At 68.3% G+C, this 56,220-nt stretch carries 56 protein-coding genes, 1 pseudogene and 2 riboswitches (2 of these 59 running past the window's edge); of the genes and pseudogenes, 27 read left to right on the top strand and 30 right to left on the bottom strand.

The genetic code is table 11. From position 1 onward, the window contains the following. A protein-coding gene (locus GSI01S_RS04030) for a hypothetical protein (RefSeq protein WP_006895126.1) crosses the window boundary here: on the bottom strand, window positions 1-369 show its 5' portion. 168 nt of this gene lie to the left of the window's left edge; 369 of the gene's 537 nt are visible here — the first part of the coding sequence; it begins with the start codon at window positions 367-369; the stop codon falls past the left edge of the window. Between the two features lie 91 nt (window positions 370-460). Next, on the bottom strand, window positions 461-1,012 hold the full coding sequence (locus GSI01S_RS04025) for a phage major capsid protein (protein WP_081598069.1): 552 nt from the start codon (window positions 1,010-1,012) through the stop codon (window positions 461-463). Window position 1,013: 1 nt separating this feature from the next. Here GSI01S_RS04025 and GSI01S_RS04020 point away from each other — a divergent pair, with 1 nt between their 5' ends. The 3 genes from GSI01S_RS04020 to GSI01S_RS04010 all read left to right on the top strand — a co-directional run bounded on the left by GSI01S_RS04020 (window position 1,014) and on the right by GSI01S_RS04010 (window position 3,354). Continuing rightward, complete coding sequence (locus GSI01S_RS04020; RefSeq protein WP_006895124.1) at window positions 1,014-1,898, top strand: AMP-binding protein; 885 nt, start codon at window positions 1,014-1,016, stop codon at window positions 1,896-1,898. 92 nt (window positions 1,899-1,990) lie between these two features. Beyond that, entirely contained in the window at window positions 1,991-2,833 is an 843-nt protein-coding gene (locus GSI01S_RS04015) for a 3-hydroxyacyl-CoA dehydrogenase family protein (protein ID WP_039866914.1), read from the top strand. Between the two features lie 74 nt (window positions 2,834-2,907). Further along, entirely contained in the window at window positions 2,908-3,354 is a 447-nt protein-coding gene (locus GSI01S_RS04010) for a nitroreductase/quinone reductase family protein (protein WP_039866911.1), read from the top strand. Window positions 3,355-3,370: 16 nt separating this feature from the next. On the opposite strand, the gene GSI01S_RS04005 is transcribed toward GSI01S_RS04010, so the two are convergent. The 3 genes from GSI01S_RS04005 to GSI01S_RS03995 all read right to left on the bottom strand — a co-directional run bounded on the left by GSI01S_RS04005 (window position 3,371) and on the right by GSI01S_RS03995 (window position 5,695). After that, entirely contained in the window at window positions 3,371-3,670 is a 300-nt protein-coding gene (locus GSI01S_RS04005) for a hypothetical protein (protein WP_006895121.1), read from the bottom strand. Then, window positions 3,667-4,269 (bottom strand): recombinase family protein, encoded by a 603-nt coding sequence (locus tag GSI01S_RS04000; RefSeq protein ID WP_006895120.1) that lies wholly within the window; start codon window positions 4,267-4,269, stop codon window positions 3,667-3,669. Before GSI01S_RS04000 ends, GSI01S_RS04005 begins: the two co-directional genes overlap by 4 nt. Window positions 4,270-4,660: 391 nt before the next feature. Continuing rightward, window positions 4,661-5,695, bottom strand: a complete 1,035-nt coding sequence (locus GSI01S_RS03995; RefSeq protein WP_006895119.1) for an NAD-dependent epimerase/dehydratase family protein — start codon at window positions 5,693-5,695, stop codon at window positions 4,661-4,663. Between the two features lie 209 nt (window positions 5,696-5,904). Between GSI01S_RS03995 and GSI01S_RS03990 the strand changes: the two genes are divergently transcribed. After that, a complete protein-coding gene (locus GSI01S_RS03990) occupies window positions 5,905-7,815 on the top strand; it encodes a potassium transporter Kup (protein WP_039866859.1) in 1,911 nt (636 codons plus the stop codon). A 19-nt stretch (window positions 7,816-7,834) separates the two neighbouring features. Here the strand turns inward: GSI01S_RS03990 and GSI01S_RS03985 are convergent, their stop codons facing one another. Further along, window positions 7,835-8,428, bottom strand: coding sequence for a hypothetical protein (locus tag GSI01S_RS03985; protein WP_039866858.1), 594 nt, complete (start codon window positions 8,426-8,428; stop codon window positions 7,835-7,837). A 179-nt stretch (window positions 8,429-8,607) separates the two neighbouring features. Between GSI01S_RS03985 and GSI01S_RS03980 the strand changes: the two genes are divergently transcribed. Then, window positions 8,608-9,045 (top strand): hypothetical protein, encoded by a 438-nt coding sequence (locus tag GSI01S_RS03980; protein ID WP_006895116.1) that lies wholly within the window; start codon window positions 8,608-8,610, stop codon window positions 9,043-9,045. 5 nt (window positions 9,046-9,050) lie between these two features. On the opposite strand, the gene GSI01S_RS03975 is transcribed toward GSI01S_RS03980, so the two are convergent. Beyond that, on the bottom strand, window positions 9,051-9,908 hold the full coding sequence (locus tag GSI01S_RS03975; protein ID WP_006895115.1) for an EamA family transporter: 858 nt from the start codon (window positions 9,906-9,908) through the stop codon (window positions 9,051-9,053). A gap of 43 nt (window positions 9,909-9,951) precedes the next feature. Here GSI01S_RS03975 and fdhD point away from each other — a divergent pair, with 43 nt between their 5' ends. Continuing rightward, entirely contained in the window at window positions 9,952-10,788 is an 837-nt protein-coding gene (gene fdhD / locus GSI01S_RS03970; RefSeq protein ID WP_006895114.1) for a formate dehydrogenase accessory sulfurtransferase FdhD, read from the top strand. Between the two features lie 12 nt (window positions 10,789-10,800). Here the strand turns inward: fdhD and GSI01S_RS03965 are convergent, their stop codons facing one another. The 3 genes from GSI01S_RS03965 to GSI01S_RS03950 are packed head-to-tail and all read right to left on the bottom strand — an operon-like array spanning window position 10,801 to window position 13,464. Next, a complete protein-coding gene (locus GSI01S_RS03965; protein WP_006895113.1) occupies window positions 10,801-11,553 on the bottom strand; it encodes an amino acid ABC transporter ATP-binding protein in 753 nt (250 codons plus the stop codon). After that, the gene (locus GSI01S_RS19735; protein ID WP_081598065.1) at window positions 11,550-13,013 is read right to left on the bottom strand and encodes an ABC transporter permease subunit; all 1,464 of its coding nucleotides are present in this window, start codon (window positions 13,011-13,013) and stop codon (window positions 11,550-11,552) included. The genes GSI01S_RS03965 and GSI01S_RS19735 overlap by 4 nt, the downstream gene beginning before the upstream one ends. A 25-nt stretch (window positions 13,014-13,038) precedes the next feature. After that, window positions 13,039-13,464: an NUDIX hydrolase gene (locus GSI01S_RS03950; protein WP_051999596.1), complete on the bottom strand. Its 426-nt coding sequence runs from the start codon at window positions 13,462-13,464 to the stop codon at window positions 13,039-13,041. A gap of 137 nt (window positions 13,465-13,601) precedes the next feature. On the opposite strand from GSI01S_RS03950, the gene GSI01S_RS03945 reads away from it, so the two are divergent. Continuing rightward, window positions 13,602-15,176, top strand: coding sequence for an ATP-dependent DNA ligase (locus tag GSI01S_RS03945; RefSeq protein WP_039866855.1), 1,575 nt, complete (start codon window positions 13,602-13,604; stop codon window positions 15,174-15,176). A 3-nt stretch (window positions 15,177-15,179) separates the two neighbouring features. Here the strand turns inward: GSI01S_RS03945 and GSI01S_RS19730 are convergent, their stop codons facing one another. Both GSI01S_RS19730 and GSI01S_RS03935 read right to left on the bottom strand, forming a co-directional pair. Beyond that, window positions 15,180-15,491 carry a hypothetical protein gene (locus tag GSI01S_RS19730; RefSeq protein WP_039866854.1) on the bottom strand — a complete coding sequence of 104 codons (312 nt, stop codon included), beginning with the start codon at window positions 15,489-15,491 and terminating at the stop codon, window positions 15,180-15,182. Next, on the bottom strand, window positions 15,488-16,261 hold the full coding sequence (locus GSI01S_RS03935) for a uracil-DNA glycosylase (RefSeq protein ID WP_006895108.1): 774 nt from the start codon (window positions 16,259-16,261) through the stop codon (window positions 15,488-15,490). Before GSI01S_RS03935 ends, GSI01S_RS19730 begins: the two co-directional genes overlap by 4 nt. 44 nt (window positions 16,262-16,305) lie before the next feature. On the opposite strand from GSI01S_RS03935, the gene GSI01S_RS03930 reads away from it, so the two are divergent. Beyond that, window positions 16,306-17,436 carry an alkaline phosphatase family protein gene (locus GSI01S_RS03930; protein ID WP_006895107.1) on the top strand — a complete coding sequence of 377 codons (1,131 nt, stop codon included), beginning with the start codon at window positions 16,306-16,308 and terminating at the stop codon, window positions 17,434-17,436. A gap of 2 nt (window positions 17,437-17,438) precedes the next feature. Here the strand turns inward: GSI01S_RS03930 and GSI01S_RS03925 are convergent, their stop codons facing one another. Then, a complete protein-coding gene (locus GSI01S_RS03925; RefSeq protein ID WP_006895106.1) occupies window positions 17,439-17,972 on the bottom strand; it encodes a hypothetical protein in 534 nt (177 codons plus the stop codon). Window positions 17,973-18,099: 127 nt separating this feature from the next. On the opposite strand from GSI01S_RS03925, the gene GSI01S_RS20290 reads away from it, so the two are divergent. From GSI01S_RS20290 to GSI01S_RS03910, 3 genes are all read left to right on the top strand, one after another. After that, on the top strand, window positions 18,100-18,606 hold the full coding sequence (locus GSI01S_RS20290) for a M15 family metallopeptidase (RefSeq protein ID WP_006895105.1): 507 nt from the start codon (window positions 18,100-18,102) through the stop codon (window positions 18,604-18,606). Window positions 18,607-18,686: 80 nt separating this feature from the next. Next, a complete protein-coding gene (locus GSI01S_RS03915; protein ID WP_006895104.1) occupies window positions 18,687-19,421 on the top strand; it encodes a hypothetical protein in 735 nt (244 codons plus the stop codon). A gap of 26 nt (window positions 19,422-19,447) precedes the next feature. Then, a complete protein-coding gene (locus tag GSI01S_RS03910; RefSeq protein ID WP_006895103.1) occupies window positions 19,448-20,443 on the top strand; it encodes a glutathione S-transferase family protein in 996 nt (331 codons plus the stop codon). A gap of 40 nt (window positions 20,444-20,483) precedes the next feature. On the opposite strand, the gene GSI01S_RS03905 is transcribed toward GSI01S_RS03910, so the two are convergent. Next, window positions 20,484-21,986, bottom strand: coding sequence for an MFS transporter (locus tag GSI01S_RS03905; protein ID WP_006895102.1), 1,503 nt, complete (start codon window positions 21,984-21,986; stop codon window positions 20,484-20,486). A gap of 55 nt (window positions 21,987-22,041) precedes the next feature. Here GSI01S_RS03905 and GSI01S_RS03900 point away from each other — a divergent pair, with 55 nt between their 5' ends. After that, window positions 22,042-22,557, top strand: coding sequence for a MarR family winged helix-turn-helix transcriptional regulator (locus GSI01S_RS03900; RefSeq protein WP_006895101.1), 516 nt, complete (start codon window positions 22,042-22,044; stop codon window positions 22,555-22,557). A gap of 11 nt (window positions 22,558-22,568) precedes the next feature. Here the strand turns inward: GSI01S_RS03900 and GSI01S_RS20040 are convergent. Next, window positions 22,569-24,217 (bottom strand): annotated as a pseudogene (locus GSI01S_RS20040) (2-isopropylmalate synthase). A gap of 168 nt (window positions 24,218-24,385) precedes the next feature. Here GSI01S_RS20040 and GSI01S_RS03890 point away from each other — a divergent pair. Together GSI01S_RS03890 and GSI01S_RS03885 are read left to right on the top strand one after the other, a co-directional pair. Next, entirely contained in the window at window positions 24,386-25,057 is a 672-nt protein-coding gene (locus tag GSI01S_RS03890) for a FadR/GntR family transcriptional regulator (protein ID WP_006895097.1), read from the top strand. Then, window positions 25,054-25,851 carry an ABC transporter ATP-binding protein gene (locus GSI01S_RS03885; protein ID WP_006895095.1) on the top strand — a complete coding sequence of 266 codons (798 nt, stop codon included), beginning with the start codon at window positions 25,054-25,056 and terminating at the stop codon, window positions 25,849-25,851. The genes GSI01S_RS03890 and GSI01S_RS03885 overlap by 4 nt, the downstream gene beginning before the upstream one ends. A 9-nt stretch (window positions 25,852-25,860) precedes the next feature. Here GSI01S_RS03885 and GSI01S_RS03880 read toward each other — a convergent pair whose 3' ends face one another. Then, window positions 25,861-26,880 (bottom strand): zinc-dependent alcohol dehydrogenase family protein, encoded by a 1,020-nt coding sequence (locus GSI01S_RS03880; RefSeq protein WP_039866894.1) that lies wholly within the window; start codon window positions 26,878-26,880, stop codon window positions 25,861-25,863. Between the two features lie 92 nt (window positions 26,881-26,972). On the opposite strand from GSI01S_RS03880, the gene GSI01S_RS03875 reads away from it, so the two are divergent. Beyond that, complete coding sequence (locus GSI01S_RS03875; protein WP_006895091.1) at window positions 26,973-28,286, top strand: MFS transporter; 1,314 nt, start codon at window positions 26,973-26,975, stop codon at window positions 28,284-28,286. Window positions 28,287-28,293: 7 nt separating this feature from the next. On the opposite strand, the gene GSI01S_RS03870 is transcribed toward GSI01S_RS03875, so the two are convergent. Continuing rightward, on the bottom strand, window positions 28,294-28,629 hold the full coding sequence (locus GSI01S_RS03870; RefSeq protein ID WP_006895089.1) for a hypothetical protein: 336 nt from the start codon (window positions 28,627-28,629) through the stop codon (window positions 28,294-28,296). 55 nt (window positions 28,630-28,684) lie between these two features. Between GSI01S_RS03870 and GSI01S_RS03865 the strand changes: the two genes are divergently transcribed. Together GSI01S_RS03865 and GSI01S_RS03860 are read left to right on the top strand one after the other, a co-directional pair. Continuing rightward, complete coding sequence (locus tag GSI01S_RS03865) at window positions 28,685-31,102, top strand: Tex family protein (RefSeq protein ID WP_039866853.1); 2,418 nt, start codon at window positions 28,685-28,687, stop codon at window positions 31,100-31,102. Between the two features lie 29 nt (window positions 31,103-31,131). Next, the gene (locus GSI01S_RS03860; protein ID WP_006895087.1) at window positions 31,132-31,482 is read left to right on the top strand and encodes a VOC family protein; all 351 of its coding nucleotides are present in this window, start codon (window positions 31,132-31,134) and stop codon (window positions 31,480-31,482) included. Between the two features lie 43 nt (window positions 31,483-31,525). Here the strand turns inward: GSI01S_RS03860 and GSI01S_RS03855 are convergent, their stop codons facing one another. From GSI01S_RS03855 to GSI01S_RS03840, 4 genes are read right to left on the bottom strand one after another with little or no spacing between them, the layout of a single operon-like run. Then, window positions 31,526-31,822 (bottom strand): DUF503 domain-containing protein, encoded by a 297-nt coding sequence (locus GSI01S_RS03855; RefSeq protein WP_006895086.1) that lies wholly within the window; start codon window positions 31,820-31,822, stop codon window positions 31,526-31,528. A gap of 29 nt (window positions 31,823-31,851) precedes the next feature. After that, window positions 31,852-33,039: a polysaccharide pyruvyl transferase family protein gene (locus tag GSI01S_RS03850; protein ID WP_006895085.1), complete on the bottom strand. Its 1,188-nt coding sequence runs from the start codon at window positions 33,037-33,039 to the stop codon at window positions 31,852-31,854. 7 nt (window positions 33,040-33,046) lie between these two features. Beyond that, window positions 33,047-33,877 (bottom strand): polyphosphate kinase 2, encoded by an 831-nt coding sequence (ppk2, locus tag GSI01S_RS03845; protein WP_006895084.1) that lies wholly within the window; start codon window positions 33,875-33,877, stop codon window positions 33,047-33,049. A 45-nt stretch (window positions 33,878-33,922) separates the two neighbouring features. After that, the gene (locus tag GSI01S_RS03840; RefSeq protein ID WP_039866891.1) at window positions 33,923-34,729 is read right to left on the bottom strand and encodes an META domain-containing protein; all 807 of its coding nucleotides are present in this window, start codon (window positions 34,727-34,729) and stop codon (window positions 33,923-33,925) included. 106 nt (window positions 34,730-34,835) lie between these two features. Between GSI01S_RS03840 and secA2 the strand changes: the two genes are divergently transcribed. From secA2 to GSI01S_RS03795, 9 genes are all read left to right on the top strand, one after another. Next, on the top strand, window positions 34,836-37,130 hold the full coding sequence (gene secA2, locus GSI01S_RS03835) for an accessory Sec system translocase SecA2 (RefSeq protein ID WP_006895082.1): 2,295 nt from the start codon (window positions 34,836-34,838) through the stop codon (window positions 37,128-37,130). Next, window positions 37,127-37,753 (top strand): CDP-alcohol phosphatidyltransferase family protein, encoded by a 627-nt coding sequence (locus GSI01S_RS03830; protein WP_039866852.1) that lies wholly within the window; start codon window positions 37,127-37,129, stop codon window positions 37,751-37,753. The genes secA2 and GSI01S_RS03830 overlap by 4 nt, the downstream gene beginning before the upstream one ends. A gap of 141 nt (window positions 37,754-37,894) precedes the next feature. Beyond that, window positions 37,895-38,299 carry a glycine cleavage system protein GcvH gene (gene gcvH, locus GSI01S_RS03825; RefSeq protein ID WP_006895080.1) on the top strand — a complete coding sequence of 135 codons (405 nt, stop codon included), beginning with the start codon at window positions 37,895-37,897 and terminating at the stop codon, window positions 38,297-38,299. Between the two features lie 327 nt (window positions 38,300-38,626). Beyond that, window positions 38,627-39,088, top strand: a complete 462-nt coding sequence (gene garA / locus GSI01S_RS03820) for a glycogen accumulation regulator GarA (protein ID WP_006895079.1) — start codon at window positions 38,627-38,629, stop codon at window positions 39,086-39,088. Further along, window positions 39,085-39,807: a transcriptional regulator FtsR gene (gene ftsR / locus GSI01S_RS03815; protein ID WP_006895078.1), complete on the top strand. Its 723-nt coding sequence runs from the start codon at window positions 39,085-39,087 to the stop codon at window positions 39,805-39,807. Before garA ends, ftsR begins: the two co-directional genes overlap by 4 nt. A gap of 46 nt (window positions 39,808-39,853) precedes the next feature. Beyond that, window positions 39,854-40,369: a bifunctional nuclease family protein gene (locus GSI01S_RS03810; protein ID WP_006895077.1), complete on the top strand. Its 516-nt coding sequence runs from the start codon at window positions 39,854-39,856 to the stop codon at window positions 40,367-40,369. A gap of 274 nt (window positions 40,370-40,643) precedes the next feature. Next, window positions 40,644-41,276 (top strand): MerR family transcriptional regulator, encoded by a 633-nt coding sequence (locus GSI01S_RS03805; RefSeq protein WP_006895076.1) that lies wholly within the window; start codon window positions 40,644-40,646, stop codon window positions 41,274-41,276. Between the two features lie 79 nt (window positions 41,277-41,355). Then, a riboswitch (glycine riboswitch) is annotated at window positions 41,356-41,456 on the top strand. Further along, a riboswitch (glycine riboswitch) is annotated at window positions 41,457-41,573 on the top strand. It begins immediately after the preceding riboswitch. Window positions 41,574-41,615: 42 nt separating this feature from the next. After that, window positions 41,616-44,489, top strand: coding sequence for an aminomethyl-transferring glycine dehydrogenase (gcvP, locus tag GSI01S_RS03800; RefSeq protein WP_006895075.1), 2,874 nt, complete (start codon window positions 41,616-41,618; stop codon window positions 44,487-44,489). 28 nt (window positions 44,490-44,517) lie between these two features. Next, on the top strand, window positions 44,518-45,153 hold the full coding sequence (locus GSI01S_RS03795; protein WP_006895074.1) for a dihydrofolate reductase family protein: 636 nt from the start codon (window positions 44,518-44,520) through the stop codon (window positions 45,151-45,153). Window positions 45,154-45,175: 22 nt separating this feature from the next. Here GSI01S_RS03795 and GSI01S_RS03790 read toward each other — a convergent pair whose 3' ends face one another. The 8 genes from GSI01S_RS03790 to GSI01S_RS03755 form a co-directional block, all read right to left on the bottom strand. Then, a complete protein-coding gene (locus GSI01S_RS03790) occupies window positions 45,176-46,354 on the bottom strand; it encodes a substrate-binding domain-containing protein (RefSeq protein ID WP_006895073.1) in 1,179 nt (392 codons plus the stop codon). Between the two features lie 120 nt (window positions 46,355-46,474). Beyond that, a complete protein-coding gene (locus GSI01S_RS03785) occupies window positions 46,475-48,640 on the bottom strand; it encodes a malate synthase G (protein ID WP_006895072.1) in 2,166 nt (721 codons plus the stop codon). A gap of 112 nt (window positions 48,641-48,752) precedes the next feature. Beyond that, window positions 48,753-49,625, bottom strand: coding sequence for a hypothetical protein (locus tag GSI01S_RS03780; protein WP_006895071.1), 873 nt, complete (start codon window positions 49,623-49,625; stop codon window positions 48,753-48,755). After that, complete coding sequence (locus tag GSI01S_RS03775) at window positions 49,625-50,701, bottom strand: hemolysin family protein (RefSeq protein ID WP_006895070.1); 1,077 nt, start codon at window positions 50,699-50,701, stop codon at window positions 49,625-49,627. The genes GSI01S_RS03780 and GSI01S_RS03775 overlap by 1 nt, the downstream gene beginning before the upstream one ends. After that, window positions 50,694-52,082: a hemolysin family protein gene (locus GSI01S_RS03770; protein WP_006895069.1), complete on the bottom strand. Its 1,389-nt coding sequence runs from the start codon at window positions 52,080-52,082 to the stop codon at window positions 50,694-50,696. The genes GSI01S_RS03775 and GSI01S_RS03770 overlap by 8 nt, the downstream gene beginning before the upstream one ends. Before the next feature lie 9 nt (window positions 52,083-52,091). Further along, a complete protein-coding gene (guaB1, locus tag GSI01S_RS03765; protein WP_006895068.1) occupies window positions 52,092-53,528 on the bottom strand; it encodes a GMP reductase in 1,437 nt (478 codons plus the stop codon). 35 nt (window positions 53,529-53,563) lie between these two features. Further along, complete coding sequence (locus GSI01S_RS03760) at window positions 53,564-54,502, bottom strand: M56 family metallopeptidase (RefSeq protein WP_006895067.1); 939 nt, start codon at window positions 54,500-54,502, stop codon at window positions 53,564-53,566. Window positions 54,503-54,547: 45 nt separating this feature from the next. Beyond that, window positions 54,548-54,940 (bottom strand): BlaI/MecI/CopY family transcriptional regulator, encoded by a 393-nt coding sequence (locus tag GSI01S_RS03755; RefSeq protein WP_006895066.1) that lies wholly within the window; start codon window positions 54,938-54,940, stop codon window positions 54,548-54,550. Between the two features lie 288 nt (window positions 54,941-55,228). Between GSI01S_RS03755 and GSI01S_RS03750 the strand changes: the two genes are divergently transcribed. After that, entirely contained in the window at window positions 55,229-55,651 is a 423-nt protein-coding gene (locus tag GSI01S_RS03750) for a PaaI family thioesterase (RefSeq protein WP_045537875.1), read from the top strand. Window positions 55,652-55,708: 57 nt separating this feature from the next. Here GSI01S_RS03750 and GSI01S_RS03745 read toward each other — a convergent pair whose 3' ends face one another. Beyond that, window positions 55,709-56,220 carry the end of an NAD(P)/FAD-dependent oxidoreductase gene (locus tag GSI01S_RS03745; RefSeq protein ID WP_006895064.1) on the bottom strand. 919 nt of this gene lie beyond the right edge of the window, so 512 of the gene's 1,431 nt are visible here — the last part of the coding sequence; its start codon lies off the right edge, out of view — the gene reads right to left on this strand; it ends in the stop codon at window positions 55,709-55,711.

Here is a 56,220-nt window from a genome sequence, read left to right as displayed (position 1 = left end):
GTTCGGCCGGCGTCGGGTCGGTGCCGACGCCCCGCCCTGGCGCCGGCGGGCGGCCATGTTGGCCTCCGTGGCCTGGGCGCGGTTGGTCGGGAGTGCTCCGCCGGCTCGCTGCGCAGACGTCGCGCGCTCTCCGCTGGTGCCGTGTTGGCGGTGGAGACGGGCTAGTGAGACTTGGGGCCGGGCGGCTCGGTCGTCGGGGATCTGGCCCCCGTTGCGGAAGTTCGGAATCTGGCCGCCATCGCGGAACGGGGAGATGCCAGCGGAACTGAGATCGACGTCCCCAACGAACGGTAGGTTCTTCGCCAGCCAGGTGACTCGTGATCCGCTCCACTCCATGCCGAAGTGCGGGATATGGTCCATGATGCCCACGGCGTGAATCTCCTTGTGTTGAAACGGAACCGAGGCCCAGGCGCCGCGCGGCGGAGTGCGGAACCTGGGCCTCGGAGTCAGAGGGTCATTGTCAGGCGGCGGTGCCGACCTTGACGATGGCCTCGGGGCGGTAGACGCTCACGCCGAACCGGCCCTCGACACGGACGCGGGTCTGGTTGCGCTCGAACAGTTCGCCCGAGGTGTCCCACTCGATATCGACGGCCGCGCCCACGACGTCCACGCTCACTGCCGACGGGTCCAGGACCACGGCTGTCTTTGCCGGGAGCGCGGTGGTCAGGACCGCGCGGAGTCCCCACAGCTCACGTTCCATGAGGTCAATCGGGACGACTCGGAATGCGATGGCGTCGTCCGAGGTGGCCAGGAGTTCCACGGCCTCCCAATCGGCCGGGGAGATGAACAGGACGCTCGGCTCGTAGCCGAGGGTTTCCTGGGCCGTGATGGCCTTACGGATGGACGTCAGGGCGTTGGTGGCGAACGCCTGGATCTGCACGCCGCTGGTGTTGAGGAGTCCGGTCAGGTGGGCGCCGGTGCCGTCTCCGCCGATCACCTCGACCTCCAGGGCCTTGTCCAGGCCGTAGACGAGAACTGTACAAGACCGGCGGCGAGCTCGTGGCGCCGGCATCGTGTTCACCGTCGTTCTCGGCGGGACCGCCGTGCACGTCGACCGATGGGATCCGGACTGGGGCGTGCAGGTGATCCGGGAGGAAGGGGTGACCACCTTCTTCGGCGCACCCACGTTCCTGCAGGACATGATGCGCACCGATCTCGCCGGCGATGCGGACAACCCGCTCTCGTGCCTGGTGATCGCGGGATCGTCGGTACCGCGGAATCTGCCGGTCCAAGCCGCGGAGGCTCTCGGCGCCTACGTGGCTCCCGCCTGGGGGATGACCGAGTGCAGCATCCTCGTCTCGTGTACGCCGAAGGAGTCGGACGCCATTCTGCGCACCGACGGGTCGGTCTTCGAGGGCTCGGAGATGCGCGTGGTCGACGTCGACGGCAACGAGTGCCCGGCCGGAGTGGTCGGCGACCTCCTGATGCGGAGCCCCGGTGTGGTCTACGGTTACTTCGACCGACCCGATGCCACATCGCGAGACTATCGCCCGGGACTGTGGTTCTCGACCGGCGACCGAGCCGGCATCGACGAACACGGCTGGATCTCCCTGTCGGGACGGAGCAAGGACATCGTCATCCGGGGCGGCGAGAACATCCCGGTGACCGACATCGAGTCGTTGATCTTCGACCACCCCGACGTGTTGAACACGGCCGTCATCGGCATTCCCGACGAACGGCTCGGTGAACGTGTCTGCGCGGTGCTCGTGATGAAGGACGGCCGGCCCGCGCGCACGCTCGCAGGGCTGTCGGAATACCTTCTCGCGCAAGGGCTCTCGAAGCACTACCTCCCCGAACGTATTGTCACGCGCGGTGAATTGCCGATCACGCCCAGCGGCAAGATTCAGAAGTTCCGACTGCGGGAATCGCTGACTGACGGAGTCGGTGGCGCGGGCTGAATCGACGCGCCATGTCATGTATCGACGACTACATCGAGGTGCTGCGGAACTCCCGCAGGCCGGACCAGACCATGCAAGAGACGGAGACGAAGATGAGCTTGCCCACCAGGGTCGGGGTGTACGGAGGCGGACGGATGGGAGCCGGGATCGCGCACGCCTTCCTGTGTTCCGGCACCGCGGTCACGGTGATCGAAGCGGACGACTCCGCCGCCGACCGCGCTCGCGATCGGATCGCTTCGAGTCTGACCAAAGCGGCGGAGAGGGGCGTGCTCGCCGATTCCGTCGACGACGTACTTCGCCGAGCCGACGTCACCACCGGCGCTGAGAACCTCGCCGAATGCGGACTGGTCATCGAGGCGGTGCCGGAGATGGTCGAGGTCAAAGCGGAGGTCCTGGCGCGCATAGAGAAGACCGCTCCGCTCGCCGTCGTGGCGACCAACACCAGTTCGCTGTCGATCGACGGTCTGGCCGATTCACTCACCTCACCGGAGAAGTTCATCGGTCTGCACTTCTTCAACCCGGTGCCGGCCAGCGACCTCGTCGAGATCGTCGTCGGCACGAAGACGTCCGAGACACTGGTCGCCGATGCTCAGCAGTGGGTGCGCGACATCGGGAAGACCGGTATCACCGTCACGGACTCGCCGGGGTTCGCTTCGTCGCGGCTCGGAGTGGCGATCGCACTCGAGGCGATGCGGATGGTGGAGGAAGGTGTCGCCTCCGCGGCGGACATCGACACGGCGATGACCCTCGGCTACAAGCATCCCACCGGACCCTTGCGCACTACGGACATCGTCGGACTCGACGTCCGTCTCGCCATCGCCGAGCATCTCGCCAAGGAGATCGGACCGAGGTTCGAGCCGCCCGCGATCCTCCGTGACAAGGTGGCAGCCGGGCATCTCGGCCGCAAGACTGGGCAGGGATTCTACGAATGGTGAGCTGTTCGGTCGGTTGAGCGGTCATCCATGACTGCCGAGGGCGCTGAACGCGCCGTTCCGGCACAATGGGCCGCATGAAGCTCTCTGACACGATCGCGTCCGCCGGTGCCTGGGTTCTGGAGAACGGTCATCGTGCGCTCCTGGCGATCACCGGCGGGCGCTTCCCGAAGCGCATGCTGGGGATGCAGACTCTTGAGCTTCACACGATCGGAAGGAAGTCGGGGCAGCGCCGGTCGACGATGCTCACGGCACCGATCTACTCGGCCGATCAGATCGTGGTCGTCGCCTCGAAGGGCGGACACTCCGACCACCCCGACTGGTACAAGAACCTTGCAGCGAACCCCGACGTGGAGGTGACTGTCGACGGTACGACGACCTCATGGACCGCGCGACGGGCGAGCGCCGAGGAGAAGTCGCGGCTGTGGCCGTCGATCGTGAAGATCAACCCCGGCTACGAGGGCTACCAGCGCAAGACCGATCGGGACATCCCCGTGGTCATTCTCACGCCGCGCGGCAGGTAAGACCGACGCGAGGGTGTCAGGTGGTGCCGTGGCGAAGGAATCCGTAGAGGCCGGCGCGGTAACCGCGCTGATAGCTCAGGTCGTCGTCGGGGTCGGTGCCGTTCTCGAGAACTGACGCCGCGTGGTGCCGCGCCCACGTCGGCGGAAGGCTCGACAGGTAGGCGAGCGACTCGTCGAACCCCTGCTGGAAGAGGTCCGGATCGAGGCATACGTCGAGTTCCGGATCGACGAGCGGATACGACGTCGGCAGACGCGTCACGGTGGCGTGACCGCTGAGCGGCGCGGTCGTCTGAGGGTCGGCGGAGTGAGCGGTCATCGGCGGGTTCGTCTTTCAGCGAGGGTTCGGTACAGGGTGGCTCGGCTGACTCCGAGTTCGGCGGCTATCGCGGGTACGGGATGGCCGGCGGCACGCATGCGCTCGGCGGCGGCGGCTTGGGTCTCGTCCAGCGCGCGGGGCCGGCCGACGCCGGAAGCGGCGTGGGAGCGCCGATGCGGAGACCGACGGTGTTCCGATGTCGGCTCCTCGTCGTCGAGCTCGGCGAGGGACGCCAGGACGCCGACGATCATCGCTCCGGCGGGGTCCGCGGTATCGACTCCCTCGCGCAGCGACTGCAGTCCGATCCGCCGCCGAGTGAGTTCGCGCGCACTCGAGAGCACTTCGCGTGCGGTGCGGCCCAGTCGGTCGACGCCGACGACGACGGCGGTGTCTCCGGGCCTCGCGTAGTCGAGCAGCGCTGCCCAGCCGGGGCGCTCGGAGGAGGGGGTGCCGGCGCCGGACCTGTCGCTGTAGATCCGCGACGGTTCTACGCCGGCATCGGTGAGCGTATCGATCTGTGCCTCGAGTCGCTGAGACCCTCCGGGCGCGCGTGCATAGCCGAGTCGGTACCCGGCGCCGACGGCCTCATCGTCTCTCATGTCTCACAATGTATCGCAAAAGGGGCGGGTCTTGGTTTTGCGACACTCCCGAATTCGAGTGGTCCGCTCAGCCTGGTCGAGCGAGCGCAGTGGGGGCGGGGTCGTTCCTGCGGTGGTGGTGGTTCATTTCGACTCGCTGCGCTCGCTCAATAAGCCTGAATATGAGGCCTGACTGGGTCGCGCTCGCTCAGTGAGCGCGAAGATTGGGCCTCGCGGGGTCGCTCGCAGTAAGCCTGAAGATCAGCCCGGCGGGATCGCTCGCTCACCAGACCTCGTCGCAATAATAATTTTGCGACTGTCGCATAATGGTGAGATGCGAAAACGCTGCTCGCCTCGCCCGGGTGGGGGCGAGACGAGCAGCGCGGGAGTTCTTGGAGGGGCTGGGGCGGGGTCAGCCGACCGGGGTGGGGAGGACCGACTCGAACGCGCGGCCCGACCGGGGGCGCGCGGAACCCATCTGCTTCGAGTCGCACAGGAAGGAGACGAGGTCGGCGAGAGTGTCCGCGGACGGCCGCGGCTCGTAGCCGAGCTGTGTCCGTGCCTTGCTGATGTCGACGACGGGTTGGGCGACCAGCGCCGCGATGGACGCACGCGAGACGAGGTCGGAGCCGAACAGATGGCTGATCGGTTCGGCGATGGGGACCACCACGTTCAGCAGACGCAGCGGTACGGCGAACAGCGGGCGGAATCGCCCGCAGAGCTCTGCGACGGCGCGCATGGCCTCGAAGAGGCAGACCTGTTCACCGCCGAGCAGGTAGTTCTCGCCGGTGGCGCCGTGCGCGGCGGCGAGGGTGAGGCCCTTGGCCACGTCACGGACGTCGACAAGATCGAAGTTGCCCTCGACGAACAGGGGGACTCTGCCCTGCGCCGCGTCGCGCAACATGCCGTTGATGCGTGAGAGTCCGTGGTCGACGGGACCGTACACACCGGTCGGGTTGCAGATCACGGCGTCGAGCCCGTCCGCGATCACCTTGCGCAGTTCCTGCTCGCCCGCCCATTTCGATCGGTCGTACACCGGGAGCGCGGGATTCTCCGAGCGCGCGGAGTTCTCATCGACGATCCCGTTGTCGGTGTACTGGTCGAAGGAGTGAATCGAGCTGCAGTGGACGAAGCGTCGCACACCGGCGGCGAGCGCGGCTCGAGCGGTGGATGCAACGCCCTGTGTATTCACTCGCCAGGCGAGTTCGTCCTGCTGTTTGAGGGTGATCATCGCGACGAGGTGATACACGGTGTCGACGCCGTCGAACGCGGCGACGAGTGCGTCGTGGTCGAAGATGTCGGCGGCAGTCCAGGTCACCTGCGGGTGATCGAGGCCGTGCGCCGGCGACACCCGGTCGATGGCGACGACGTCGTGCCCGTCGGCGACGAGCTGGTTGACCAGGTTGGTTCCGACGAATCCAGCAGCTCCGGTGACGGCGACCTTCATGTGCATCCTCATTCCCGACGTGACAGACCACAGTGCCCGGTGATCTGGCGTGCCCCGTCCCAGCAGACTAGAACACGTTCTAATTCGCACGAGGCTATCTGGCCCGCTCACCGCCGCGCAAGGGTGTCGCGGATTTGTCGTCCGCGCCGGGGGTTCGCACGTGCCGTTACCGGCCCCGTCTGCGCGCGGTCCGGGGTACTGTCCGAGGAATGTCTGAACAGGCAGTGCGCGCGGTGCGACCGCTGCGAGCGGCGATGGTCGTCGGTGCACTCGGCGTGGTGTTCGGAGACCTGGGGACGAGTCCGATCTACACCGTTCAGACGGTCTTCGACCCGAGGGACCCGCACCCGATCGCGCCGACGTCCGACAACGTCTACGGCGTGGTCTCGCTGATCTTCTGGTCGGTGATGATCATCGTGACCCTCACGTATGTGCTGCTCGCCATGCGCGCGGACAACGACGGCGAAGGCGGGATTCTCGCTTTGATGACCCTCCTGAAACGGTGGGTGGAACAGATCGATCCGCGGACGTTCATCGTGCTCTCCGCACTCGGCATCCTCGGAGCCGCACTCTTCCTCGGGGACAGCATCATCACCCCCGCGATCTCGGTGCTGTCGGCCGTCGAGGGCCTCAAAGTGGTCGATCCGGAGCTGCATTCCTGGGTGGTCCCGCTGACCGCATTGATCGTCTTCGTGCTGTTCCTCGCCCAGCGGTTCGGCAGCGGCGGCGTGGGTCGCTACTTCGGGCCGGTGATGGCGGCGTGGTTCGTCGTCATCTCGGTGCTCGGAATACACGGAATCACAGCCGAACCCGGCATCCTGCGCGCACTGTCGCCGACCTACGCGGTCGGTTTCGTCGCCGGTCATTTCCACGTCGCGTTCTTCGCGCTGGCCGCGATCGTGCTCGCCGTGACCGGGGCCGAGGCGCTCTACGCCGACATGGGCCATTTCGGGCGCAGACCCATCTCCACCGCATGGATCCTGATCGTCGCGCCGGCCCTGACACTCTGCTACCTCGGTCAGGGCGCCCTGGTGCTTCACGACGTCCGCAATCTGAGCGCGCCGTTCTTCCTGCTGAGCCCGCAGTGGGGGCAGATCCCGCTCGTGATGCTGACGACGATGGCGACGGTGATCGCGGCGCAAGCGGTGATCTCCGGTGCGTTCTCCGTCGCCTCGCAGGCGGCTCGTCTCGGCTACATGCCTCGTCTACGCCTGGTGCACACCTCCGACCGCGAGTACGGGCAGGTGTACGTTCCGTGGCTCAATTGGTTCCTGATGGTCTCGGTGATCACCCTGGTGTTCGCATTCCGCAGTTCCGACGCCCTCGCCTACGCGTACGGCATGGCGGTCACCGGGACCATCGCGATCACCACGATCCTGTTCTTCGTCGTCGCACGGCACCGTTGGCGGATCCCGTGGTGGCTGCTGGCGCCCGCCGCGGCCGCACTGTTGACCGTCGACTTGCTGTTCTTCGCGGCGAACATCACCAAGTTCGTCCACGGGGCGTGGCTGCCGTTGGTCATCGCTCTCGCGGCTTTCGCGATCATGACGACGTGGCGGCGCGGTCGCCTGCTGGTAGCGGCTCGTCGATCGCTGCTCGAGGGCCCCGTCGACGAGTTCCTCCAATCGCTGCGGTCGGGGGAGCGCGAGGTCGACGTGGTGGACGGCACGGCGGTCTTCCTCAATCGCGACCCGGCCAGCGCACCGCTCGCGTTCCGGGCGAACGTCGATCACAACCGTGTCCGGCACCGGCAGGTCCTCTTCGTGTCGGTGGAGGTCGCTACCGCGCCCCGCGTCGATCCTGCGGCGCGGGTCCGCAGAATCGACCTCGGTGCCGACGACGAGGGGATCAGCGCCGTCGTCGTCCGCTTCGGGTATGCCGAGCCGCCGGACATCCCGGCGACTCTCGGTGCGATACGTGACCTTCCGGTGGGTGTGGACCCCGCGGCAGTGACGTACTTCCTGTCGACTGTGGAGTTGCGTCTGAGTGACGAACCGGGCCTGGCGGGCTGGCGCAAGCGAGTGTTTCTGGCGAGTTCGCACGTGTCGTCGGACGCGAGTGACTACTTCCGGCTTCCGCGCGAGCAACTCGTCGTGATGGGGGCACGGATCCCGGTGTGACGCAGGCGGCCTCGGCCGGTCAGCTCAGCGCGATGACCCCGCCCGTCGGCGTCGAGGTGGGGCCGCTGCCGCCGCCGATGTCGCGGGCGATCCACACACCCGGCGTGAGCTGACGGTACTCATGGAGGCTGACCGGCTCACCGAGGAAATCAGCCGAGAAGTCCGCGGCGTAGACCGGCCGACCGTCGACGCGCGAGACGGCGGGAACCACCTCGGCTCCGGCGTCGGTGCCCCAGACGTAGTTCTTGTACACCCAGGGGCGCCCGCCCCGTTCGGTGAAGGTCAATGCGTCCCCGAGGACGCTCTGGGTGCGAGTGAGGGTCTTCCCCGCCTCATGGGGCAGTGTCCGGCCCCGAAGCTGGAACACCGGGAGCAGGGAGAGCTTCTTCTTCCCGAGGGGACGAACGCCCAGCGGCGCATCGGCGAACAACCCGAGGATCTCCTCGGCGGTGCAGTGTTCCATCAGGGAGGTGACCGTTCGCGTGGCGTTCCCCGGATCGACGACGCACGTGCGCGCCGGCGCGGCCGACGCGGTGGCGGGCGAACCGAGGAGTGATCCGACGGCTGCGATGATCGCGACGATTCTGATTCTTGTCGTACGTTCAAATGACACGAGGACATTGAACAGTGCGCAAAGCGGTCGAGCAATCCGAATGTCCCGACATTTCCTCGCCGGCTGATTACTTTGGTCCCTAGATTTCTGCCGCTCTCATGCACTTACCTTGTCCTGGGGTGAAGTCTCCAGTGCGGTCGAGGGATCGGCATCACTGCAGGGAGTGAAGGTGGGTTCTTGTGGCGGTGCGGACGCGGACAGCGAAGTCGGCGCAGGTGGATCGGCGCATCGCGAGGCGCGACGACGTGCTCGTCCTGGCATTCGCCGCCGTCGCGCTGGCGGGGGTGCTCATTCACGACCGCGTCGACATGCCGGCCACGCCTCTGCTCAGCGTCACCAACATGTTTCCGACCGCGGTCTACCTCGGTCTCGGACTGCTGGGCTTCGTTCCACGAGCTCGTGCCGCGTCGAGCTGGCTGCTCTTGATCTGGGCGTGGATCCTGGTGGTCGCATCACTGATCGGCCTCATACCGCAGAGCAACGCAGTCTCAGCGCCGCAGAATCCCAACGTGCACTACGTCTTCCACATCATCTACGCAGCGTGTCAGCTGCCGCTGGTCGTCGCGCTGGTGCTGCGGCTCAATCGTGACGCTTCGGCCGTCACCACATCCCGCTGAGACACTCACCGCGCGGCTGTGAGGACAACGCCCGCGCTCGCCGTGACGACGAGTGCGATGGCGACGAGCTGACGTGAGTCCAGCGACTGGTCCAGAACCACGAAGCCGGCGAAAGCGGCCACCGCGGGGCCCAGACTCGACAGCACGCCGAACACACGCGTCGACATCCGTTTGAGTGCGGTGAACTCCAGGGCGTAGGGGATCACTGAGGTCAGCACGGCCACGCCGCCGAACGCCGCGAGCAGGCCCGGGTCGTCGGCGACCGCGGGCGCCGCTTGGAACAGTCCGATCGGGACGATCACCCCAGCCGCGACCAGCATGGCCGCCGACAGGCCGTCGACGCCGTGCACCCGGGTTCCCAGTCGGGCCGAGGCCACGACGTAGACGGCCCAGCAGAGGGCGGCCATCGCCGCGAATCCTGCTCCCCGAACATCGAAGGCAGCGCCGCCGTGCACGCCGAGCATCGCTATCCCGAGCGCGGCGAGTGCGACCCACAGGGCGTCGATCAGGCGCCGGCTGCCCGCGGCGGCGACGGCCAACGGTCCCATCAGCTCGACGGTAACCGCGACGCCGAGCGGAACGCGATCGATCGCCAGATAGATGAACAGGTTCATTCCGCCCAGGCCCAGACCCAGCAGCAGCACGCCGAGCCACGTGCGCCGCGGCCAGCTCAGCACCCGTGGCCGGACGAGAAGGGCCAGGATCAGCGCGCCGCACCCGAGTCGCAGGGCGGCGGCGCCGAACGGTCCCACCCGGTCGAACAGCGAACCGACGATCGCGTTGCCGAACTGGACGCTGAACACCGCAGCGACCACCAGCGCGCTCGGCGGCACACGAGGCAGGGGATCGGGACGGGTCTGCACGGTGGGGACTCTATCGGCCGGCCCAGCGGATACCCTGGCGGAGGTGGGAAGGATTACCGCCCGATGGCCGGTGACGAAGGTGCGGATCGGACACGAGCCGCGGCGTCGTCCCGACCGACTCGCGGTGGAGGAACCACTCGAGATCCGGATCGGCGGACTGCCGCTGGCGGTGACGATGCGGACACCGGGCACCGACGTCGAACTCGCGGCGGGATTCCTCGTCTCCGAAGGGGTCATCACCCGTGCCGAGCAGTTCCGGGCCGCGATCCACTGCGGCGGGCCGGGCACCGGCGGCACGGAGAACACGTACAACGTGCTCGACATCGCACTCTCCGCGGACACCCCGCCGCCCGGACCGGCCACCGCGCGCGACTTCCTGACCACCAGCGCATGCGGAATCTGCGGCAAGACGAGCATCGACGCGGTGGAGACCTCGTCGGCGTTCGACCTGCGCGGAGACGAGACGACGGTGCGACCGTCGCTGCTCGTCGAACTGCCGGAACGTCTGCGCGCCGGACAGCGAGCCTTCGACAGCACCGGCGGACTGCACGCGGCGGCGCTGTTCGACGCCGAGTCGGGTGAGTTGCTGACCCTGCGAGAGGACGTCGGCAGGCACAACGCCGTCGACAAGGTGATCGGGTGGGCGCTGACACGCGACCGGCTGCCGCTGCGCGGAACCATTCTGCAGGTGTCGGGCCGGGCGAGCTTCGAACTGGTCCAGAAGGCGGTGACGGCCGGCATCCCGATGCTCACGGCGGTGTCGGCGCCGTCCTCGCTGGCCGCCGAACTCGCCGAGCGGTCGGGACTCACGCTCATCGGCTTTCTCCGCGGCGATTCGATGAACGTGTACACCGGCGCCGCTCGGGTGGCGCCGGCCTGACCGCTGCCGGATCTAGATCGGGTCGGTGAGACGACGCAGAAAGGCAGCTGTCCGCTCGTGCTCGGGAGCGCCGATGACCTGCTCCGGTGCGCCGCGCTCCACGATCACGCCGCCGTCGACGAACAACACTTGGTCGGACACCTGGCGGGCGAACGAGATCTCATGCGTGACCACGACCATGGTCCAGTTCTGTGCCGCGAGGTCGCGGATCACCCGCAGGACCTCGCCGACCAGTTCCGGGTCGAGTGCCGACGTCGGCTCGTCGAGCAGCAGCACCTTCGGATTCATCGCGACGGCGCGCACGATCCCCACCCGCTGCTGCTGACCGCCGGACAGTTGAGCCGGGTAGTCGTCGGCGCGGTCGCCCAGGCCGACGCTGTCGAGCAACCGCTGCGCATCCGCGGTCGCGTCCGCCACCGGCCGTCGCTGCACCACCACCGGTCCCTCGATGACGTTCTCCAAGACCGTCTTGTGGGGGAACAGGTTGTGGTTCTGAAAGACGAATCCGCTCTGGCTCCGATAGCGGGCGATGTCGGACTTGGCGTAGTCGCCGGCGAAATCGATCGTCACGTCGGCCACCCGGATCACACCGGTGTCCGGTACGTCGAGCGCATTGAGCGACCGCAGAAGGGTGGTCTTGCCCGATCCGGAGGGGCCGATCACCGCGGTGACCGACCCGGAGTCGACGCTGAACTCGATGCCGCGCAACACTTCGTTGTCACCGAAGGCCTTCGTCAGACCATCGACCTGGATGAGTGCGGTCATGTCGGGATGAACCTTCCGAGACGGGTCTCGAGGACGCCCTGCAGCATCGACAGCACGAGGCACACGATCCAGTAGTAGACCGCGGCGGTCATGTACAGGGCGAAGAACTCGAAGGTGGGCGCGGCGGCTATCTGCGCGACGCGCAGGAGCTCCGTCACCAGGATCGTGGAGGCGAGTGAGGTGTCCTTCACCAGTGAGATGAGCGTGTTCGACAGACCGGGAACCGCGATCCGCGCCGCTTGCGGGAGCACGATGCGGCGCATCGTGGTCGCGTAGTTCATGCCGATGGTCGCGGCGGCCTCGCGCTGGCCCTTGGGAACCGACATGATCGCGCTGCGGATGATCTCGGCGGCGTACCCGCCGACGTTGAGCGAGAAAGCGATCGCGGCGGCAGGCAGCGGCGGCACTTTGAATCCGAGCTCGGGCAGCGCGTAGAAGATGATGAACAACTGGACCAACAGCGGGGTGCCCCGGATGATCGAGACGTAGATCCGCGCGAGTCGCGAGAGAATCGGGTTCTCCGCGAGCCGGGCGAGTGCCACGACGAGCGCGATCGCCAGGCCGATCACGAAGCTCACCGCCGCGAGCGGGATGGTGGTGGTGAGCGTGGCTTTCGCCATCGGCCAGAGGTTTCTCCCGATCAACTCCCAGGTGCTCTCCGGCGGCTGTGCCCGCGGGCCGCTGCCGCTGGCATCGGCTTTGAGGTACTTCTCTGAGATCGCTGTGAGCGTGCCGTCGGCCCGCAGACGGTCGAGCGCGTGGTCGATCTTCGGTATCAGCGGACTGCCCTTGGCGGCGGCGAAGGCCTGGTCGCTCGTCTGCCCGGTCTTGGCCGAGATCTTGACCGACGAGTCGCCGGTCTCGGCGAAATACGCGTACACGGCGATGCTGTCGTTGACCGTCGCGTCGACCCGGCCCTGCCGAAGCAGTGTGATCGCCTGGGTGAAACCCTCGACGGTCTGCACCTGTGCACCCGCGTCGCGAGCGACTTGAGTCCAGTTGCTCGTCGCCGTCTGGGCGACGGTGCGGCCCCTCAGATCGTTCAACGACCGGATCGACGAGTCGTCCGCCCGTGTCACGACCACCCCTTCGCCGACGGCGTACGGGCTGGACAACGCGTACTCGGCTCGCCGCTCCGGAGTGATCGTGACCTGATTGGCGACCACGTCGAATCGATCCGCGCCGAGTGCTGCGAACAGCGAGTCCCAGGGAGCCTCCACGAACTCGGCCCGCATGCCCATCTGATGCGCGACGGCCTCGGCCACGTCGACGTCGTAGCCGGAGAGTCGACCGGTCGCGGGGTCGTGGAAGCTGAACGGCGCATAGGTGCCCTCGGTTCCCACTCGGAGCACGCCTTCGCCGCTACGCCCACCGTCGGGGCCGCCGCATCCGCCCACCACTGCCACTGCCGCGATCAGCGCTGCCAGTAGCAGCGCCGGGGCTCGCGGTCGGAGGCTCATAGGGGGAGTAAACCCCGCCGGCCGATCAGATGGGACCCTTTGGCGCCACCTGGTCCGAGGGTGGGATTCCGGCGGCACGCAGATGCGCGCGGAGCCGGCCGACGAGCGGTGCACGTTCGAGTTCGTCAGCGGTCATCCATCGTGCGTCCTCGGCGTCGTCGCCCGCGCGCAGCTCGCCGCCGATCACCGTCGCGGCGAAGTCGTGGATCTCGAAGGTCTCCGCGTCGCTGTAATCGATGATCGCGCACCAGAGTTCCCTACCGATCACCACCTCGAGGCCGGTCTCCTCCCGGACCTCACGTGCGGCCGCCTCGGCGAGGGTCTCGCCGGCCTCGACATGTCCGCCCGGTACCGACCAACGTCCCTTCTCCGGTGCGTGACCGCGTTTGATCATCAGTATTCGTCCGCCGTCGTCGACGATGACCGCGCCCGCGGCCAGCACTGGATCCATCCTCACACCGTAGATCTCCGCGTGGTCGTGCGGTTATCTCCGCGTCACAGTGGGTTGCTCGTCGCAACGCCGGTCCGTTGTTCTGACGGTGATCGCGACACCTCTGCGGGCGGGCTCGCCCCACTATCCTCGGTGAAGTGACCGCACGGCGACAGCAACGCACAGGACTCGACGCCGTCGTGCAGACGGCCGCGGACGTGACCGCCACGAGGTCTCGCAACGCCAAGACACAGCGGATCGCCGATCTTCTGCGAGCGCTGTCGGCCGATGAGATTCCAGCGGCCGTCGGACTGTTGCTGGGCCGCCCGCGTCAGGGCCGGCTCGGAGTCGGCCGGCGTGCCGCTCATGCCGCTCGCACCGAACCGGCGGCGACCCCGTCGCTCACCGTGAGCGATGTGGACGCGGCGTTCACGACGCTGGCGAACACGCGCGGTCCCGGTGCGGTGCGCACCCGAGCGGAGGCACTGCACGCCCTGATGTCGCGTGCGACCGCCGACGAACAGGACTATCTGATCCGGGTGCTCACCGCCGAGATGCGGACGGGTGCGCTCGAGAGCGTGGTCACCGATGCGGCCGCGATGGCGGCGGGTCTGCCGACCGCAGTGGTGCGCCGGGCGGCGATGCTCTCCGGGGACCTCGGTACCACTGTCCGTCAGGCGTGTGCGGGATCCGACCTCACCGCAGTCGGCCTCACGCCGGGAGTCCCGGTCTCGCCGATGCTCGCCTCCACGGCCGAGTCCGCGTCGGCCGCGGTCGCCGAAACGGGGGAGGCCTCCGTAGAGGCGAAACTCGACGGCGCCCGGATCCAGGTGCATCGCGTCGGCGGCGCGGTCACCGTCTACACGCGCAGTCTGGCCGACGTCACCTCCCGGGTCCCCGAACTCGCCGAACTGGTGTCCGAGTTCCCCGGCGGCGACCTGGTCCTGGACGGCGAGACACTCGCTCTCGATCCCTCGGGTGCGGCGCGGCCGTTTCAGGAGACGATGAGTCGCTTCGGCTCCGGCGGCGGCACCGCATTGTCGGCGTGGTTCTTCGATGTGCTCTACGCCCGCGGCGAGAGCCTGATCGACTCACCGCTGCGGCGTCGGCGGCGGGTGCTGGCCGAGATCGTCGGGGAGCGGATGATCCGCGGGATCGAGGTGACCGGTCCCTCCGCCGGCCACCTCGCCGAAGACTTCTTCGCCGCGGCGGTCGGCACCGGCGACGAGGGGGTCGTGGTCAAGTCGCTCGACTCGACGTACGCGGCCGGGCGCCGCGGCAGTCACTGGATCAAAGTGAAGCCCGTGCACACCTTCGATCTGGTCGTGCTCGCCGTCGAACAGGGATCGGGACGGCGGCGGGGGATGCTGTCGAACCTGCATCTGGGCGCGCGGGATCCGGCGGGGCGATTCGGTCCGCCCGGTGGATTCGTCATGGTGGGTAAGACCTTCAAGGGACTCACGGACGAGCTGCTGCGATGGCAGACCGCGCACTTTCCGACGATCGCCGTCGACACTGCGGGCCATGTCACCGCGCTGCGGCAGGAGACGGTGGTGGAGATCGCGATCGACGGCGTGCAGCGGTCATCGCGCTATCCGGGCGGGGTCGCCTTGCGGTTCGCGCGGGTGAAACGCTATCGCGTCGGGGCCGACGCCAAGCCCGCCGCCGAGGCGGACACGATCGACGCGCTGCGCGATCTGCTCGATTCGAGGGCGTCCGACGCGATGCGGTGATCGTCAGTGCGGCGTCACGACTCGGACCGGGAACAGCACGGTGCGCTCGACGACACGATCGCGCTCGGCGCTCCGGCTCGTCCGGCGCGGATCTGCGAGGTAGGCCTCCAGGGCCGCCTGATCGGGCAGACCGATCAGCTGCGTCTCGTCGGGAACGTCGGCGGTGCCGGAACCGAGCGCGCGAGCGAGAAGCACCCCGCCGTGATCGGGTAGCAGGGCGAGGACCTCGTCTTCATAGGCCGACAGATCGGCGGCGAGGCCGGGCCGGGCCCAGAGTTGACAGCACAGTTCGACGGGTTCGGGATCGGTGGTCATGTCCTCGACGTTATCGGTGCCGTCGAGCCCGACGGCGTGGCTGCGGCCTTCGCTTCCAGCAACACGGTTTCGAGCATCTCCGGCGTCAGCCGCCCGGTGAAGGTGTTCTGCTGGCTGACGTGGAAGCATCCGAGAACGGTGAGACGCCGGCCGTCCGGATGGTCGATCACCGCGCGGACGCCGTGCCCGAACCGCGGCCGTGGACGCGGCACGATCCAACCGCCCTCGGAGAGGGACGACAGCAGCGCCTGCCAGCCGAATCCGCCGAGAGCGATCGCCACCCGGACGGTCGGTGCCAGCAGTTCCAGTTCCCGCGACAGGAATGGCGCACACCGGCGACGTTCATCGGGCGTCGGCTTGTTGGCCGGCGGAGCGCAGTGCACGGGCGACGTGATCCGGGTGTCGATGAGCCGCAGGCCGTCGTCGGCGGATACCGCATGCGGCGCTGACGCGAGTCCGACGGCGTGCAGTGCGGCGAACAGGAAATCGCCGCTGCGGTCGCCGGTGAACATCCGGCCGGTGCGATTGGCGCCGTGCGCGGCCGGAGCCAGCCCGACGACGAGGATCCGTGCGTCGTCCGGTCCGAAACCGGGAACGGCGCGACCCCAGTAGGTCTGGTCGCGAAAGGCCGCGCGTTTGACGGTGGCGACCTCTTCGCGCCAGGCGACGAGCCGCGGACAGGCCCGGCACTGTGCGATCAGATCGTCCAACGCGGTCAACGTGCGGGCACTGGCCGCCCGATCGGGCGCGGATTCGGGGCGCGGCGCCATGGACTCCACCGTAGTCGGGAACCGCGCCCGGCATAGTGGGAGCCATGCGTCATACCCTCGCCGACATCCTGCCCGCGGTGTCCGCCGCATTCGACGGCGCCGAGACCGAGGGGCTCGAGGTGGCCCCGGCTCGTGACATCGCCGTCCTCCTGATCGACGGACTGGGAGCCGAACTCCTGCGGCGGCACGGCGACGTGGCACCGACTCTGACGGCGCACCTGCGGGCCACGTTGGCAGCCGGGTTCCCCGCGACGACGGCCTCGAGCATCTCGAGTCTGGCGATCGGAGCACCCTGTGCCACACACGGGATCATCGGATACAGTTTCGCGCTGCCCTCCGCCGCCGGACCGGAGAACTTCAACGCGCTGCGCTGGCGGACCGGCAGCGCCGAAGGGCCGGATGCGAGAACCACCCATGTGCCGGAAGACGTTCAGCCCGTGGAGAGTTCGGTGCAGCGGCTGGCTCGGAGCGGTGTCGAGGTCCACTACGTGGTGCCGGGCTATCAGATGCGTTCGGGGTTGACGCGGGCGGCGTTCCGAACGGCCGGACGACTCCACCCGGCGTCAGATCTCGACTCCGTGCGCGACGGACTCCTCGATTTCGCCCGGCACACCGATCGCGGGCGCCGATTCGCCTACGCTTACTTCCCGGACCTCGACATGCACGGGCACGTCGCCGGGCCGGAGTCGGCGCAGTGGCGCGCCGTGCTCGGCGCGGTCGACGCAATGGTCGCACAGCTGATCGACGACCTGCCCCCGACGTGCACCCTGCTGATCACCGGCGATCACGGCATGATTCGTGCGGGGGCGGCCGTCGACCTCGAGGCGGATCCCGAACTGCGCCGCGATGTCCGCCTGGTCTCGGGCGAAGCCCGAGTGCGGCACGTCTACTCCGACCATCCGGACGCCGTGCGTGACGTGGCCGATCGATGGACCGGGGCGCTCGGCGAGCACGCCCGCATCGTCACCCGCGAGCAGGCGCTCGACGAACACTGGTTCGGTCCCACGCCTCCGGTGCCGACGATCGAGTCCCGGATCGGTGACGTTCTGGCGGTGGCGCGAGGAACGAGCGTCCTCGTCTGTCCCACCGCTGAGCCCATGGAGTCGACGATGGCCGGTCATCACGGTGCCTGGACCGACGATGAACAACTGGTGCCGCTGATCTCGAATCGGTGAGATCAGTCGGAGTAGCGGTGCGACCAGCCGATCGCGCGGAGCTCGCCGACCGGTCCGGTGACGGTGGTGATCGACTGATACTTCGGGGTGGGCGGTCGTCCGCGCGACTTGCGGGTCATCGGGACCACCAAGCCCTGAGGCGTTCCGTTTCGACTCCAGTCCTCGCTCACCAGGAATGATTCGGGAAGTCGGTCGCCGAGGAAGGCGTAGCGGGCGCTGCCGCGCTTGCCTTCGGTGGGACGATGCAACCGCTGCATGATCATCGTCCGGCTGTGCGCCCCCGGCTCGCGGATGAACCTCACGCGCTCGTACACCGGGACACCCATCGAGAACAGCGCGCCGTACGGAGCACTGGCGACGTCGTGCGGTGTGAGGGCCGAGGCGGCGGCGGGCGCCGCCCACGCCTCGGCCGGATGGACGGCTGCCGCCGCGCCGACCGCCAGGACGGCGGTGACCGCGGCGACACGGCGGCGTCCGCTGACGGGGCGACGAGTGAAGGAACGACGATCACGGGCCTGGCGCGGCGAACCTGTCATCGGTCAACCGTCGCAGCTGCCGGGTTCGAGGGCAAGTACCCCGATACGCACGCTGATCGGCGTGTCGGCCGGTCCGTCGGAGGTCGACGTCTCGCATGCCGACCGGGTCCGTAGTAGGTTCGACCCCGTGATCCGAGTGCGAGTGACCGCTGCTGCGGCGGCCCTGGCGATCGCCGCATCCGCGGCGGTCGCGCCGGCCGCCCATGCCGATCCGGCGACGGCCCGGGCGAACTTCCTCGGCGTGTCGTTGGCCCCCGGCACCGCCGGACTCACGCCGCAGTTGGCGATCGCCTACACGCTCGCGCACCGTGAGGCGCGTGCCTCCGGGGTGGCGCTGTCGGTAACGTCCGGAAAGCGCTCGCGCGCGGAGCAGGCGGCACTGTGGCGGCAGGGCATCGCCGACTACGGCAGTCCCGCCGCCGCGCGCCGCTGGGTACTGCCGCCCGATGAGTCGACCCACGTCACGGGCGAGGCCGTCGATGTGGGACCGCGGTCGGGCGCGCGTTGGCTGCAGGCCAACGGCATCCGCTGGGGCCTGTGCCGGGTGTACGACAACGAGTGGTGGCACTTCGAACTGGCGGCGCTGCCCGGAACGGCGTGCCCGCCCAGGCTCCCCGACGCAGCGAGCCGCTGACCTGGTCTCGTCGGCCGCCGTGCCATGTGCGTGCACACGTGGACGGTTGCGGCTACGAACCTCTGGCCCAATAGGGAAGGATGAATGCCGTGTCGGAGAACCCAGACCACGAGAACGCCGTCCCTGAACCGTCCGAGGCGGGCGAACTGGACGACCGCGTCGTCGATGCCGACGCGGCCGATGTCGTCGAAGCCGTCGAATCGATGGAGGCCGCGCTCGGCGCCGGCGGGACCGACGATGGGTCCGCGGCGGACGTCGAGCCCGCATACCTGTCGTACGAGGAGTTCGGTCGACGGTTCTTCGAGCTCGCCGTCACCGAGGAACGGATCGGCAGCGCGTTCACCTCGATCGCGGGCGAGGAGTTCGAGGTCGGCCCGATCGGGTCGGGACCGGCAGGAGTGGTGAAAGTGCGGGCGATGGTGCGCGTCGCCGAACCGGAGATCGTCCGTGATCTCGGGCAGCTGATCACCTTCACGGTCAAGCTGCCGCTGCACATCGCGTTGACGGTGGATCTCAAGGTCGACCGCATCCGGTACGACGTCGACGGTCTGGTGACACTGCCGCTGACGGTCCGGTGCGCGGCGCCGCTGCAGGTGCGGATAGAGGTGGACCCACCGCGACCGCGCGACGTGTTCGTCGACGTCAGCTCGCGGAACGTCCGGGGCGAGATCATTCGCAATCTGGCTCAGGTGGACGACGAGATCCGCAGGGTCATCGCGAAGTTCGTGGAGACCGAGATCGACAAGCCGGCCATCCGCAAGGCCCGGTTCATCGACGTCGACGCCGAACTCGGTCGCGCGTTCGAAAGCATGTGACGCCTGTTCGGTGCCATGCTGGATAGATGACTGAGAACCGCCCGGGAGATCACGAGAAGTACGTCAAGGCAGATCAGCCGTACGAACGAGACACCAGGTACATCGAGACCCGGATCACGCGCGACGGCGCCGACGGCTACCCGGTGGAGGCCGGGCGCTACCGGCTCGTCGTCTCATACGCCTGTCCGTGGGCGAACCGGTCGATCATCGTGCGCCGGCTGCTCGGTCTCGAAGACGCGATTTCAATGGGTGTGTGCGGTCCGACGCACGACTGGCGGTCGTGGACCTTCGACCTCGACCCGGGCGGGGTGGATCCGGTGCTGGGCATACCGCGGCTGCAGGACGCGTACTTCCGGCGGATCCCCGGCTATGAGAAGGGCATCACCGTCCCGGCAGTCGTCGATGTCCCGAGCGGAGCGGTGGTCACCAACGACTTCCCGCAGATCACTCTCGACTTCGAGACCGAGTGGGTCGACTTCCACCGGGACGGGGCGCCCCGGCTGTACCCCGAGGACCTTCGCCGCGAGATCGACGAGGTGAACGCGGTGGTCTACCGTGACGTGAACAACGGCGTGTACCGGTGCGGCTTCGCCGGCTCACAGGAAGCCTACGACGACGCCTACGACCAACTCTTCTCCCGGCTCGACTGGCTCACCGAACGGCTGCGCACCCAGCGATACCTGGTCGGAGACACCATCACCGAGGCGGATGTGCGACTGTTCACGACGCTCGCGCGGTTCGACCCGGTGTATCACGGCCACTTCAAGTGCAATCGCGAGAAGCTCTCCGAGATGCCGGTGCTCTGGGCATACGCGCGCGATCTCTATCAGACTCCCGGCTTCGGTGACTGCACGAACTTCGACCACATCAAACGGCACTACTACCAGGTGCATCGCGACATCAACCCCTCCGGGATCGTGCCGAAGGGTCCGGATCTGTCGAACTGGGCCGAACCGCACGGCAGGGAGGCGCTCGGTGGCCGACCCTTCGGAGACGGAACACCGCCCGCCCCGCTCGGTTGAACGGGACGAGCGGCGTCGTCGAGGGGTGAACGCCAATCCCTCAGGCCACCGCCTGCTCCGCTGAGCGCGCCCGGGCGCGCGGAATCGCCAGCGTGATGAGCACACCGACGAAGGCCGCGGCCGCCCCGATGAGGAAGCACCAGCGGAAGGCGGAGTGCGTCGGGACCTGGTGACCGCCACCGAGATCGATGGTCGACGCAGCCAGAACCACCGCCATCACCGCCGACGACAGGGTGGTGCCGACCGACCTCATCAGGCCGTTGAGTCCCACCGCCGCCCCGGCCTCGGTGATCGGCACCGCGCCCATGATGAGCGTGGGCATCGCCGCGTAGCCGATGCCCACGCCGGCCGAGCCGATCACCGAAGCCGCGGCGAGCTGCCAGGGAGCGTTCATCAGGAAGTACGCGGTGAGGTAGCCGACACAGAGGACCGCGCCGCCGATCGCGAGCGTGAGCTTCGGGCCGAGACGGTTGATGAGCATGCCGGAGATCGGGGCGAAGAGCATCATCATGATGCCGCCCGGAGCCATCCACAGACCGGTCTGCAAGATGGTCTGCCCGAAGCCGCCGACCGAATCCGGCACCTCGAGCATCGTCGGAACCACGATCGCCTGCGCCATCATGCCGAATCCGATGGCGATCGCCGCCAGATTCGTCAGCAGCACCGTCGGCTTGGCGGTCGTGCGCAGATCGACCAACGGATCACTGTGCCGCAACTCGAACATCGCCCACGCCAGGAGCACGACCACGCCGGCGGCGAGGAAGCCGAGGGTGGCGCCGGACGCCCAGCCCCAGTCCTTACCCTTCGAGATGGCGATGAGGACGCTGCACAGACCGGCCGCCATTCCGACTGCGCCGATCACGTCCAGTCGTCCACCGGCACTGTCGGCGACGTTCGGCACGATGACCACGACCAGGACGGTGATCAGCAATGCCAGTCCCGCCGAAGCCCAGAACAGAGCCCGCCAGTCCCAGGTCTGCGCCACCCAGGCCGACACCGGAAGTCCGATGGCGCCGCCGACGCCGAGCGTGGCGCTCATCGCGGCCACCGCCATCGAGGTCAGACGCGGCGGCGTCACCTCCCGCATCAGGCTGATGCCGACCGGGATGAAGCCCATCGACATGCCTTGGACGGCGCGTCCGATCAGCATCGGAACGAGTGTGCCGCCGATGGCGCAGATCAGCGAGCCGACGACGAGTAGCAGCGCGCTGGCGAGAATCACGCGCTGCTTGCCGTACATGTCGCCGAGGCGCCCCGCGATCGGCATAGCCACGGCGCCGCCGAGCAGCGTGGCGGTGATCACCCACGACGCGTTCGAGATGGACGTGTGCAGCAGTTGCGGTAGTTCGGGCTGAACCGGGATGATCAGCGTCTGCATCAGGGATGCGACCAGACCGCCCAGACAGAGGGTGATGACGATACCGAGCGCACCGCGGTCGCCTGCGGTTTCGTCCGACGCTGCGGCGGCAGGGGCGTCGGCCGGCGCGGGCGCGGGGTTCACATCGTCGGCGGTCGGATCCGCCGTACCGGAGGGGGAGGACATTCAGAGGCCTTCGTTTCAGTGCGGAGCATGCGAGAACAACCTATGTAAGGTACATATGCATCGTGCACACCCCAAACTCGGGGCTGTGTGCGGTCCAGTCGAGAACGAGGTGAGAACGGTAGACGACGGCGAGCCCACCTGGCCGTCCCAGGTGCATCGGGACGTGGTCGAAGAACTCCTGCGGTTGCGTCGCAGACGTGACGAGGTAGACCCGAAGGCGATTCTGGACGCATCCGCGTTTCATATCCTCTGGCTGCTGTCGGACGGTCGCGCGCGGACTCTGCGTGAACTGAGCCACGATCTCGCGCTGGAGCAGTCGACGGTGAACCGGCAGGTCAACGCGGCGATCAAGCGCGGATACGTCGAGCGCTTCCCCGTCGACGGGCAGGTCAGTCGGATGCACCGGCCCACCGCGGCGGGGATGGAGGCGCTCGAACACGACGGTAGACGACGTGCCGATCGGCTCAATCGCGTCTTCGCCGATCTCGCTCCCGGCGATCCCGCGATTCTGCTCGCTCAGCTGCGGGCGTTCAACGACGCGTTCGAGCGCCAGGGTGTCGACGCGGACTGACGCAGGGCCGCTCAGTGCCTGCGGGCGGCGGCCGACGCCGCGCGATCGGCCTCGTCCTCCGACGCCCCGATGCCTGCCGACCAGCCGCGGTCGTCCCCGCGCCGCCACTCCAGAACGGTCAGGAAGCGTCCGCGTTCCGGCGCCGTGATCGCGCTCCGGTGACGGCTCAGAGGTTCGATGGCGTCCGCGCGCGCTGAGGTGCTGTCCGCGGCGCCGTCTGCGGGCATGTACTCCGCGCAGAACAGCGTCCAGAGCGTCTCCGCGTCGACTTCGCGGCCCTCGGTGTCCGTGTGCCGTTGCACGACGCGTGCGAAGTCGATCTGAAGGCGGCGTGGCAACTCGACGCCGAACTCGGCTGCCAGCAGATACGCGATACCGCCCTTGCCGGATTGCGAGTTGACCCGGATCACCTCATCGTACGTGCGGCCCAGGTCGGCCGGGTCGACCGGCAGATAGGGCACGTCCCACGGCATCTCCGATTCGGCGTGACCGGCATGGGCGGACCGGCGTCGGTGGTCGGCGAATCCCTTGGCGATGGCGTCTTGATGAGTGCCGCTGAATGCCGTGTGCACCAGGTCGCCGACGTACGGGTGGCGTGCATGGATCTCGATCTGGTTGGCCTCCTCGACGACTCGGCGGATCTCGTCGATGTCCGAGAAGTCGATCATCGGGTCGACGCCCTGTGCGTGGAGATTGAGGGCCAGGGTGGCGATGTCGACGTTGCCGGTCCGTTCGCCGTTGCCGAACAGGCATCCCTCGACGCGTTCGGCGCCGGCCAGCACCGCCAGTTCCGCGCACGCGATTCCGGTGCCGCGGTCGTTGTGCGGGTGCACCGACAGGATCACCGACTCCCGACGCTCGAGGTTCAGGTGCATGTACTCGATCTGGTCGGCGTCGCGATCTCCACGGTCGCAGGCAGATTCAGGATCACCGGACGATCAGGAGCGGCGTCCCACAGCCGCGTCATCGCGTTGCAGACGTCGAGCGCGAAATCCGGCTCGGTGAGGTTGAAGACCTCGGGGGAGAACTCGAAACGGACGTTCGGCAGGTCGCCGGCGAATTCCAACACGTCCCGGCCGCCGCCCAGAACGGTCTCGAGCAACTCTGACCGCGACTGTCTCAACACGATGTCGCGCCAGACGGGTGCCGTGGCGGTGTACATGTGCACCACCACGGGATTGTCGATCCCGCGGATGGACTCCACGGTCCGCTCGATCAGATCTCGTCGCGCCGGAGTGAAGACGACCACCGTCACGTCGTCGGGGGCCAGATCGGTCTCCGCGATCTGCCGGACGAAATCGAAGTCGGTGGCCGACGCCGAGGGATAGCCGACTTCGATCTCCTTGTAGCCCATGGCGACGAGCAATTCGAACAGCCGGCGCTTGCGTGCCGGGTTCATGGGTTCCGGCAGTGCCTGGTTGCCGTCGCGCAGGTCTACCGGAACCCACAGCGGCGCGGACGTGAGGCGAGCCTCGGGCCACCGGCGCGTCGTCAGCGGAACCTCGACGCGACGGTACACGTCGCGGTACCGGTGCGAGGGCATCTGGGATCGCCGCTGGCGGTTCCATGAGGGTGACTGGTCGGGTATCGGCCCGGCAGGGGTGCTGATGGAGCCGAAGGCGTCGGGCCGGGACGCGGGGGATTCGGATTCGGTGAACATGGGATCTCGCTTTCGCAGAAGTCGGGTGCAGACCGGCGTCGGGGCCCACGGGGAGTCGCCGGTCTGCGGATCAGGACTCTCCGTGGCTGATGAGTCGGAGGGAAGCGAGGTTCTGTATGGCGCTAGAATCTAACACAACTCATCAGACAAGTAGAGGAGTGAGTGGTCATGCCCGCACAGGTGCGGCGAACGCCGCTGGCCGATCAGGCCGCCGAGGTACTGCTCGAGCGCATTCGCGCCGGGGAGTGGACACTGGGCCAGAAGCTTCCCGGCGAGAGCACGCTGGCGGTCCAGCTGGGGGTCGGCCGATCCACCGTGCGGGAGGCGGTGCGCCAGCTGGCAGGGCGCGGCGTCCTCTCGTCACGCCAGGGCGCCGGTGTCTTCGTCGCCGCGGTCGACGTGCCGGAGAACTGGGACGACGTCCTTCGCAGGGCGGACGTCGTCGCAGTGCTGGAGGCGCGCACCGCGATCGAGACCGAAGCCGCCGCGCTGGCGGCACGGCGCCGCACTCCGGCGCAGCTGCGCGCCATGCGTGCGGCGCTCGAGAAGCGCGAACAGAGCCGGAGCGGAATCGAGGACCGCGTCGCGGCCGACATCGACTTCCATCGGGCGGTGGTCTCCGCCGCCGGGAACCCGGTGTTGACCGAACTGTTCGACGCGATGACCCCGCGGGTGCGCGTCGCGATGGTCGACTTGCTGCGGATCCGTCGAGAGTTCGACACCGACATCGACCATCGCGCCCACGCCGACATCGTCGACGCCGTGGCGGCGAGGCGACCTGCCGACGCCGCAACCGCGGCACGCACCCATCTGGACGGACTCAAGGAGGCACTCGCGTGACACGCGCACAACAGGTTCTGCGGCTCGACGCCGTCACCTTCCGCCGCAACGGTCGGCAGATCCTGCACGGCATCGACTTCACCGTGCATGCGGGAGAGCACTGGGCGCTGCTCGGCCCGAACGGAGCGGGCAAGACCACCATCGTCGGGTTCTGCGCTGCTCAGACGCACCCGACGACGGGCACCGTCGACGTCTTGGGTAAGCGCCTCGGTCGCGTCGACACCGCCGAACTGCGCCGCCACATCGGCCACGTGAACCCGCGTCATCGGCTGCAGACCGGACTCACCGTGACCGAGGTTGTCCTCACCGGCGTCACCGGAACCATCGATCTGCCGATGCGGTGGGTGCCGTCCGCGCAGGACCGGGCCAGGGCCGCCGCCCTCATCGACGACGTCGGAATGAGCGCGCGTGCCGACTCCGATTGGCTCACGCTGTCGCAGGGCGAACGGGGACGGGCGCTGATCGCGCGCGCACTGATCAGCGATCCCGAACTCCTGCTGCTCGACGAGCCGACCACCGGCCTCGACGTCGCCGCCAGGGAACAACTCCTCGAAACGGTCGACGCACTCGCGGTGTCCGCGCCCGAGGTGGCCTCTGTGCTGGTCACCCACCACCTGGAGGAGCTGCCCGAGACCACCAGCCACGCACTCGTGATCCGCGACGGCGCGGTGGTGGCCTCCGGAACGGCGGCTCAGACGGTGACGTCGGAGGTCATCAGCCGGGCCTTCGACCATCGGATCGCCGTCGACCACACCCAGGGTCGCTGGAGCGCCCGGGCCGTGCGGGAACGCTGAACGAGCAGCTCACACGGTGAGCATCACCTTGATCGCTTCGCGCCGGTCCATCGCGCGGTAGCCCTGGGCCGCGTCCTCGAGGGGCAGTGAGAGATCGAAGACGCGGCCGGGGTCGATCTCTCGGGCCGCGATGCGGCGCATCAGATCGGGCAGATACCGGCGGACCGGTGCGGGCCCGCCGTGCAGATGCACCGCCGAGTAGAAGAGCCTGTCGCCGGGCAGTTCCACGCCGTGCGAGACGCCGACGAAGCCGACGTGGCCGCCCGGGCGGGTCGATCGGATCGCCTGCATCATCGACTCCTGGGTTCCGACGGCCTCGATCACCGAGTGCGCGCCGAGTCCACCGGTCAGTTCCTTGACCGCCGCGACGCCGTCCTTGCCGCGCTCGGCGACGATGTCGGTGGCACCGAACTGCCTGGCGAGTTCCTGGCGGTCGGCGTGTCTGCTCATCGCGATGATGCGCTCAGCTCCCATCTGCCGCGCCGATAGAACGCCGAGCAGGCCCACCGCACCGTCGCCGACGACGGCGACGGTCTTGCCCGGCCGGACCTGAGCGGCGTCCGCCGCGAACCAGCCCGTGCCCAGGACGTCGGACGCCGCGAGGTACGAGGGGATCAGGTCGTCGTCGGGCGGCGCCGGCGTCGCGACCAGCGTTCCGTCCGCCCACGGGATGCGGGCGTACTGCGCCTGGGTTCCGATCCCGCCCATCGGGTGGACGTTGACGCATCGGGACTGGTAGCCGGCCTCGCAGATCTCACAGGTGTTGTCCGAGGCCATGAACGAACCCACCACGAAGTCACCGACCTTCACGGTGCGTACCTCGGGTCCGACCTCTTCGACGTAGCCGACGTACTCGTGGCCCATCGGCGCCTCGTCGACGTCGTTGGCACCGCGATAGGGCCACAGATCGGAGCCGCAGATGCACGTGGCGGCGAGACGGATGACCGCATCGGTGGGCTGTTCGATTCGGGGATCGGGTCGATCGACGACGCTGACGTCTCCGGGCGAATGCATGATGACTGCGCGCATGCCGTCCACGGTAATGCGAACCGATCGCCCGCGCAGACGCGCGGGGACAGGGCGTACGTTGGACTGCGGAAGTCTGGAGTCCAGGAGGGTTCGTGCAGCTGAGGCAGTCGTCGACATTCGCCTCCCTCGCCGTACCGAACTTCCGGACCTATGTGACCGGCGCACTGGTCTCCAACGTCGGCACGTGGGTGCAGCGGGTGGCCCAGGACTGGCTGGTGCTGCAGCTCTCCGGCGGATCGGCGATGGCGGTCGGCATCACGACGGCGCTCCAATTCGTTCCGGCGCTCGTCCTCTCACCCTTCGGCGGTGTCCTCGCCGACCGCTTCGACAAGCGCAGACTCCTGATGTTCACGCAGAGCTGGATGGCGCTGAGCGCGCTGGTGCTCGGCGCCCTCGCGGTCTCCGGCGTGGCCCAGACCTGGCACGTGTACGTGTTCGCCGTCGTCTTCGGGATGGGTACGGCGCTGGACGCACCCGCCCGCCAGGCCTTCGTCTCGGAGATGGTCGGAACCGAACGGCTCACCAACGCGATCGGGCTCAACAGTTCGGCCTTCAACGCCGCGCGGCTCATCGGCCCGGGAGTCGCAGGGCTCATCATCGCGGCCTTCGGCAGCGGGTGGGCGATCCTCAGCAACGGCGTCAGCTATCTCGCCTTCCTGATCGCCTTGATGCTGCTGAACAGGGACGAACTGGTCCCGGCCGAACCGCTGCGCCGGGCGAAGGGCCAGGTGCGCGAGGGGGTTCGGTATGTGGCCGCGCGCGCCGATCTGCTGATCGCCCTCGGCGTGGGTTTCGCCGTCGGCACCTTCGGTCTGAACTTCCAGATGACGAACGCGCTGATGGTGCGCAACGAGTTCCACCTGGACGCCGAGATGTACGGTCTGCTCGGCACCGTCTCGGGCGCGGGGTCGCTGCTCGGCGCGCTGCTGGCCGCGCGGCGGAAGTCGTCTCCCGGACTGCGGTTCGTCGTCAGCGCCGCGCTGGTCTTCGCGGTCGTCAACGTGCTGTCGGGTGCGTTGCCGACCCCGCTGCTCTACGGCCTGGTGCTGCCTCTCGTGGGACTCTCCGCGCTGCTGTCGCTCACCGCGACCAACATGTACGTGCAGATGCATGTCGACCCGCAGGTCCGCGGGCGGGTGATGGCGCTCTACATGACGGTGCTGATGGGCGGCACACCCATCGGCGCGCCGCTCCTCGGTCTGCTCGCCGAATGGTTCGGACCGCGGGCGCCGCTCATCGGCGGCGGCGTGATCCAGGTGGCGGTGATCGCCGGAGTGCTGGCGCTGGTAGCCGTGCGCGTGCAGCGCGGACGGTCGAACGGGATCTCCGGGCTGGCGCGCGACAGCCGGCTCGGAATGTTCGCCGAGGTCCCGGTCGCCGCCCCGGACCCGGAACGTGAGTGCTGAGCGGCGCTCAGTCGTCCGGAGCCTCGAGTGTGTGCGATTGCGCGCGCAGCCGCTCGAACTCGGCGAGTTTGTCGGCGCCCTCGCGGGTGGTCCGATAGCGCGACAGCACCTGCATCGCCGTCTGCGTATTGGCCATCACCCACATCATGGTGTCGAAGTCGGCTTCCAGGTCCTCGCCCGCGTCGTTGCGCCGCCGCAGATTCTCCAGTTGCGGACGCATGGTCTCCATCCATGCGATGTCGCCGGGTTCGGCTCCGCGCGGCGACGCCTCGGCTGCGTCGACTGCGGTGAAGGCCGCCTCCCACGTGAACGCGAGCTTGTCGAACGGGGTCGGTTCGGTCATGCCAGCCAGGTTATGACACGGGCGGCCAGCGGCCCGGGCACCACCCTTCGGTAGCCTGCATGCGGTGACCAACAGTGCGCCTCTCGAGTCAGTGAATGCCCGCATCGCCAAGGAGCTCTCCGTCGGCGAAGGCCAGGTCAGCGCGGCGGTGAAGCTGCTGGACGAAGGATCGACCGTCCCGTTCATCGCCCGGTACCGCAAGGAGGTCACCGGCAGTCTCGACGATGCTCAGCTGCGTCTGCTGGACGAACGACTGCGCTATCTGCGCGAGCTCGACGAGCGCCGGGCCGCCGTCATCGCGTCCATCGACGAGCAGGGGAAGCTGACCGACGAACTGCGTGCATCGCTGCTGGCCGCCGACACGAAGGCGCGCGTCGAGGACATCTACCTGCCGTATAAGCCCAAGCGTCGAACCAAGGCGCAGATCGCGCGTGAGGCCGGTCTCGAGCCGCTGGCCGAGGCGTTGCTCGCCGATCCGTCGCTGGTTCCCGCCGACGCCGCTGCCGCCTACATCGGCGAGCAGGTCGCCGATGCCGCCGCCGCTCTCGACGGCGCACGCCACATCCTGATCGAGCGCGCTTCGGAGGACGCCGAGCTCGTCGGTGCGGTCCGCGAGAAGTTCTGGGCCGACGGCTCGCTCCGGACTCAGGTCCGGCCCGGTGCCGAGACCGATGCCGCCGCGCAGAAGTTCCGCGACTACTTCGACTTCGCCGAACCGCTCGACGCGATGCCGTCCCACCGCGTGCTCGCCGTATTGCGCGGCGAGAAGGAGGAGGTCCTGAGCCTGACCTTCGACGGTGGCGACGACGAGCCGTACCAGGCGATGGTCGCAGCGACCCTGGGCGTCGACCAGTCGCATCCGGGTGCGGCCACCGACTGGCTCACCGCTACGGTTCGCTGGGCGTGGCGGACCAAGCTCATGATCACCGCGACGATCGACGCGCGGATGAAGCTCCGGAGCCGGGCCGAGGACGACGCGGTCGCCGTCTTCGCGACCAACCTCAAGGATCTGCTCCTGGCGGCTCCCGCCGGGACGCGCACCACTCTCGGCCTCGATCCCGGGTACCGGACCGGCGTGAAGGTGGCGGTGGTCGACGCGACCGGCAAGGTGGTGGACCACTGCGCGATCTTCCCGCACAAGCCGCAGCAGCAATGGGATCAGGCCAAAGCCACGCTGGCCGCGCTGATCGCGCGCCACGGGGTGGAACTGATCGCGATCGGCAACGGAACGGCCTCGCGCGAGACCGATCAGCTCGCGGGCGAGCTGCTCTCGGACATCAAGAAGTCCGGCGCCCGGCCGCCGGTCAAGGCCGTCGTGTCGGAGGCGGGCGCATCGGTGTACTCTGCGTCCGAGTACGCCTCCCAGGAGCTCCCGCAGCTCGACGTCTCGATCCGCGGCGCGGTCTCCATCGCGCGTCGCCTCCAGGATCCGCTGGCCGAGCTGGTCAAGATCGATCCCAAGTCGATCGGCGTGGGTCAGTACCAACACGACGTCTCGGCGACCAACCTCGCGCGCAGCCTCGACGCGGTCGTGGAGGATGCGGTGAACGCCGTCGGCGTCGATCTCAACACCGCGTCGGTTCCGTTGCTCTCGCGCGTCTCGGGGATCACCCCCACACTCGCCGCCGGAATCGTGGCTCACCGAGACCGGACGGGTGCGTTCCGAAGCCGGACCGGTCTGCTCGACGTCCCCCGTCTGGGTCCGAAGGCGTTCGAGCAGTGCGCCGGCTTCCTGCGCATCCGCGGCGGTGACGATCCGCTGGACGCCTCCGGCGTGCATCCGGAGGCGTACCCGGTGGTGCGCAAGATCCTCGACCGCAGCGGTCGCGAACTCACCGAGCTCATCGGTGACAGCACGACGCTGCGCACCCTCAAGCCCGCGGAGTTCGCCGACGACACGTTCGGTGTCCCCACCGTCACCGACATCCTCGCCGAACTGGAGAAGCCCGGCCGCGACCCGCGGCCGGCGTTCACCACCGCGACCTTCGCGAGCGGAGTCGAGAAGGTGTCCGATCTGCGGCCCGGCATGGTGCTCGAAGGCGTCGTCACGAATGTCGCGGCATTCGGTGCCTTCGTGGACGTGGGCGTGCATCAGGACGGACTCGTCCACGTCTCGGCGATGGCCGACCGGTACGTCTCCGACCCGCACGAGGTGGTTCGCTCGGGCCAGATCGTGAAGGTGAAAGTGCTCGAGGTGGACGTCGACCGGCAGCGGATCGGTTTGTCGCTGCGACTGAACGACGAGGCCGACGCCGGTCCGCGCGGCGGTGGTCGCAGACGCGGGGGCGGCGAGAACCGGGGCAGCGACAACCGGGGCAGCGACAACAACCGGGGCGGAAAGGGCCGCGGAGGCGGCCCGCGCGGCGCTGCCGGTCAGGGCCGGGGCGGTTCCCGGCGGGACGACCGGCGGGACGACCGGCCGGCCGGCGGATCGATGGCGCAGGCGCTGCGCGATGCGGGATTCGGCCGCTGACCAGCGGCGTGCCCGTTAAGGTCTCTCGCATGGGCATCAGCATCGGAATGATCACCGTCGATACCGCCGACGCGCTGAAGCTCGCGCGGTGGTGGGCCGAGGCGCTCGGCGGCGAGATCGCGGAGGAGAACGAGGGCTGGTTCGTGACGGTTGCGCTGGGGGCGGGCCGACCGATGATCGCCTTCCAGAAGGTCGCCGACCCCACCCCCGGCAAGAACCGGATCCACCTCGATCTGCGTGCCGACGACCGGACCGCGGAGGTGGAGCGTCTCATCGCCGCCGGTGCGACCCTGGTGGCGGAGCGCAGCATGGGCGACGGGTTCGCCTGGACCACGCTGGCCGATCCGGACGGCAATCAATTCTGCGTCGCATCGGACTGAACGCGACCGGGTCACCGGCCCACAGCGTCACCGGGCCGACGGTTCACAGGTCGTCGGTCGAGACCATCCGGCGACGGACCGACAGGAGTTCCACCTCGGGCCGGGCGGCGCCGAACCGTTCGACGGCGTCGAGCACCTCGGTGACGTGCGCGGCGTCGCCGCTGACCGCCGCGACCCCGATGAGGGTCCGCCGGTGGACGTCTCGATGATCCACCTCGGCCACCGAGACGTCGTACCGCCGGCGGATCTCGGCGATCAACGGCCGGATGACGGAGCGTTTGCCCTTCAACGAGTGAACGTCGCCGAGCAGGAAATCGAATTCGAGAGAACGTATCCACATAGGGTTGCCGACTCTACGGCATCTTCCGGTCAGCGCAAGCCGGTTCCCGGCGGGTACAGCCGGTGCGCCAGCGCGGCCTTGCGAGACCGATTCGTGGCCACGGCGGCGGGGGAGAAGCCGCCGGCGCAGGGCCGCGGGGGAACGTCGCAGTCCGGACCGACGACGGTCCACGCCGAACCGGCCTCCGACAGCGAGGCGTGCTTGGTGCCGTAGTAGTCGGGCTTGGCGATCACCGCGACGCCCGAATCTCCGGCCGAAGCCGCGATCAGGTGCGGGTGGAAACGAGTCGACACCCACGTCCGTCCCCGGCCCGTGGGCAGCCCCGACGCCCAGACCTGCTGGAACGACAGCCGCTCGGCGCCATCGAGCCGGGCGCCCAGGCGGTTCGCGACCACCGCGTCGATGCCGGGATTGCACTCGGCGATCACCACCTCGGGGCCGGCGACAGCCCATTCGTCGAGCGTCGCCTCGATGAATCGCGCTACTGCGGTCACGCCGCGGTCACCGCGCCACGAGAAGTCGTCGGTCAGATCGCCCTGTGCGCACACCACCACGCCCGCCTCTTCCGGCGGGCCGGGTTCGGGGCGGGCCACCGCGGCCGACAGCCACGCGTCGTCGCCGGTGAACGATGCACCGCGGACCGGCCCGAGGTACTCCGCGCTGGGCGCGTCGCGAACGTCGAAGACGTCGAAGCCGTCGACGGCACCGCGGAAATCCTCGGCGTTGGGACCTGCGAAACCTGGTGTCAGACCGGCACCGCTGGCCACCGCCCGTCCGCCGGTGGCCCGCGTCACCGCGGCGACGGCGGAGACCAGCGCGAGGTGATGCGGCCACAGGCCGTTGAGGAAGCCGCCGCCGACGATGTGGACGGTCCCCGCCCGCAGCAGCAGTCGGGCCCCGGGATCGTAGCCGGCGGACCGATGCAGGTCGTCGACCGGATCGGAGCGGTGGCCGTCGCCCGGTGCGAAGACCCGGCGCCACAGCGTGTCGACGAACACGGCGGCGGGATTGGCGTGCTGGAGAAGCAGCGCCGCCTGCCCGGGCCGAGGCGAATCGACCACGACCACCGCGGCCGGTCGCCGCGCCGCCAGATGCCGGAGCCAGGCCTCGGCGATGAGTTCGTCGCCGAGATTGGGAAAGCCGGCGACGCTCACCAGGTACACCACCTCGCGCGCTCCGACCGGCAGCCGGGACGCGAGGAGGTTCAGGACGGACACGGCGGAATCAGGACTCCCGGTCGCCGATGAGAGCGGCCACGTGATCGGGCACGAACTTCGACAACGACCGCGGCGGCCGATGATAGTTGCCCGACTCGATCGGCTTCTTGGGCAGCTTCACCTCCGCCCGCTGGACGGGTTCGTAGTCGATGGTGGAGAGCAGGTGGGAGATCATATTGAGCCGAGCGTTGCGCTTCTGGTCGGACTCGACCACGTACCACGGACTGCTCGAGGTGTCGGTGTGCACCATCATCTCGTCCTTGGCCCGGGAGTACTCCTCCCAGCGGTACACCGACTCGAGATCCATCGGACTCAGCTTCCACTGGCGCACCGGATCGTCGCGGCGGGCGCGGAATCGGCGGAGCTGTTCCTCATTCGACACCGAGAACCAGTACTTGCGGAGGATGATCCCGTCGTCGATGAGCATCTGCTCGAAGATCGGTGTCTGCCGGAGGAACCGGGTGTGCTCTTCGGGCGTGCAGAAGCCCATCACCTTCTCGACACCGGCGCGGTTGTACCAGGAGCGGTCGAAGAGGACGATCTCACCGGGCGCGGGCAGATGTGCGACGTATCGCTGGTAGTACCACTGTCCCCGTTCCCGATCGGTGGGTGCGGGCAGCGCCGCCACCCGGCAGATCCGCGGGCTCAGGTACTCGCTGATGCGTTTGATCGCTCCGCCCTTGCCTGCGGCGTCCCGGCCCTCGAAGACCACCACCACGCGGGCTCCGGTGGCCCGCACCCACTCCTGCAGCGTCACGAGTTCGGTCTGCAGGCGGAACAGCTCGGCCTCGTAGATGTCCTTCGGCAGCTTGGGCGGCCGCCCGCTCTTCTTCGGCATAGACGCAGTGTAGGGGCCGCGGCCGCGGACCGCCGACAGGACGCGCTACGCGATGCCCGACGCCGTCAGCCGCAGCCCGACGGCACGGTTCGCCGCGTTGGTCAGCCGCATCTCGTCGCCGTCGACCTCCACGATCACCTCGTCCCGGAGCGCTGCGAGCACCGTGCGCTCGACGTCCGCGGTCTCCGGATCGCACGCCCGGCGGGTGGTCGCGATCGGCGACAGGTGGATCCGGTCTCCGTCGACGCGCGCCCGCCCGGTCATCCTGTTGCAGCCCGTGCTGCCCGCGAACGCGCCGTCGCCCGCGATCTCGAAGTACGGCTTGCTGTTCTCGAGTGCGGCAGAGGTCGAGACCGCGGCGTCGGTGACGAGCGCGCTGACCCGCCATCGGGTGCCGACGACGGGACGCTCGCGCCGTTCGGCGAGCATCACCTTCCGATCGCCGCGTTGCAGAGTGAGCGTCGTACCGTCCAGATGCCACGACAGGGGTGAGCCGAACAGGTCCGTGACCCATCGGTCGGCGCCGTCGCGTGGCGGCGGACACGCCATCATCGTGCCGACCAGATTCCCGGTCGTGAGCACGCCGCCGGTGAACGCGACGGCGCCGCCGTGCCCGTTGCATCCGGCGTTCGCACTGATGGTGCCCTTGCCGAAGGCGAGCAGCAGCGGTCCTCCGCCCGGAATCTGCGGGCCCTGGACCTCCGTGGACAGATACGTCTTCCCGACCAGCTTTGCGGGGTCGGCGTCGGGCGTGGACGAACGGTCCCCGCAGCCCGCCAGACTCGACGTACCGGCGACGATCGCGCCCATAGCTGCCAGCACCCGCCAACGCGTCCGGCGTCCGATGATCATGTGCGCCACGGTAGCGCAGCGCCGCGTACGGTAGATCACGATCGACCCCGGCGTCGCGACGCGCACCGAGGTCTCTGCAGTCCGGAGTTCGAGGAACAGGAAGCACGTGGGAAGACTCACCAACGCGATGTGGCGCATGCTGGGTGCGCAGACCTCTCGCAACCAGTCGCAGTCGCTGACGATGATCGAGGAGTCCGCTGAACACGACGAGTGGGCCGCGGGGCTCGGGGACGGTGAGTTCGCGGGCGCCGCAGCCGAACTCGACATGTCGGTGGTCGGCGACCGCGCGAAGTTCCTGGCGCTGGTGCGCGAAGCCGGCGACCGCAAGCTCGACATGAAGCCCTTCGACGTCCAGTTGCAGGGTGCGCTGCGCATGCTCGAGGGCGACGTCGTCGAGATGGCGACCGGCGAGGGCAAGACCCTCGCGGGCGCCATCGCGGCGATCGGCTACGCGCTCGACGGTCATCAGGTGCACGTGGTCTCCGTCAACGACTATCTCGCCGATCGTGACGCGAAGTGGATGAAGCCGCTGTACGACGTCTTCGGGATCTCGGTCGCCTCGATCAACGAGCACTCCACCCGCGAGGAGCGGCAGGCGGCGTACGACGCCGACGTCACCTACGCCTCGGTCAACGAGATCGGGTTCGACGTCCTGCGCGACCACCTCGCGCTGCACGCGGACGAACTCGTCGCACCCGAACCCGACGTGGTGATCGTCGACGAGGCCGATTCGGTGCTGGTCGACGAGGCACTGGTTCCGCTCATCCTCGCCGGCTCGACCGACGCGGAGATCCCGAACAAGGCGATCCACGAGGTGGTGTCCCACCTCAAGTCGAAGCACTACGAACTCGACCAGGACGGTAAGAACGTCTCGCTGACCGAGGAGGGCGCCCAGTTCGTCGAGTCCACGCTCGGCGGCATCAACCTCTACGACGAGGAACATGTCTCGAGCACGTTGGTGCACGTGAACGTCGCGCTCTACGCCTACTACCTGCTCGAACGCGACGTCGATTACATCGTGCGCGACGGCGGCGTGCATCTGATCAACGCCTCCCGCGGCCGAGTGGCGCGGCTGCAGCGCTGGCCGGACGGTGTCCAGGCCGCGGTGGAGTACAAGGAGGGCCTCAACCCCACCCAGGCGGGCGAGGTGATCGACACGATCACCGTTCAGGCGCTGATCGGCCGGTACCCGCGCGTCGCGGGCATGACCGGCACGGCGATCGCGGCGGGTGAGCAGTTCCGGCAGTTCTACGATCTGCAGGTATCGCAGATTCCGCCGAACGCCCCCAACATCCGCGTCGACGAGCCCGATCGCGTCTACGACACCAAGGCGCACAAGGTGGAGGCGGTCGTCGAGTTCGTCTCCGAGATCCACGCGACCGGACAGCCGATCCTGATCGGCACGCACGACGTGGCGCAGTCGGAGGAGCTCGCGTACTTCCTGGAGCGGGCGGGAGTTCCGTCGGTGGTGCTCAATGCGAAGAACGACGCCGAAGAGGCGGCGATCATCGCCGAGGCGGGCCGTAGATCAGCCGTCACGGTCTCCACGCAGATGGCCGGCCGCGGCACCGACATCCGGCTCGGCGGCTCCAGCGGTGACGAGGCCGCCCGCGAGGAGGTGATCGAGCTCGGCGGACTCTGCGTGGTCGGCACCGGACGCTACGACACCGAGCGGCTCGACAACCAGCTGCGCGGCCGTGCGGGGCGGCAGGGCGATCCCGGCCGATCGGTCTTCTTCTCGAGCCTGGAGGATCCGCTCGTCACCAAGAACCTCACGCACCAGCGTGAGCAGCAGCCGATCTCCTCGGACGGGTCGATGGGAGCCAAGGGAGTCGAGAGCGTCGAGAACGCCCAGAAGATCGCCGAAGGCGCGATGCTGCAACTCCACAGCAACACGTGGGAGTACAACAAGCAGGTCAACGAGCAGCGCAACGCGATCGTCCGGCGGCGGATGGCGGTACTGACCACCGATCAAGCCCTGACCGACCTCAAGGAGTCCGAGCCCGAGCGGTACGAGAGCCTGTCGGCGGACGTCGACGACGAGGTCCTGGCGGAGGCCGCGCGGCAGATCGTGCTGTACCACCTCGACCGCGCGTGGGCCGATCACCTCGCGTACATCGCTGACGTGCAGGCCAGCATCCACCTGCGGGCATTGGGCGCGCAGAGCCCGCTCGAGGAGTTCCACAAGCTGATCTTCGCCGAGTTCGCCAAGCTCGCCGACGAGGCGATGGAGGCGGCGCGCAAGACCTTCGTGGACGCCCGCATCACCGCCGACGGCGTCGACCTCGGCTTGGAAGGACTGCATCGCTCGACGATGACGTGGACCTACCTGGTTCACGAGAATCACTTCGCATCCGCCGGTGCGCAGGCGATTCAGGGCATCGTCGGCATCTTCCGATGACTCGGCCGCGGCCGCAGGACTCGCGCGAGGCACCGCGAGCCGAACGGAGTGACGCCGTGTGGACGGTGCCCAATGCGCTCAGCGTGCTGCGTCTGCTCCTGATCCCGGTCTTCATCTGGCTGCTGCTCGTGGAGGAGTCGGCCGCCTGGGCTTTCGCGGTGCTCTTCGTCTCGGGCCTCACCGACTGGCTCGACGGGAAGCTCGCGCGCTGGCTCGGACAGTCGTCTAAGCTCGGCGCGCTGCTCGATCCGGCGGCCGATCGCCTGTACGTGATCGTGATCCCGATCTGCTTCGGTATCCGCGACTTCGTTCCCTGGTGGCTCATCGGACTGATCGTCGGCCGCGATCTGCTGCTCTTCGCCACGGCGCCGCTGCTCAAATCGAGGGGCGTGACGGCCCTGCCGACCCTCTACGTCGGCAAGGCCGCCACCTTCGCGCTGATGAGCGCCTTCCCGTGGCTTCTCGCCGGTCAGATCGACGGTGTGGTGGGCACGGTGTGCCATCCGATCGGCTGGGCCTTCCTGATCTGGGGCGTCGGCCTGTATCTGTGGTCGCTGGTCCTGTACTGGATTCAGACCGTCGCCGTGGTGCGGACGATGCCGCCCAGGTCAGTCACAGGCTGATCACGCATCGCTCGCTCGGTCGGGCTGATGCGCGATCCGGCGGCTCGTCACGATAAAGTCATGGAGCGCCTCGCGGCCGCAACGGAGCGGCGGGCGAGGGTGAGTCCAAGTCTTCCGACAGTTCCTGAGAGAGGCCGCAACGTGAGCGACACCAAGATCCCCGCAGAGCTGCGTTACACCGACGAGCACGAGTGGATCCGCAAGGTCGGTGACAAGACCGTCCGAGTGGGGATCACCGATTTCGCGCAGGACGCGCTCGGCGACGTGGTCTTCGTTCAGCTTCCGGAGGTGGACTCGGACGTCGAGACGGGCGAGTCGTTCGCCGAGGTCGAATCGACCAAGAGCGTCTCGGACATCTTCGGTCCGCTCGACGGTACCGTCGCCGCTGCCAACGAGGCTCTCGACGGTGCTCCCGAGCTGGTCAATTCGTCCCCGTACGAGGACGGCTGGCTGGTCGAGATCACGGTCGGCGACGACGCCGACCTGGACCAGATTCTCGCCGGTCTGCTCGACGCGGAAGGCTACCGGGCGGTTATCAGCGGCTGACCGCCAGCTGACGACCGGGCTTTCCGGAGGCGACTCGTGCCCGCACCGCGGACCGGGTCGATATGATTTCCAGTACGCCAAACGTCCCCGACCCCGGGCGGCGTTCGGACAAAGACGGTAGGTTCACTTAAGAAGGTTCCTGCCTCGCAGACGCACATCTCAACGACGAGATGGTCCGATGCATGTGTAACAGCGAGTGAGCCCAAAGGTGCGGTACCCCCGGACAATTGGAGTTCGCGCAGGTACCTCGGCTGACCTGCGGCATGCCCCACCAGGGGGCGTCGCGAGTCTTGAGTCACGGCGGGGTGCGTTGACGATGAAGGAGATGTGGTGAGCGGTAACGACAACGGCTTTGAAGCGCCCGTGGAGACGACTTCGGTCTTCCGCGAGGACTTCATCAAGGAAGTAGACGCCCCCGCGGCGTCGAACGAGCCGGCCGATACCGGTGTCGAGCGGCTGTCGCCGGGAACGGCGCTGCTGGTCGTGAAGCGGGGACCGAACGCAGGGTCGCGGTTCCTGCTCGACCAGCCGACCACGTCGGCCGGCCGTCACCCCGACAGCGACATCTTCCTCGATGACGTGACGGTGAGCCGCAGGCACGCCGAGTTCCGGAGCAACGGCGACGACTTCCAGGTGGTCGATGTGGGCAGCCTGAACGGCACCTACGTCAACCGCGAGCCGGTCGACACCGCGACCCTCACGAGCGGGGACGAAGTGCAGATCGGCAAGTTCCGTCTGGTGTTCCTGTCCGGCCCGCGCGCCGGTGAGGCAGGTGCCACGCAGTCGTGACCTCGTCTGCTGCGCGCGCGTCCGCCGCGAGCGACCGCACGATGTCGATCGGTGCTGTGCTCGCGGTGCTGCGAGAAGAGTTCCCCGACGTCACGATCTCGAAGATTCGGTTCCTCGAAACCGAGGGTCTGGTGACTCCCGATCGTGCGCCGTCCGGTTATCGCCGATTCAGCGATCAGGACTGCGAGCGGCTGCGGTTCGTGCTCACCGCTCAGCGTGATCGGTATCTGCCGTTGAAGGTGATCCGCGAGCAGCTCGACGAGATCGACGCGGCCGCCGGCGGCGCGGGCCCGCGACTGCTGTCGTCGGCGCGCAGTGCGGTGGCCCCGGCGACTGATTTCAGCTCGCGCGGCGGCCGGGTGGATCGGGAGACGCTCATCGAACGGACCGGCGTCGACTCGGCGTTCATCTCCGAACTCGTGCGCAACGGACTCCTCTCTGCGGGCCCCGGCGGCTTCTTCGACGAGGACGCCGTGCGCCTGGTGGAGGCTGCTGCGGCGCTGGCCAACTTCGGGCTCGAGACGCGCCACCTGCGTGCGTTCAAGGTCAGTGCCGACCGCGAGGCCGGGTTGGTCGCACAGATCGCCGGCCCCATCGCGAAGGGCAAGGGCACCGGTGCGCGCGACCGTGCCGAGGAACTGGTCCGTGAGATGGCGGCACTGTCGGTGACGCTGCATACGCAGTTGGTCAAGGCCGCCGTTCGCGGCGCCCTCGACTGACCGGTAGCCGCGTAACCTGTATTTCAAGAGATCAGGAGGCGAGACCATGGGTGAGATGCGTGTCGTGGGTATCCGAGTGGAGCCTCCACAGAACCAACCGGTCCTGCTGCTGCGCGAGGTGAGCGGCGCCAGGTATCTGCCGATCTGGATCGGCCAGAGCGAGGCCGCCTCCATCGCGCTGCAGCAGCGGGGCGTGGAGCCGCCCCGCCCGCTCACTCACGATCTCGTGGTCAATCTCTGTGAGGCCTTCGGCCGTTCCCTTCAGCAGGTTCGGATCGTCGACATGCAGGAGGGCACCTTCTACGCAGAGATGGTCTTCGACGGCGAGGTGGTCGTCGAGGCCCGTCCGTCGGATGCGATCGCGGTCGCCATGCGTTGCGGTGCGCCGATCATCGCCGCCGACGACGTCCTCGACGACGCCGGGATGCTGATGCCCGACGAGGACGGCGAGCCCTCCGCGGAGGCCGCGGACGGTGCGAGCGAGGACGAGGTGGAGGCGTTTCGCGAGTTCCTCGACCAGGTCTCGCCCGAGGACTTCCTCGGTCCCGAGTCGGGGTCCTGACCCTACGGGCTCGTCGCCGAACCCGATGCGACGTCGGATTCCGGGGCGGCGCGCCGCCCGACACGGTAACGAATCCGTCTCTTCGTCATCACCGTTTGTCTACACCTGAAGTTTAGGTTGAGGTTTACCGCGAGTCGCGTTGATTGCGTGCCGCGGAGTCCATAGTTTTATCCCAGCATCGTCACCGTGAGCGTTGACGAACACTTTGTCAGCGGTCGGGAGTACGCTCGATACGAGAGTTCCGCCGGCCCGAGTCTTGTGTAAGGGAGCTACCGTGGGCGATCATCCGTCAGATCTGCAGTCCGGCGACCACCCGTCCGCCGATGCGGAATCGGTGAGTGCGATGCCGGTACAAGGCGGCCTGGATGACATCGCTCCGGGATTGTTCCCCAACGACACGGTGCCCGACGAGTTGGTCGGTTACCGCGTGCCGAGCGCCTGCCAGATCGCGGGGATCACCTACCGACAGCTCGACTACTGGGCTCGCACCTCGCTCGTGGTGCCGTCGATCCGGGGCGCGGCCGGCTCGGGAAGCCAGCGTCTCTACTCCTTCAAAGACATCCTCGTTCTCAAGATCGTGAAGCGGCTGCTCGACACCGGCATCTCGCTGCAGAACATCCGAGTGGCGGTCGACCACCTTCGTAAGCGCGGCGTCGAGGACCTCGCCCGGATCACCCTGTTCTCGGACGGCACCACGGTCTACGAGTGCACCTCCGCCGAAGAGGTCGTCGACCTCCTCCAGGGCGGACAGGGCGTGTTCGGCATCGCCGTGTCGGGCGCCATGCGCGAACTCACCGGAACCATCGCGGACTTCCCGGGGGAGCGTGCCGACGACGGTGTCAGCGAACCGTCGCCCGAAGACGAGTTGGCGGCCCGTCGCAAGAACCGCACCCGGCGCACCGGATAGGCCACGTCGGCAGTCCCGCGTGACGGTCCACACGCCGGACCGTGATTCGCGCCCGACTCTTGGTACCCTGTCGGTGCGTCGCTACGCTGCGGGAGAGCGTCGTCCGGGACATCCGGGCAACCGCCGAAGGAGCAACACCTCTCCGTCAAACTCTCAGGCACCCGGGACCGTGGCTGCTGACGACGTCTCTGGAAAGTGGCGGGTGCGCGCACCCGCCCGCCCACGGTGAAAGGCATCGGTCCGCCGCTGCCGAATCTCTCAGGCGCTGCGTTCGTGCGGCATGACAGAGGGGGAGGGACCAGTCCGGCGCGGCCGGACCGAGAAGATCAAGGTGCCCTCTTGTCGACCCCCGCTTCTGAGTTCTCCCAGCGTCACCTCGGCCCCGACGCCGACGAACTGGCTGTCATCCTCGACGTCCTCGGCGTCGGATCCCTGGACGAGATCGCCGCGAAGGTGGTTCCCGCGTCGATCGCCGACGGCGCGGACACGAACGGATTCGCTCCGGGACTGGACGCCCTGCCCGCTCCGCTGACGGAGGCGCAGGCGACCGCGGCGATGCGCGAACTCGCGAATCGCAATGTGGTCGCCCGATCGATGATCGGTCTCGGTTACTACGACACACACACGCCCGGAGTCATCAAGCGCAACATCCTGGAGAACCCGGCGTGGTACACCGCCTACACCCCGTACCAGCCGGAGATCAGCCAGGGTCGGCTCGAAGCGCTGCTCAACTTCCAGACCATGGTGTGCGATCTGACCGGCATGGAGGTGGCGAACGCCTCAATGCTGGATGAGGCGACCGCGGCCGCCGAGGCGATGACGCTGCTGCGCCGCGCCGGTAAGTCGAAGTCGAACCGCGTGGTCGTCGACTCCGACCTCTTCCCGCAGACGCGTGCGGTGATCGAGACCCGTGCGACGCCGCTAGGCATCGAGGTGGTCGAAGCCGAGCTCGATGGGTCGGCGCCGGACGCGGGGCTTCCCGAGGGCGAGTTCTTCGGAGTCATCGTGCAGACGCCCGGTGCGAGCGGCCGGATCACCGATCTCGGCCCGGTCATCGAGGCGGCGCATGCGCGAGGTGCGCTGATCGCCGCAGGCGTCGACCTGCTGGCCGCCACTCTCATCACCCCTCCGGGAGAGCTCGGCGCGGATGCGTGCTTCGGCACCACACAGCGCTTCGGTGTCCCGATGGGCTTCGGTGGACCGCACGCCGGCTACCTGGCGGTGCACACCAAACGCACTCGTCAGCTTCCGGGGCGCCTCGTCGGCGTCTCCAAGGACGCGGACGGCAACCTCGCGTACCGCCTGGCACTTCAGACCCGCGAGCAGCACATCCGACGCGAGAAGGCGACCAGCAACATCTGCACGGCGCAGGTGCTGCTCGCCATCATCGCCGCGATGTACGCCTCCTACCACGGCCCGTCCGGGCTCAAGGCGATCGCCGAGCGGGTGCACGGGCACGCCGCAGACCTCGCCGATCGCCTCGCGGGCGGTGGATTCGGTGTGGAGCACGCCTCGTTCTTCGACACCCTCACCGTGCGGGCCGACGGCAGGGCCGCGGAGATCGTCGACGCGGCCAAGTCGCGCCACGGCATCAACCTGCGGTTGATCGACGCCGACCGCGTGGGCGTCGCGTGCGATGAGACCACCACCGCCGCCGACATCGATGCCGTCCTGGACGCCTTCGGCGCCGCGGGTGCCGCGGCGACGCAGTTCAGTGCCCCGATCGCGAACCGCAGCAGCGAATATCTGACGCATCCGGCCTTCCACCTGCACCGGACCGAGACCGCGATGCTGCGCTACCTGCGGATGCTCTCCGACAAGGACATCGCTCTCGACCGCAGCATGATCCCCCTGGGCTCGTGCACGATGAAGCTGAACGCGACCACCGAGATGGAGCCGATCACCTGGCCGGAGATCGGCGGCCTGCACCCGTTCGCCCCGCTCTCCGACAGCGAGGGCATCCGCGAGCTGATCGCTCGGCTGGAGAACTGGCTGGTGGCCGTCACCGGTTACGACCGCGTGAGCCTGCAGCCCAATGCCGGCTCGCAGGGCGAGTACGCGGGTCTGCTCGCGATTCGCCGTTACCATCTCTCGCGCGGCGACGACGCACGCGACGTCTGCCTCATCCCCTCCAGTGCTCACGGAACCAATGCGGCGTCGGCCGTCATGGCCGGGCTGCGCGTGGTGGTGGTGGCCAGCCGTGACACCGGGGACGTCGACATCGACGATCTGCGCGCGAAGATCGAGAAGCACCGCGACGAGTTGGCGGGCATCATGATCACCTACCCGTCCACCCACGGCGTGTTCGAGCACGAGGTCACCGACATCTGCGACGCGGTGCACGAGGCCGGCGGCCAGGTGTACGTGGACGGCGCCAATCTCAACGCGCTCGTCGGCCTGGCCCGGCCGGGCCGGTTCGGGGGCGACGTCTCGCATCTGAATCTGCACAAGACGTTCTGCATTCCGCACGGCGGCGGCGGCCCGGGCGTCGGACCGGTCGCGGTGCGCGAGCATCTGGCGCCGTTCCTGCCGAGCAGCCCGCTGGCCTCCGAACTTCCGCAGACCGGCGTCGCGATCTCGGCGGCGCCGTACGGTTCGGCGTCGATCCTGCCGATCACCTACGCGTACATCGCCATGATGGGTGCCCAGGGACTGCGGACCGCCACGCTGACCGCGATCGCCTCCGCCAACTACATCGCGCGTCGCCTGCGCGACCACTACCCGGTGCTCTACACCGGAGAGGGCGGCTGGGTGGCTCACGAGTGCATCCTGGACCTGCGTGAACTGACCAAGGACAGTGGAGTCTCGGTCGACGACGTCGCCAAGCGACTCGCCGACTACGGCTTCCACGCGCCCACGATGAGCTTCCCCGTCGCCGGAACCCTGATGGTGGAGCCTACTGAGAGCGAGAATCTCGCCGAACTCGACGCCTTCATCGACGCGATGATCGCCATCCGCGGCGAGATCGACAAGGTCGCCGACGGCACCTGGTCGGTCGAGGACAATCCGCTCGCCGGCGCGCCGCACACCGCCGAATGCCTGGTGGGCGAGTGGAATCACGGATACGACCGGCTCACCGCCGTGTACCCGAACGGTCTCCCGTCGTCCGGAGCGCGCGCCAAGGTGTGGCCGGCCGTCCGCCGGATCGACGGAGCCTTCGGCGACCGGAACCTCGTCTGCAGCTGCCCTCCGATCGAGGCCTTCAGCGAGTAGGCTCGCGGGCACCGACAGGAGGCTCGCGATGTCCAAAGTCCGTGTCCACAACCTCAACGTCTCGCTCGACGGTTTCAGTGCGGGCGGAACCGTCACGTACGATGCGCCGATCGGCGAGGCGGCCCGGTTGTTCGACCACTTCGACGGCCGGGTGATCTGGGGTGTGGACGCGATCGCCGAGCCGGTTCGCGCCGATCACGTGTTCACCAGTGCGTGGAGTCAGGGGATCGGCGTCGAGATAATGGGACGCCGCAAGTTCGGTCCGCAGACCGGACCGTGGGCCGACGACGGCTGGCGCGGGTGGTGGGGCGACGAGCCTCCGTTCCGCACACCCGTGGTGGTGTTGACGCATCACGAGCGCCCGCCGATCGAGTTCGCGAACGGCACCGTCTTCCACTTCGTGGACGCCCCGGCGCCGCAGGCGCTCGAGTACGCGCGCGGACTCGCCGGCGGCGATGTCCGCCTCGGTGGCGGACCCACGTCCGTCCGCGAGTTCCTGCACGCCGACCTGGTCGATTTCATGCATCTGGTCGTCGTCCCGGTGGTGATCGGTTCGGGCGTCTCGATCTGGGACAGCTGTGCCGAACTCCAGGACCGCTTCGACGTCGAGTCGGTGACCACCGGCAGCGGCCTCATACACCAGTTCTGGAATCGGAAGCGGTAGGCCCTTCGCGCCGGTCCCGCTGTTACGGCGCCGCCGCCGGGTAGACCACCTTGCTGATCGCGACCGCGGCCGCGGGCTCGGGGAGCGGCATCGGGTCGGCGATCGGGCCGAAGGTCACGGTCGGCGTCGGTGCAGGCAGCGGCCCGGCACCGCGGAAACCCGCCTTGGTCAGGATCTGCATCTGGGCCGGTTTGCGCGCGAAGGTGAAGAACTGAGAGACGGCGTCGCTGACGTGCGCCGGAACCAACTGGCCCGACAGTTTCACCACCGGATAGTCGGCCGACGGAGTCGGGCCCTTCGGCGCGACCACCGCGACCCGGGCGGTCTTGTCGTCCTTGGTGAGCATGTAGAGGTGCTGCTCGGTCACCGACACGGCGCGGACCGGCGCATCGGAGGGATCGCCGGTCCCGGCGATCGAGTCGACGGCGGCGTCGATGGAGCCGTCCCCGACTTTCGGCGGAGCCGACATGAGCTGATCGAGCGCAGCGACCACCTCGGGTGACTGCGCCTGTCGGAGAGTGAGCGGCTTCTGGGTCGGGACGGTCGCGGCCGCGACTGCTTGGGCTCCCAGTGCGGTCGCGGCCGACTGCGGGCCGGTGGGCATCGCGATGCGCATCGAGCCCCACGACGATCTGCCGTACGCGGAGAGGGAATTGGCGCGGGTCTGCGCGGGCAGGTCGGACCACCCGATGCGGCCGTCGGCGGCCTTCGCGATCTCGGGCTCCATCGCCAGCCGGACCGGCGACGACACGAGCGATTCCGGGTTGCCCTGGAGCACGTCGGGCTTCGCGGTCTGCAGGGCCGCGGACCAGATGGACGACTCGGGCACCCAGGCGGCGGGGAAATCACCGTAGGTCTGCGCGTCCCACTTCTGGGCGGTCAGACCCTCGAGAGTCGCGCGGGCGTCGGCGGGTCGCACGTCCACGGTGATGCAGTGGTCGCGGACCACCGGCTCGGTGTTGTTGTAGTCCTGCGCGATCCTCTGCAGACCCGGTGCGATCGCGGGATCGGCCAGAACGGAGATCTTCGCCGGTCCCTCGAGGCACTCACCGGCCGCCACCGGCTGTTCGTCGTCGATTCGATCGCCGAGTTGACGCCACGCCGTGACGATGCCCGCGATCAGAATGATCGCGAGGACGAATGCCAGCAGCGGTCGGCTGATGTAAGTCCGACTGCGTCCACCCGAATTGTGCTTCGCCACTGATCGTCCTTCCTCCGGCGATTCGTGTCATGCCAGGCCGATGCGCGTCCAGCGGGCCGATGCACCGAGCCCGGACCGAGAATCCGGTCCGGGCTCGGTGGTCTGCACCTTCCGTGTATATCAGGCGTTGGCTGCCTTGTACTCGCGGCGCGCGGCGTGCAGCAGCGGTTCGGTGTACCCGCTCGGCTGCGTCGCGCCCTTGAGGATCAGGTCCTTGGCGGCCTGGAAGGCGATGTTGCCGTCGAAGTTCGGTGCCATCGGACGGTAGGCGGGATCGCCGGCGTTCTGCCGGTCGACCACCGGTGCCATCCGCTCGAGCGCGGCGACGACCTCGTCCTCGGTGACGATGCCGTGACGGAGCCAGTTGGCGAGCAGCTGGCTGGAGATGCGCAGCGTTGCGCGGTCCTCCATCAGCGCGACGTCGTGGATGTCCGGCACCTTCGAGCAGCCGACGCCCTGGTCGATCCACCGGACCACGTAGCCGAGGATCGACTGCGCGTTGTTGTCGAGTTCCTCGCGCTTCTCCTCCTCGCTCCAGTCGGTGCTCTTCGCCAGCGGGATGGTCAGGATGTCGTCCACAGACGCCGGTTCGCGCTTGGCGATGTCGTCCTGACGCTCGAAGACGTCGACCTCGTGGTAGTGCAGCGCGTGCAGGGTGGCGGCGGTCGGCGACGGCACCCACGCGGTGTTGGCACCGGCGTTGGGGTGACCGATCTTCTGCTCCAGCATGTCGGCCATCAGATCCGGCATCGCCCACATGCCCTTGCCGATCTGCGCCTTGTGCTGCAGACCCGCGTGCAGACCGGTGTCGACGTTCGAGTCCTCGTACGCGTTGAACCAGGTCTGGCCCTTGATCTCGGCCTTGCGGACGAACGCGCCGGCCTCCATCGAGGTGTGGATCTCGTCGCCGGTGCGGTCGAGGAAACCGGTGTTGATGAACACCACGCGCTCGGAGGCCGCCTTGATCGACGCCTTGAGGTTCACCGACGTGCGGCGTTCCTCGTCCATGATGCCGACCTTGAGGGTGTTGCGCGGCAGGCCGAGGACGTCCTCGACGCGGCCGAACAGCTCGCTGGTGAAGGCGACCTCGTCGGGACCGTGCATCTTCGGCTTCACGATGTAGATCGAGCCGGTGCGAGAGTTCTGCAGACCTTCGGCGCTCATCCCGTGGATGCCGATCGCCGAGGTGATCAGCGCATCCATGATGCCCTCGGGGACCTCGTTGCCGTCGGCGTCGAGGATGGCGGGGTTGGTCATCAGATGGCCCACGTTGCGCACGAAGAGCAGCGAACGACCGTGCAGTTCCACCTCGCCGGTGCCGTCGGGCGCGGTGTAGACCCGGTTCGGGTTCAGCGTGCGGGTGAAGGTCTTACCGCCCTTGTTGACTTCTTCGGCCAGGTCGCCCTTGTTGAGGCCGAGCCAGTTGTGGTAGCCGAGCACCTTGTCGTCGGCGTCGACCGCGGCGACCGAGTCCTCGAAGTCCATGATCGTCGTGACGGCGGATTCGACGGCGACGTCCTTGACGCCGGCGGCGTCGGTGGCGCCGATCGGCGACTCCGGATCGATCTGGATCTCGACGTGCAGACCGTGGTGGCGCAGCAGGATGCCCGACGGCGCTGCGGCGTCGCCGGTGTAGCCGGCGAACGCGTTCGGGTCGGCGAAGGTGGTGGTGGCGTCGCCGATCGCGGCGACGACCTTGCCGTCGACGACGGTGTACGAGGTCACGTCGGCGTGGCTGCCCTGCTCCAGCGGCACGGCCTTGTCGAGGAAGGCCTTGGCGAACGCGATGACCTTGTCACCGCGGACCTTGTTGTAGGACGAACCCTTCTCGGCACCGCCGGTCTCCGGGATCGCGTCGGTGCCGTAGAGAGCGTCGTACAGCGAGCCCCAGCGCGCGTTGGACGCGTTGAGGGCGAAACGGGCGTTGAGGATCGGCACCACCAGCTGCGGTCCGGGGATGTTCGCGATCTCCTCGTCGACGTTCTCCGTGGTGATCTGGAAGTCCTCGGGCACCGGGACGAGGTAGCCGATCTCGGTCAGGAAGGCCTTGTACTCGTCGAAGTCGAAGTCCTGGTGGTCGCGGTGCCAGGCGTCGATCTTGGCCTGCAGGTCGTCGCGGACGGCGAGCAGCTCGCGGTTGCGGGGAGCGAGGTCGTTGATCACGGCCGCAGCGCCCGCCCAGAACTTCTCGGCGTCTACACCCGTGCCGGGAAGCGCTTCGTTGTTGACGAAGTCGTAGAGGACTTCGGCGACCTGCAATCCGTTGACGGTGACGCGTTCGGTCATGGCAACCTTTCCTTTGCGAGTGCGTACTGCGGGAACGTCGGCTGCGTGCCGGATGACTCCGGAAGCGGCCCGCCCACAATCATTCATGTTACAAGGGGTTACCAGCGAGTATTTATCCGAGGCCGACCGATTCGAGAAGGCTGTCGCAGGTTGTGATGAGGGCCTCACGGAGTTCCTGCCCGCGCCGCGCGATAGCCGCCTGCTCGCGGACGTACCGGGCCCGCCCCTCGGGCGTCTCGATGGCCACCGGTGCGTAGCCGTACGAGGTGAGGTCGTACGGACTGGCTCGCATGTCGAGTTCCCGCGCGTCCAGGGCCAGCTCGAAGCAGTCGGCCAGCAGGTCCGCCGGGAGCAGTGGCGTGAGGCGCAGACAGTAGCGGTACAGGTCCATCGTCGCGTGCAGGCAGCCCGGCTGCTCGTTGTCGACGGCTCCGGCTCGACTCAGGGCGGTGGCGTTGCGCCCGACCGCGTCCGCGGTGAAGAACCGGAAGGCGTCGAAGTGCGTGCACGCGAGTGTGCTCTCCTCGACCACGGCGTCGGTGCCGCGCGCGCCGAGCCGGAGCGGCAGTTCGTGACGGGTCTCGTCGGCGCGATACACCATCGCCCACTCGTGCAGGCCGAGACAACCGAGGCGCGGTGCGCGGTTCGCCGTCGCCCGCGTGATGCGGACGGTGTCGGTGAGCAGCCGGACCCGGGACTCGAGATGTTCGCGCGTCACCTCTGCGGTGCCGTCGACATCGACGCGGTAGCCACGCAGACCGGAGTAGCGGTGGGCCTGGGCCAGCCGCACACCGTAGCCGGGATGCCAGCGCAGCACCTGACCGGGGCGGGCCGAGTAGTAGGTGAACAGGAAGTCGATGACCGGGTGCTTGCGTCCTTCGTTCCGCATCCGCAGATACGGACCGATGAGGGTCTCGACGCGCTCCCGGTGGGCGTCGGCCCGGGACTGCCACTCCGGGCGCGACAGCGTCTCCTGCCGCTGCATCAGATGCGGTGCGTGGAGTCGCGGAGGTCGCCGACGAAGGCCTCCGCGAGGTCGGCGAGTGCGATGACCCCGATGATCGTGCCCGCCGTGTCGACGACCGCCCCGAGGTGGGCGCTGGTGCGGCGGAGCACGACGGTGGCTTCGTCCAGCGGTGTCGCCGAACCGATCTTCGGCAGCGGCCGGATCTGGTCCACACCGATGATCGACTCCGGGCCGACGGCCGGATCGAGGATGTCGTCGAGCACGTCCTTGATGTGCAGGTAGCCGATGAACGAGCCGTCCAACCCGCGGACGGGGAAGCGGGAGTAACCCGTCTCGCGCACCGCACGCTCGACTGAACCGAGTGTGGGACCGAGTCCGCCCGTCGATGCGTCGAGCTGAACGCGCACGCTGCGCACCGTGCTCAGCGGGATCATCAGTTCGGCCACCGTCCGTTCGACGGTCGTCAGTGCGCGGGTGAGCCGCTCGTGCTCGTCGGCGTCGAGCAGACCGAGCTCCCGGGACTCGCCGATCATGTCGGCCAGCTCGGCCTCGTTGACCGTGGTCGCCAACTCGTCCTTGGGCTCGACGCGCATCGCCCTGAGCGAGATGTTCGCCAACGCGTTGTAGAACCAGATCAGCGGCCGTGCGACGCGCATGAAGACCAGGTGCACCGGAACCACCAGCATCGCCACGGTCTCGGGGCCGGCGAGCGCGATGTTCTTCGGCACCATCTCACCCAGCAGGATGTGCAGGATCACCACGATCGCCAGACCGATCGCGAAGGCGATCGGGTGCAGCAGCTGACTCGGCACGCGCATCAGATCCAGCGGTGCGCTGATCAGATGGGCGATGGCCGGTTCGGCGACCCGACCGAGCAGGATCGAACAGATCGTGATTCCGAGCTGCGAGCCCGCGAGCATCAGCGACAGATGCTCGGAGGCCTCGATCACCGTGCGGGCACGCTTCTTTCCCGATTCCTCGAGGGCGACGAGCCGGTCCCGCCGCGCCGCGATGAGCGAGAACTCGCCGGCGACGAAGAAGGCGTTGGCGGCCAGGAGCACCACCGTCAGCAGGATTCCCCACCAGTCACCCACGGGACGCCTCCGTCCCGCCGGGCTCGGCACTGCCGTCGATGATCGTCATCCACACCTTGTCGACGCGGCGCTGATCCATCTGCACCACGGTCGCGCGCCATCGGGGTTCGGGTTCGTCGAGGAAGTTCTCGCCGGCCGACTCGCGCTGCGGAAGGTCGACGATGTCGCCGGTGCGCGGAATGCGGCCGAGGCAGAACATCACCAGTCCGCCGAGCGTCTCGTACGACCCCTCGGGTGCGCGGTAGCCGGTGCCGCTCTGCAGTTCGTCGAGCCGCAGCAGCCCGGAGCAGCGGAAGCCGTTGCCGACCGGAGTCACGTCCGACTCCTCGACGTCGTGCTCGTCGGTGACGTCGCCGAGGATCTCCTCGACGATGTCCTCCGACGTCACCAGGCCCGCGGTGCCGCCGTACTCGTCGATGACCACGCAGACCTCGAGGCCGTTCGACGAGATGCGATCCATCAGCGAGTCGCCGTCGAGGCTGTCCGGGACCCGGGTGATCGGGCGTGCCAGCGACCGCAGCGACGTGGTCGCGAGGCTCTGCGGCGGCAGGGTGAAGGCCTGCTTGATGTGGACGACGCCGACGAGGTTGTCGAGGTCGCCGCCTTCGGCGATCAGGAACCGGGAGTGGCCGGTCCGGGAAGCGGCGGCGATCAGATCGCGCACCGAGTCGTTGGGTTCGAGCGATTCGATCCGCACGCGGGGAGTCATCAGGTCCGCGGCCGTGAGATCGCCGAAACGCAGCGACCGGTCGACGAGAGTCGCGGTGTCGGGGTCGAGGGCCCCGCGCAGCGCGGAGTTGCGCACCAGCGCGGCGAGTTCGGCAGCCGACCGCGCCGACCCGAGTTCTTCGGTGGGCTCGATGCCCAGGCGCCGCACCAGTGCGTTCGCCGAGCCGTTGAGGCCGTTGATCGCCGGCCGGAAGAACGAGGAGAACATCGCGAGGGGAGTGGCGGTGGCGCGCGCGACCGCCAGCGGCTTGGTGATCGCGAGGTTCTTCGGTATCAGCTCACCGAGGACCATCGAGAGCGAGGTGGCGATGATCAGGGCCAGCGCCAGGGAGATGCCGTCGGCGACTCCGTCCGGAATCCTCATCGCCTCCAGCACGGGCGCGAACAGGGTCGCCAGCACCGGTTCGGCGATGTAACCGGTGATCAGCGTTGTGATCGTGATGCCCAGCTGGGCGCCCGACAACTGGAAGGAGAGGGATCGGTGCGCTCGGTCGACGGCTCGCGCACGGCGATCGCCGCGACGCGCGACGTCGCCCGCGATGGTGGACCGTTCGAGCGCGGTCAGCGAGAACTCTCCGGCGACGAACAGCGCCGTGCCCAGCGTCAGCGCGATGAATCCGGCCAGACTCGCGATGATGACGAATACGTTCACCGGCGCGGGTCACCAACCACCCGGGAGCGGGCGTCCCTCGGCGAAACCGGCGGCGGACTGGACGCCCAGTACCACCTTGTCGTGCAATTCCTGCAGAGTCGAGGCACCGGCGTAGGTCGCGGTGCTGCGGACTCCTGAACAGATGTGGTCGATCAAGTCCTCTACTCCGGGGCGGTCGGGGTCGATACGGATGCGCGAGGAGGAGATGCCCTCCTCGAACAGCGCTTTCCGGGCACGATCGTATGCGGCGTCGGCGGACGAACGCGCGGCGACGGCGCGTTTCGACGCCATGCCGAAGCTCACCTTGTATTCGCCTGCGGAGTCGGCGTGCAGGTCGCCCGGCGACTCGTACGTTCCGGCGAACCAGGAACCGACCATCGCATTCGATGCGCCGGCCGCCACCGCCAGCGCCACGTCCCGCGGGTGCCGGATGCCGCCGTCCGCCCACACCGCCGCACCGTGCTCGCGTGCGACGGCGGCGCATTCGGCGACCGCCGAGAACTGTGGCCGGCCGACGCCGGTCATCATCCGCGTGGTGCACATCGCGCCCGGGCCGACACCGACCTTGACGATGTCGGCGCCCGCCTCGATCAGATCGAGCGTGCCCTGTGCGGACACCACATTCCCCGCGGCCAGCCGGACGCCGAGATCGGCGCCCGCGATTGCGGCGAGCGCACTGATCATCTTCTCCTGATGTCCGTGAGCGGTATCGACGACGAGCAGGTCGGCCCCGGCCTCGACCAGTGCGCGGGCCTTGCCGACCACGTCCCCGTTGATGCCGACCGCGGCACCGATCCGGAGCCTGCCCGAGGCGTCCACGTTGGGGCGGTAGATACCGGACCGGAGCGCGCCGAGGCGGGTCAGCACGCCGGCGAGCTCGCCGGCTCCGTCGGTGAGTACGGCCAGGTCGGCGTTCGCCTCGACCAGCGCGTCGAAGACAAGCCGGGGGTCGGTCTCGGCGGGCAGGGTCACCGGCACGGGCTCGGCGACCGAGGCGACATCGGTGAAGAGGTCGATCTCGTGTCCGGGCGCCGCGCGTGGGATCAGTCCGATCGGCCGACGTCCGTCGAGGACCACCGCGTAGCCGTGCGAACGCTTCGGGATCAGTGCCTGCGCATGCGCCATCACGTCGGTCGCGCAGAGGGTGACCGGCGTCTCGGCCACCAGGTGCGCATTCTTGACGTAGGCGATGGTCCGGGCCGCGACATCGAGCGGCACGTCCTGCGGAAGCACCACCAGGCCGCCGCGTCGCGCCACGGTCTCGGCCATCCGCTTTCCGGCGATCGCCGTCATATTGGCGACCACCAGCGGGATGGTGGTGCCGGTGCCGTCGGAGGTCGACATGTCGACGTCGAACCGCGAGGCCACCGACGACCGGTTCGGAACGATGAAGACGTCGTCGTAAGTCAGGTCGTAGTGCGGTGCGTGGCCGTCCAGGAAGCGCACGGGGAACCTTTCATGTCACAGCGTCTCGGCGGTCGTCAGTGGTGGGCGATGAGGCGGCTGAGCTCGGTGAGCCAGGGGATGGCCACCGCGAGGGTCGGAACGACCAGGATGGCCGCGGCGAGCAGGTAGGCCGTCGCCGAGATGCGGCGTGCGGAGTGCATGTATGAGAGCCGCCGGACGCGGACGAGGGTGGTCGGGCCGCCGACCGCCATGGCGCCGCGAGGTGCGGTCGCGTCCGCGCAGGCCACCAGTGCGCGGCCGAGAGTGGTGGGAGTGGTGGCACGCGCGGCCTGATCGTCGGCCAGGGCCTCGGCCAGCAGTTCCACCGACCCGAGCGCGGACTTGGACCGGACGAATCGGGGGAAGGCCTCGTGCAGCGCGATGAATGCCTCAAGCACCAGATCGTGCCGGGCCCGCAGGTGTGCGCGTTCGTGTTCGATGACGGCGGTCAGCTCGCGCTCGTCGAGTCGAGCCAGCACCCCTTCGCTGAGGACTACTCGCCTGCGCAGTCCGGGCAGGCAGTAGGCGAGCGGCGCGGGGACGTCGAGGATCCGGATGTCGCGCCCGGCCGCGAGCCTGCGGTCGGCGTTGTCGACCAGGTCGATGAGCGTGCGGTGCGCATTGCGTCGCGCCCGCGTGCGGATGCCGACGCGGATCACGGTGTACATCAGGCGCGCGCCGATGAGGAAGGTCAGCGCGAAGACCGCGACGTAGACCGTCCAGAGAAACCAGCCGAGCCGGTGGATCTCTTCGATGGGATTGCTGGTCGGCGCACCGTTGGGCCCGGGCGAGAGCAGGTTGGCGGCGATCGCGAGCCCGGTGCTGAATGCCGACAGCACGGCTGCGAGGGCGATCGACTGCCACAGGGCCATCGCCGCACGCGGAGCGTAGAGCGGCCAGGTGGCGCGGGAGAGGGAAGCGGGGATCGGTCCGACCAAGGCGATCGTGAGGATGCCGAACAGCAGCGCCGTCATGGCCCTCCCCAGGTCGTCGGAGTCGGTGATCTCATGTCAGGGTAGTCAACTGTGGCTGCCGCGCGTGGTTTCCAGCTCATCGAGAGCTTCGCGCAGTGCCGCGGCTTCGTCCGCGCCGACTCGTCCGACGAACGAGACGAGGGCCGCGTGACGCGAGTCCGGGGCGTCGGCGGAACTGAGTGCGTCGACCATCAGCTTGGCCACGAGGTCCTCGCGCGGCGAGGTGGCCGTGTACTGGTGTGCGCGGTCGTCACGGATCTGGGTAACCAGACCCTTCTTGGTGAGACGCTGCAGCACGGTCATGACGGTCGTGTACGCGAGAGTGCGGCTCTTGGCCAGTTCGGCATGCACCTGACGCACGGTCTGTGGCGTCGCGGACGCCCACAGGGTGTCCATGACGGCACGCTCGAGATCGCCCAATCCATTCATCTTCTTCATCTTACGTCGACTCCCTGATTTCTCCGCTTCGTGCCGGTCATGGATCGTGTCGGTCGAGGCCGCCATCGCTCACGATTGTGTAACGCGTGAGGCGGGGAAGGAGTTCCCGTCGGCTCTGCGGCGGACCGTGTTGACACGAAACTAAGGTTAGCCTACATTCATCACCAAGGATCGCGTGAGAGTCCTGAGGGCTGCAGAGACCCCCGATCCGCGACGGTGACCCCCGTGTTCGATGAGGAGCGCGGGGGTCACTGGCGTCTGGCCTGCCGGCAGTGGCAGGGTTCACGTATGGAAGAGACGTCAATTGCGATCGACCCGACCGAGGCCCGAGGCCTCGACCGACTCCTCGGCTTCACCGTGACCCACGCAGACGGCGAGGGACTGCGCGGCACGCTGGAACTCTCCGAGATCCACCATCAGCCCTTCGGCATCACTCACGGCGGTGTGTACTGCGCACTGGCCGAGAGCGCCGCGAGCATCAGCGCCTTCTGCTGGCTGCAGGAGAGCGGACTCGGCGGGACCGCCGTCGGTGCGAACAACTCGACCGATTTCCTCCGCTCGGTGTCGAGCGGGACGCTGTCGGTGTCGACCAGCCCGATTCACCGGGGCCGCCGCCAGCAGCTCTGGCAGGTCGACATCACCGATCAGACGGGCAGGCTCGTCGCGCAGTCGCGGGTCCGCCTGCAGAACATCGAGACACCCGCGGGCTGAGAATGCCGATCGGGCCCTCTCGCCGCGGCGAGAGGGCCCGATCACGGGAACGATCGGTCAGCCGGCGGTGTCGGTCCGTTCGGGGCCGTCGCCGTCGGCGCGGGCGGCCTCGGCCAGCCGGAGCCGTTCGAGATAGGACAGTTCGGTGAGGGCGGTCCGCGCGTACACCTGCTGCTCGGTGACCGCCAGCTGAGTGCGCCCGCGGGTGTTGAAGGCGAAGAACCAGTTGATGATGGTGTTCAACCGGTTGCGGAAGCCCACCAGGTACACCAAGTGGAGTGCGAGCCAGCCGAGCCAGGCGATGTAACCCTCGCTCTCGAACTTCCACTTGGTTCCGGGGATCGGCACCTGCATCACGGCGCTGAAGCGTGAGACGGTGGCCATCGAGCCCTTGTCGAAGTAGCTGAAGGGCTTGCGCTGGTCGGGCGTCTGCCCCTTGCGGATCTCCGCGAGAATCGCGTCGGCGGCGTACCGGCCGCCCTGGATCGCGCCCTGCGCGACTCCGGGGACGCCGTCGACCGCCATCATGTCGCCCACGACGAAGACGTTGGGATGACCGGGGATCGTGA

Source organism: Gordonia sihwensis NBRC 108236 (genome assembly GCF_000333035.1).
GTDB classification, from domain to species: Bacteria; Actinomycetota; Actinomycetes; order Mycobacteriales; family Mycobacteriaceae; genus Gordonia; species Gordonia sihwensis.
Note: the sequence above shows the minus strand (reverse complement) of the source record. Positions and strands in the feature narration are given on the sequence as shown.

Excerpts from the sequence above, each read along its gene's own strand:
- GSI01S_RS04025 (WP_081598069.1), bottom strand. The coding sequence starts at position 1,012 with ATGCCGGCGCCACGAGCTCGCCGCCGGTCTTGTACAGTTCTCGTCTAC.
- GSI01S_RS04015 (WP_039866914.1), top strand. The coding sequence starts at position 1,991 with ATGAGCTTGCCCACCAGGGTCGGGGTGTACGGAGGCGGACGGATGGGA.
- GSI01S_RS04010 (WP_039866911.1), top strand. The coding sequence starts at position 2,908 with ATGAAGCTCTCTGACACGATCGCGTCCGCCGGTGCCTGGGTTCTGGAG.
- GSI01S_RS04005 (WP_006895121.1), bottom strand. The coding sequence starts at position 3,670 with ATGACCGCTCACTCCGCCGACCCTCAGACGACCGCGCCGCTCAGCGGT.
- GSI01S_RS04000 (WP_006895120.1), bottom strand. The coding sequence starts at position 4,269 with ATGAGAGACGATGAGGCCGTCGGCGCCGGGTACCGACTCGGCTATGCA.
- GSI01S_RS03995 (WP_006895119.1), bottom strand. The coding sequence starts at position 5,695 with ATGAAGGTCGCCGTCACCGGAGCTGCTGGATTCGTCGGAACCAACCTG.
- GSI01S_RS03990 (WP_039866859.1), top strand. The coding sequence starts at position 5,905 with ATGTCTGAACAGGCAGTGCGCGCGGTGCGACCGCTGCGAGCGGCGATG.
- GSI01S_RS03965 (WP_006895113.1), bottom strand. The coding sequence starts at position 11,553 with ATGACCGCACTCATCCAGGTCGATGGTCTGACGAAGGCCTTCGGTGAC.
- GSI01S_RS19735 (WP_081598065.1), bottom strand. The coding sequence starts at position 13,013 with ATGAGCCTCCGACCGCGAGCCCCGGCGCTGCTACTGGCAGCGCTGATC.
- GSI01S_RS03950 (WP_051999596.1), bottom strand. The coding sequence starts at position 13,464 with ATGGATCCAGTGCTGGCCGCGGGCGCGGTCATCGTCGACGACGGCGGA.
- GSI01S_RS19730 (WP_039866854.1), bottom strand. The coding sequence starts at position 15,491 with ATGACCACCGATCCCGAACCCGTCGAACTGTGCTGTCAACTCTGGGCC.
- GSI01S_RS03935 (WP_006895108.1), bottom strand. The coding sequence starts at position 16,261 with ATGGCGCCGCGCCCCGAATCCGCGCCCGATCGGGCGGCCAGTGCCCGC.
- GSI01S_RS03930 (WP_006895107.1), top strand. The coding sequence starts at position 16,306 with ATGCGTCATACCCTCGCCGACATCCTGCCCGCGGTGTCCGCCGCATTC.
- GSI01S_RS03925 (WP_006895106.1), bottom strand. The coding sequence starts at position 17,972 with ATGACAGGTTCGCCGCGCCAGGCCCGTGATCGTCGTTCCTTCACTCGT.
- GSI01S_RS03915 (WP_006895104.1), top strand. The coding sequence starts at position 18,687 with ATGAATGCCGTGTCGGAGAACCCAGACCACGAGAACGCCGTCCCTGAA.
- GSI01S_RS03910 (WP_006895103.1), top strand. The coding sequence starts at position 19,448 with ATGACTGAGAACCGCCCGGGAGATCACGAGAAGTACGTCAAGGCAGAT.
- GSI01S_RS03905 (WP_006895102.1), bottom strand. The coding sequence starts at position 21,986 with ATGTCCTCCCCCTCCGGTACGGCGGATCCGACCGCCGACGATGTGAAC.
- GSI01S_RS03900 (WP_006895101.1), top strand. The coding sequence starts at position 22,042 with ATGCATCGTGCACACCCCAAACTCGGGGCTGTGTGCGGTCCAGTCGAG.
- GSI01S_RS03890 (WP_006895097.1), top strand. The coding sequence starts at position 24,386 with ATGCCCGCACAGGTGCGGCGAACGCCGCTGGCCGATCAGGCCGCCGAG.
- GSI01S_RS03880 (WP_039866894.1), bottom strand. The coding sequence starts at position 26,880 with ATGCGCGCAGTCATCATGCATTCGCCCGGAGACGTCAGCGTCGTCGAT.
- GSI01S_RS03870 (WP_006895089.1), bottom strand. The coding sequence starts at position 28,629 with ATGACCGAACCGACCCCGTTCGACAAGCTCGCGTTCACGTGGGAGGCG.
- GSI01S_RS03860 (WP_006895087.1), top strand. The coding sequence starts at position 31,132 with ATGGGCATCAGCATCGGAATGATCACCGTCGATACCGCCGACGCGCTG.
- GSI01S_RS03855 (WP_006895086.1), bottom strand. The coding sequence starts at position 31,822 with ATGTGGATACGTTCTCTCGAATTCGATTTCCTGCTCGGCGACGTTCAC.
- ppk2 (WP_006895084.1), bottom strand. The coding sequence starts at position 33,877 with ATGCCGAAGAAGAGCGGGCGGCCGCCCAAGCTGCCGAAGGACATCTAC.
- GSI01S_RS03840 (WP_039866891.1), bottom strand. The coding sequence starts at position 34,729 with ATGATCATCGGACGCCGGACGCGTTGGCGGGTGCTGGCAGCTATGGGC.
- GSI01S_RS03830 (WP_039866852.1), top strand. The coding sequence starts at position 37,127 with ATGACTCGGCCGCGGCCGCAGGACTCGCGCGAGGCACCGCGAGCCGAA.
- GSI01S_RS03810 (WP_006895077.1), top strand. The coding sequence starts at position 39,854 with ATGGGTGAGATGCGTGTCGTGGGTATCCGAGTGGAGCCTCCACAGAAC.
- GSI01S_RS03795 (WP_006895074.1), top strand. The coding sequence starts at position 44,518 with ATGTCCAAAGTCCGTGTCCACAACCTCAACGTCTCGCTCGACGGTTTC.
- GSI01S_RS03785 (WP_006895072.1), bottom strand. The coding sequence starts at position 48,640 with ATGACCGAACGCGTCACCGTCAACGGATTGCAGGTCGCCGAAGTCCTC.
- GSI01S_RS03780 (WP_006895071.1), bottom strand. The coding sequence starts at position 49,625 with ATGCAGCGGCAGGAGACGCTGTCGCGCCCGGAGTGGCAGTCCCGGGCC.
- GSI01S_RS03760 (WP_006895067.1), bottom strand. The coding sequence starts at position 54,502 with ATGACGGCGCTGCTGTTCGGCATCCTCACGATCGCCTTGGTCGGACCG.
- GSI01S_RS03755 (WP_006895066.1), bottom strand. The coding sequence starts at position 54,940 with ATGAAGAAGATGAATGGATTGGGCGATCTCGAGCGTGCCGTCATGGAC.
- GSI01S_RS03750 (WP_045537875.1), top strand. The coding sequence starts at position 55,229 with ATGGAAGAGACGTCAATTGCGATCGACCCGACCGAGGCCCGAGGCCTC.